The organism is Salisaeta longa DSM 21114, from assembly GCF_000419585.1.
GTDB lineage: Bacteria > Bacteroidota > Rhodothermia > Rhodothermales > Salinibacteraceae > Salisaeta > Salisaeta longa.
This window is the reverse complement of the sequence record NZ_ATTH01000001.1, coordinates 1,840,062-1,896,014: the sequence shown is the minus strand read 5'-3', so window position 1 is coordinate 1,896,014 and position 55,953 is coordinate 1,840,062. Positions and strand designations below refer to the sequence as shown.

Here is a 55,953-nt window from a genome sequence, read left to right as displayed (position 1 = left end):
GGCGACGTGATGCTCTTCCGCTTCAACGTGTAGCGCGGCCCCCCGTGTGGGTGCGAAAAGAGCCCCCCGTTCAAAAGCGCTACGGTTCGTCTGTAGTCGACGGCTGCATCAGGTCGTCAGGCCTAGGCCTTGCGTCTGTGCTCGCTCGGGCGGTCTCGACAAATCTAGCAAGCACGGGTGAGGCATTGTCCGCGCGCCAAACGATGCGTAGCGTAGGCGTTGGTGTGGCATCCAGGACGCGTTTGAACACGACCTCTTGGGTGCTGAATGCATCCTGCACCGACCGCGGCGCAAATGCGACCCCAAGCCCGGCCGCCACGAGGCCGAGGATCACGAAGATTCGGTTGGCTTGCTGGGCAATCTGCGGACTGAACCCGGCACGCTGGCACAGCGCAATGAGCGCGTCGAACAGCTCAGGCTCGAACGCCCGCTCGAAGATGATGAACGGATCTTCCGAAAGGTCCGCCAGGTCGATGGCGTCTACACCTGTCAAGCGATGATCGGCAGGCAACGCCACCATCACGGCGTCACGCCCCACCGGCTCGCTGACAAGCTTTGCATTCTTCGGCTGAAGCCCTGCAAACGCTACGTCGATGGTGCCCTGCTGAAGCGCGTCGCGCTGTGCATGCGACCGCATCTCACGAAGCACGAGCTCCACATCGGGCGTCGCCGCCTGAAACGCCCGTATGATGTGCGGCAGCGTACTGTAGATGGCCGGCCCCACGAAGCCGACGACGAGCCGCCCGACTTCGCCTCGTGCCGCCCGCTGTGCCGTGCGCTGCGCCTGTTTGGCGCGGGCCAGTGTCTGCTTTGCCTCAGGCAAGAAGGCGCGCCCGGCAGCCGTCAACGCGACCGTCCGGCGGCTCCGGTCAAAAAGCATTGCACCGAGCGTCTCTTCTAGTTGCTGAATCTGCCGGCTTAGTGCCGACTGCGTGATGTGTACATGCTCCGCTGCCTGACGAAAATTCAGCGTATCGGCAACGGCCAAGAACGATCGCAAGTGGCGCAGCTCCATCATAGACTTCTCTCTGATGCATGTTTCGCATCAAAATGATCATAATAATGCATGTAACTGATCACAGTATCGCACGTGGCACTTCCAAATGCTACTTCCACAGACGCACTGACACCCGCTATGCCTCTAACCGCCAACGATCGGCTCGCCATCCACGAACTCTGCGCCCGATATTACATCACAACCGATGAGGCCGATGTTGATGGCTTCATGGACTGCTGGGCCGACCACGACGACATCCGCTTCGAGAGCGCTTTCGGCACGTACGAAGGCCGCGCCGCTATCCGCGAGTTCGAGGACGATCACGTCCACCGCGGCATGGCCGTGGGGAAGCGGCACCTGCTTAGCAACGTCGCCGTTCGCCCTGGCGAGGACGACGATACTGCGTACGTGACAACGTACATGACCGTGCTGGATGTCGTCAACATTCCGCACGTCGTGGCAACAGCCATTTATCGTGACAGCAAGGTGGTGCGTACCGAAAACGGCTGGAGGTTCGTTTACCGTCACATGGACGTCGATCCCGGCTTCCAAAAGCTGATGGATGCCCAAGAAACCGAGGGAAAGGCTGAGCACGACACCGAGCAACCCGCCTGACCCGATGTTTACGATCGAATCCCCTTGTGCAATCAGCACCTCGACTGCACAAGGGGACCGCGTGCATGCTGGCATTACTCATTCAAAACGCACCTTTTCGAAAAACTACAGTAGGTTAAATAGCGAAAGATATAGCAATGAGAATCAAGACGTTCTTGTTAAGTTTAATAAGTCTCGGTCTTCCATTCGTTGTACAGGCCCAAGAGGCAGAATCGCACCGTACCATTTCTGTTGAAGTGAACCCGCTGGCGTACGCCTTCACGGGGTGGAGCATTGGCGGAACCTACCAACCATCCAACCTCAAAAGATGGGTTTTTAACGCGGGGGCTTATGGATTCCAGATGCCGGAGTTTTTTGTTGACCAGATTCCTGGTAATGAAGACGAAGGATTTGAATTACAGATTCAATCGGCGTTTACCATAGGCACCGATTTTCACCCCTGGAACCGAGACCGCGCCGGCATTGCTTTTGGGATTTCTACGGTCATTGCAAATTTTCAGGTTACCAACGAAAACGAAGACGGTGAAGCCGACTACAGCAGTCTGTACGTCGTCCCAAGAGCCAGCTATACTTGGTTCTTGTTCGACGGACTGTATGTCATGCCCTGGCTCGGCCTTGAGATCCACAACAAAGTTAGCGGCAGGACCCAAGTGGGCTCTCTCGATTTTGAGCCAATGTCCGTACAGCTTTCCCCCAATATCTCCATTGGATACGCTTTTTAGAACCCGCATGTTTACGATCGAAGCCACGATTGAGATTGACGCTCCGCCCGCGCAAGTGTGGGCCGTGCTCACCGACACGGACGGCTATGCCGACTGGAGCTCGCTGCTCCACGTTGTGGAGGGCGCGTTCGGTCCGGACGCGCGCCCTACGCTGCGGCTGGACTTGCCCGATGGCCCTACGTATTCGTTTCGGCCGACGATCATCGCGTTCGAGCCGCCGCACCGGCTCACCTGGCGCGCCGTCACAGGAATTCGTGGGCTGTTCGACGGCACGCACACGTTTGCCTTGACGCCGCTTGCCAGCGGCGCGCGTACCCAACTCGTCAACCGTGAGGTGTACAGCGGGCTGCTCGCGCCCGTGATGAAGCGCCTCCCGATGATGCGCGACGCGCAGCCGGGATTCGAGACGATGAACGCCGAAATTAAAACCCGCGCGGAGCAGGGGCATGCCCCCGCGCCCCACTGACCGCAACGCCAGCCACGCTCCAGCCATACCAGAACTCCACGACAAAGTCGTCCTCATCGCCGGCGGCGCTGGGGAAGTCGGCGAAGGCCTCGTCCGCGCCTTCCTCGCCGAAGGCCCCACCGTCGTCGTACCCTCCCGCTCCGACGACAAGCTTGATGCGCTTCGTGAACGCCTGGAGGCCGACGACCGCCTCGTTTCCTGGACCGGCGACGTGGGCTCCGAAGCGGGTTCGGCCGCCTTGCGCGACTGGGGCGCCGACACCGCAGGACCGCTCGATGCGGTTGTCGCCTCTCTGGGCAGTTGGTGGCAGGGCGCGCCGCTGACCGAGGTGCCGCTCGACACCTGGCACCGCCTCATCGACATGGGGCTGACCGCCCACTTCGTGATGGCGAAGACGTTCGTGCCCGTGTTGGCCGGGCGGTCCGGAGCAAGCTACACGCTCATCAGTGGCGCGGGCGCGCTGCACCCGGTGCCCGGCTCGGGGCCGATCTCCGTCTCCGCTGCGGCGCAGCTCCTGCTGAAAGACGTCCTCGCCGCGGAGAGCGAGACCGTGCGTATCAACACGCTGCTTCTGGCTACGCCTGTCATCACCCGCCCTTGCCCCGACGGCCCCGACGACTGGCTCACGGCCGATGACGCCGGCGCACACGCGGTACACCTCGCCAGCGACGCCGCCCGTGGCCAACACGGCGCGACGGTCGTGCTCGCATCATGCGATCAGCTACCCGCCCAACGCGCTTTGTAGTGACGGCCTAGCGCGTTGCCGTTCGCCGTTTGGGTTATTTCTGGTAGCGTTTCAGTGGGACGGTCCGCCGCAGTGAGTCCGCTACGGCACCATGCACGCGGGCCGCTCGGGCGCCCACGCCTCCAGCAGTGCCCGGCGGCGCTCTTGCCGTTGCACATAGCTCGGCGCTGCGCTGCCAATGGGCGAGCCGGGCGGAGTGGCGATATCGGCGGGCATTGTGGCGGCGGATTGGTCGCGGCTTAGGAAGCGGCCGATCATGGCATGCGCCTGGGCGCGGTGCGCCTGCGTCTCAGCATCGGAGCCCGGATGGGCCTGCAGCCAGCGGTGTAGGTCGCGGAGATGCTGCGTGAGGCGGGCCTGCACGGCGGGCGCCGCGTCGTCGTTGCCGGCCTGCTCCAGGAGCGCGTCGGTCCACACCTGCTGCACGGTGCGCTGCAGCTCCGCATCGTAGGCGTTGCCGGACACTGGCGCCTCCCACACGGCCGCGGTCACCTCATCGAGCACGGTGCGCAGCGTCGGCAGGTTGGCGTCGAGGTCGGACTGGTACGCCAGCCGCGCGGCGCGCTCGGGGTGGATGATGAGGTCTAGCACCATGGTGGCGGCCACCTCAGCCGGCGCGTATGGATCGAAGGTGGGCTCGGTGTGGCTGGCGAAGAGCTCGCGGTTCTCCGGATAGCCCGGCGGGCGCGGGGCGATCTGCGCGCGCACCTCGGGTGGCAGGCGTAGCGCCTGCGGCGTCACGGTCTGGAGTAGCGCGTCGAGCGCATCCCTCTGCTGACTGGCGTCGACCGGCGTGGGCAGTGTGGCATCATCATCGCCGCGCAGCGCATAGCTGTAGCGCACGCCCGCGATCGACTTCACCGTGCCCTCCACCTGATAGCGGTGGCGCAGGTACAGCGGCACGAGCGCCTCTTCCAAGAGCGCCATTGGCTCGCCGGTGCGGATGACGGAGGCGTCGAACCGATCGAGGGCGACTTCGCGCACCTCCATCTCGCGCGCCAACGCGGCGACCGGGTCGGCGCCGTTGTCCCACAGGTTCGAGAGCGGGTGCGCTGCCCCGGCCGGCCGCGCATCGGCATCCGTGATGTAGTGCAGGCCGTCCTCCTGATAGCTCTGGATGATGCTGTCGAGCAGTTCAGCTTCGGTCTGCCCCTCGGCCGGCTGGGCGTAGCCGTAGCGGATGGCGGCCTTGTCCCATGCGCCAATGCCCGTGTCGTATGCGTCGTCCAGCACAATCTGGCCATCCTCCACGGTGGCGAGCGGCGCGGGGTAGTCCATCACCGAGGCCCGGTCGTTGACCGACGCGGCGAAGTTGTGCGCGAGGCCCAGCGTATGCCCAACCTCGTGCGCCGAGAGCTGGCGGATGCGCGCGAGCGCCATGGCCAGCATCGGATCGTTCGCGGGCGCAAAGCCCTCGGCGTGGGCGCCGTCGTACGGGGCGAGCATCCCTTCGGCCAGCAGGTAGTCCTGCCGCACGCGCAGCGAGCCGAGCGTCACGTGGCCTTTGATGATCTCGCCGGTGCGCGGATCGGTGACGGAACTGCCGTAGCTCCAGCCCCGGGTGGCGCGGTGCACCCACTGAATCGTGTTGTAGCGGACGTCCATCGGATCGGCGTCGGCGGGCAGCATCTCGACGCGGTAGGCGTTCTCGAAGCCCGCCGCCTCGAACGCCTCGGCCCACCAGCGCGCGCCGTCGAGCAGCGCGCTGCGCACGGGCTCCGGCGTGCCGGGGTCCAGGTAGTAGACGATCGGCTCCGCGACGGGGCACAGCCCATCGGCACCCGGCGGCTCGGCGCACGTCAGCCGGTGGCGGTTGATGAAGCGCTGCGTGATGTCCGTGCCGATGGGGACGGCGTAGTCGCGGTACATCAGTCCGAAGTAGCCGGAGCGCGGGTCCATCCGCCGCGGCGTGTAGCCGGTCGTGTCGGGCAGTTGCACGAACGAGTGGCGCACGCGCAGGGTGAACGACTGCGGGTTGGCCGCCACGTCGCGCACGTACCGGCCGGGGTCGGTGCCCGTGAACGTGACCCGCGCCTCCATCTCCGTGTTCTGCGGGAACGCCTTCACGTTCGCGGGGAACGGCGCGCTGCGGCTCGCATCGAGCGAGAAGCTCCCCTGGTCGGTTTGCTGCAGCCGGCGCACAATGCCGTGCGCGTCGCGGACGATGAAGTCGGTGGCGTCGACGAGTACACGGTCGCCGGTTGCCGCTGCCACCTCGAAGCCCCAGAGCACGCTCTTGGCGAACGCGTCCGTGACGGCCTGCGCTTCCATCGGGTTGTCCGTGTCCGCGCGGTAGTCGAGGTTGGGCTGCACGAGGTGCACCTTCGGCCCGATGCGCTCGAAATAGACGACCCGCTCGCCGCCGAGTTGGCCGCGATCGAGCCCGATGTCGTTCGAGCCGAGGCCGACGGGCAGGGAGTTCACGTACAGAAACGCCTGCTCCATCTGCGGAATTTCGAGCCACACCTTACCCGCGGCGGCGTCCCAGTAAACGGGAAAGAAGCCATCGCGCTGCTCCATCCCTTCGGTTTTCTCGGCGATGGAGGGCAGGTCCTGCGCGTGGACCGAGGCCACGAGGAGAAGGCAGCAGACAAGGCAGGCAGTGAGATGCTTCAGCATAACATCCAGAAGGTTGGCGCGGCGGGGCAGCGAACGGCCGTAGAGGCAAGCTGCACCCAAGATAAGCAATGCCGGGGAGAAATGTGGGCGCGTGTCGCTCCGGATGACCGAACGAACGGCCGTTGGTTGTAAGCGCCCGCTGAAAACCGCTCGCCAGCTTGTACACCTGCCGACGCTTCAAAACAGTGCTTGGAACCTGTTTGTAGCCCATCGGGGCCGCGCGGAGCCCGGAGGCATCCGTTAAAACAGGTTCTTAAAGTCGCTCGTGGGCCGTGCTCGTGCGGCGCACCGTGCCGCCCACTACGATGGCCGCGCCAATCAGCACGATGTTCTTGATGATGTACTGCCCCTCCATCGTCAAGCCGAAGGGCACCGACGTGAAGCACACGTCGGGCAGCAGCACGAGCGGAAGCATGGTGCCGGGTATCTGCAGGAACAGCAAGAAGAGCGCGAGCCGGTTCATGGGCCGGTACAGCAGCCCCAGCCCGATGGCCACTTCCCACCACCCCAGGATGGGAAAGAAGATGTCGGGCGGCAGAAAGTAGACGGTGTTTTTGACGAGCTCCTCCGCCGGACTCATGCCCAGGGGCTTGAGCAGCCCAAACCAGATGAACACCACCGCCAGCGCGTAGCGCAGCACCCGGCGCCCGTTGCGGTCCATCCACCCGGCCAGGCGACGGTCGAACGCGTCGAGGCGCGTGGCTTCCAGGAATCGATCGACGTACCGGTCCATAGCATTCCTCGCGTTGGTAGGGCAGCAAACGACACGCCGTAACGTACGCAGCAAGCGGACGGAAGGTGCTGGGGGCTTTCTGAAAACCGTGTGGGGATGGCGCCCGGCCACGCTGCTGCTCCGTTCTATTGCAGCACCGCGCTTCCGCCGCAGGCTGCTTCGACCGCTCACTGTCTCAGACTGAACGTAGACGTTGCGATAGAGCGCCCGCCGGCACCCAACTTCCGCAAAAACGCCGCAAAAGCACCGGGCCCGGCTGAACGACCGGGCGGGCTGTTCGTCTACTAATGGCCCTGTTTGAGAAGTCCGCACCGGCGGCGCCCGCTACAGGCCTGCCGCCCCGCTGACGTTTCAAGCAGCCCCGAATGCCCCGAATCCGCTGCCCGATGCCTTGTCCTCATGCGCTTTACGACGATTGAATCGCTGGCTGCTCGTGTCGATGCGCAACCCTACGGGCCGTTGCTGCGCCGCGTGGGCCGCGTGGCGGCGCGCGAAGACATTGCGGCCTATGCTGTAGGCGGACTTGTGCGCGACCTGATGCTAAAGCGCCCCACGACGGACATCGACTGCGTGACGGTGGGCGCGGGCACCGGCATTGCACTGGCTGAGGCGGTGGCCGATGCCGTGGGCGGCACCACGGCGCACGTGTATCCAAACTTTGGCACGGCAGCCGTGCGCGTGCCGGCGCCCGGTGCGGCAGACGACACGCTGGTGCTGGAGTTTGTGGCGGCGCGCACCGAGAGCTACCGCCGCGACTCGCGCAAGCCCGTGGTGGAGAGCGCGACCCTCGCGGAAGACCAACGCCGCCGCGACTTTACCATCAACGCGATGGCCATGCACCTGTGGCCCGATGCGTTTGGCGACCTGATTGACCCGTTCGACGGCCGCGCCGACCTGCAGCGGCGCCGGCTTGACACACCGCTCGACCCGCACGCTACGTTCGATGACGACCCGCTGCGCATGATACGGGCGGCCCGCTTTGCGGCGCAGCTCGAATTTCGCGTCGCCGACCGCGTGGCCGATGCCATGCGCGCCCACGCGGGCCGCGTCGACATCCTCACCCAGGAGCGCATCACCGACGAGCTGCAAAAGCTGATCGTCACCGACCGGCCCTCGGTGGGCTTTAAGCTGCTGGAGCGCAGCGGCATCCTGGCCCACATCCTGCCCGAAGTGCAAGCCCTAAAGGGCGTAGACGTGCGCGACGGCCGCGACCACAAGGACAACTTCTACCACACGCTCAAGGTGCTCGACAACCTCGCCGAGCGCGTGAAGGAGCGTCCGGCCGAGGAGACGCGCTGGCTGCGGTGGGCGGCGCTCTTTCACGACATCGCCAAGCCGCAAACCAAGCGCTACTCCAAGGCCGAAGGGTGGACGTTTCATGGCCACGAGGAGGTAGGCGCCCGCATGGTACCGGATCTTTTCCGGGCCCTCAAGCTCCCCCTCGACGGCCGCATGGAGTACGTGCAGCAGATGGTGCGCCTGCACCACCGTCCCATTGCGCTGGTGGACGACGACGTGACCGACTCGGCCGTGCGCCGCTTGCTCTACGAGGCGGGCGATGCCATCGACGACCTCATGACGCTGGTGCGCTCCGACGTAACGAGCGGCAACCCGCACCGCCGCCGCCGCTACCTGCGGGCGTTTGACCGGGTGGAAGAAAAGATGCGCGCGGTCGAGGAAAAGGACCGGCTGCGCAACTTTGAGCCGCCGGTCGATGGGTACGAGATCATGGAGACGCTGGGCATTTCGGAAGGCGCCGCGGTGGGCATTGCCAAAGAGAACATCCGCGAGGCCATCCTAGAGGGCGAGATTCCCAACGAACACGACGCGGCGTTTCGGTACTTGCAGGACATCAAAGACGAAGCGTTGCGGCGCGGCGCGCTCTTTCAGGAGATGCTGAAGCGCCTGCAGGGCCCCGAGCGCCGGGCCATGGGGGCCGTGAAAGAGGCGATCTTCCACGACCCGGCTCTGCCCGACGATTGGGACGCGGCCCTTTCGTATCTGGTGGAGGTTAAGGACGCGGCCCTCGCCTCGGCAGACGCCTCGTAGCCTACAGCGCGCGCACCGCTTCCACCACGTGCTCGGCCGTGATGCCGTAGTGCGCCATCACCTCGTCGCCAGGCGCTGAGGCCCCGAAGCGATCGATGCCAATCGCGGTGCCCGCGTCGCCCACGTAGCGGCTCCAGCCCTGCGTGACGCCTGCTTCAATGGACACCCGGCGGGTGACGGCGGGCGGCAGCACCGACGTCCGGTAGTCTTCCGGCTGCGCTTCAAAGAGCTCCCACGACGGCATGCTCACCACGCGCACCGCGAGGCCGTCCTCGGCGCGGAGCGTCTGCGCGGCCGATAGGGCATGCTGCACCTCGCTGCCGCTGCCCATCAGGACGACGTCGGGGGTGCCGTCGTCGTCGCTCAGGATGTAGGCGCCGCGGTGGAGGCCCTCGGCGCTCCCGTGCTGCGCGCGATCGAAGGTGGGCACGCCCTGCCGCGTGAGGATGAGCGCGGTGGGGCCGTCGGTGCGGTGGAGCGCGGCCATCCAGGCCTGGGCCGTTTCGGCGGCATCGGCCGGACGAATGACGGTGACGTTCGGAATGGCGCGCAGGGCCATCAGGTGCTCAATGGGCTGGTGCGTGGGGCCATCCTCGCCCAGGCCAATGGAGTCGTGGGTGAACACGTAGGTGACGGGCTGCTCCATGAGTCCGCTCAGGCGGAGGGACGGGCGCAGGTAGTCGCTAAAGATCAGGAACGTGCCCACGTACGGGCGCAGGCCGCCGTGCAGGGCCATGCCGTTGGCGGCGGCGGCCATGGCGTGTTCGCGTACGCCGAAGCGAAAGTAGCTGCCGCCGGGCGTGTTGGCCTGGTGATCGGCGCGGCCTTCGATGTCGGTTTTGTTGGAGCCGGTGAGGTCGGCCGAGCCGCCCACGAGGTGCCCGCCCACGACGGGGCCAAGGGCGTCGAGCGTTTGGCCGCTGGCCGCGCGCGTGGCGAGCTTCGAGCCGGCCTCAAACGACGGCAGATGGTCCGCAAGGTCGTCGGGCAGCGTGCCGTCCATCCAGTGCCGGAAGGTGGTGGCCTTCTCCGGATGCGCCTCGGCGTAGGCATCCATCAGCGCGTCCCAATCGTCGCGGCGCGCCTGGCCCGTGGCGGTGGCGTCCATGTGCTCGCGCACATCATCGGGCACCCAGAACGTCCGATCGGTGGGCCAGCCCAGCGCCGCTTTGGTGCGCTGCACCTCTTCGTCTCCCAGCGGCGAGCCGTGCGCGGCGGCCGTGTCCTGCTGGTTGGGGCTGCCGTACCCGATGTGTGTCTTTACGCAAAGGATGGAGGGCCGATCGGTGACGGCTTTGGCCTGACGGATGGCGGCGTCCACGGCGTCGAGGTCGTTGCCATCGGCCACCGTTTGCACATGCCAGCCATAGGCCGCGAAGCGCTGGGCGACATCCTCGGTGAAGGCGAGATCGGTGGAGCCGTCGATGCTGATGTTGTTGTCGTCGTAGAGGTAGATGAGCTTGCCGAGGCCGAGGTGGCCGGCGAGCGAAGCCGCCTCCGACGCGATGCCCTCCATGAGGTCGCCGTCCGAGACGATGCCGTAGGTGAAGTGCTCCACCGGGGCAAAGGCGTTGGTGTTAACGTGGGCCGCGAGGTAGCGCTCGGCAATGGCCATGCCCACGCCGTTGCCAAAGCCCTGCCCGAGCGGTCCGGTGGTGGTTTCGACGCCGGGGGTCAGGTGCGCCTCGGGGTGGCCGGGCGTACGGCTGCCCCACTGCCGAAACTGCTTGATGTCGTCGAGCGAGAGGTCGTAGCCCGTAAGGTGCAGCAGGGCGTACAGGAGCATCGAGCCGTGGCCCGCGCTGAGGACGAAGCGGTCGCGGTTGGGCCAGGAGGGATCGGAGGGGGCGTGGCGCAGGTGGCGCGTCCACAGCACATAGGCCATGGCCGCAGCGCCCATGGGCATGCCCGGGTGGCCGCTCTGGGCCTTTTGGACGGCATCGACCGCCAGGAAGCGGATCGTGTTGATGGCGCGCGCGTCGATGGAGGAGAAGTCGTCTGGCATGGAGCGAAGCAAAATAATTGAAGGCAAGGAGCATGCATAAGGAACAAAGCGCTGCCCGAAGTTACAGCCGCTTGGCGAGATTTCAACACATTTCGCACCGGTCCGATGCACGCGGGCCGCGCTGTGGGCGAAACATTAGCGGCAGGGCGGCCGGGGCTACCGGTTAAGGGCGTGGCGCAGGCGAGGCGCATGGCGACGGCTCCACGCGTAGCCGCGCACCAGCAGGTGACGCTGTATCGTTACGCGCAGCCGCCGCGTACGTGTCCGAAGCGCGTCCATCCACGGGACCACGGCGATGCAGGCAAGCACAAACAGCACCGCGCCGATGCCTGCGGCAGCGGGCGACCAAGTTCCGGCTCCCAAGGCCCTGAGGCTCAGCCCAAGCCCGCTTCCAAACAGCAACACGGCATGCGCAACGTACACCGCCAGGGTCTCGCGCCCGATGCGCTGCACCCCTGCAGGGAGCGTGCCAGCCGCCAGCTCCAGGGCGCGGGCCGCGGCCATCAGCAGCAGCACCTGCCCAAAGCGCATGACGAGGTAGTTGTTGTAGGCCATGGCCCGAAAGACATCCAGCGTGGAGAAGCGGTGCAGCGCCATGAGCCCTTCCGACGAGGCCATCCACAGCACGAGCCCTGCGCTGCCCCACACGACGGGAGTGCGCCACGGGTGTGCTGCGTCGTGCTGCAACTGCCAGCCCAGCACGCCGCCCAGCAAGGTGTAGCCCACCCACGGAATAGGCGTAAATGTAGAGCCGTGTGCTTCGGTGAGGTAGTGGCGGAAAACGAGCGGCACGTTCGCCCAAGGCTGCACCTGCAGGACCTCATCCAACCCCAAAACAGGAGTCCGGTGCCAAGCAAAAGCAGCGGAAACAGGCGCACGCGGCCTGCGGACAGGCAATAGAGCCCCACCACGGCCAGCAGCCCCAGGCCAATGCAATGCAGCACGTCTACCGTCCACACCCAAGCCGGCACGCCCATCCACAGCATGCCCACGTTGAGGTGCAGCACGTAGCCGAGGCCCACCAGAAAGAGCCCGCGGCGCACGCCCTTCCCCACCCGCGGATTGCTGCGCGGCGGCACGTTGTTGCGCAGCAGGATGTACACGAACACCACGCCCGTAATGGTGAAAAAGAGCGGAGCCGTAAGGCCGCGAAAGAAGACCCACGTGGTGTAGCCGGGCGTAGGCGTGCGGAAGGACGCATCCAGCATGGTATCTACGAAGTGCCCCTGCAGCATCATCACGATGGCAACGGCGCGCAGGACGTCAAGAAACTGCAGGCGTCCGGCAGATCCGTGGGGCGGCGCAGAAGGAAGGAACGAGCGCATGGTGCGGAATTCGGTGGCGGCAGCAGGCCTCAACGTACAGGGAAACACGGTGGTGTGCAAGAAGGCCCGCCGAGGCCAGGGCAATCACACGCGTAATCGCGAACCCGCCCTGGGCGCTTCATAGTCAGTCGCTGCTCCTGGGGCATGTCGACGTCATTTTGCAATTCAGTCCTGAACAGCGTTAGCACGAATACGCACGATTGATGCAACGGCTCTGGACATTTTGGACAAGGGGGGCATGCCTGTGGCGTAACTTCTGCGACGGAGCGTTTTTCCGTGTACATGGAGATCGCCACGTCACTCCCCAGGGGCACTCCTCGCGATGACAAGGAGAATGCTGCTTTTTTGTGCGTTGGGCGTGCAGTTGGTCGAACTCGTCGGAACAGCCATCTGAACCACCAACATTGCATGTCTACCGTCAACCGCTGTTGTCATTGCGAGGAGCCGTAGGCGACGCGGGGGCGTTTAGATCATCCTGAAAGGGCCACCGTGACAAACGAGCAATAACCCGCCGTACAGAACCATCGACGGCTCACGTCCGATCCAGAAAAACGAGCCAGCCTTGAAGTTCGAACACGTAACAGTGCCGTAGAACCCACATAGCACAACGTAAAATGGTCGTTCGCTGCTGAACATCATCCAGAGACGGCGGGTCTAAGAATTCGCACTTATTACCCAACGAAGCACGGCTCCTTCATGTCCACCGTTTTTGTCACACGCAAGGTCCATTTCAACGCCGCACACCGGCTGCACAACCCAGAAAAGTCCGACGCGTGGAATGCAGAAACCTTCGGCGCGTGCAACAATCCGAACTGGCACGGGCACAACTACGTGCTGGAAGTGACGGTTGCCGGCACGCCCGACCCGGAGACGGGCTACGTGGTGGACCTGGGCGCGCTGAAGCAGGTGCTGCATGAGCGCGTGGTGGATCGGATGGATCACAAGAACCTGAACCTGGAGGTCGACTTTTTGGACGGCATTTTGCCTTCCACCGAGAACGTGGCTGTAGCGATTTGGGAACAGCTGGAGGGTCACCTGCCGGCGGGCCGCTTGCACTGCGTGCGGCTCTACGAAACCGAGCGCAACTTTGTTGAATACCGCGGGGACTAGCGCGCCCCGATTTTTCTTATACGATTGCACCTGCGAGGTGCCTTTTTATGGCTGAAAAGAAAATCCTTTCGGACCTGCACGACATTTCGGGCGACGGTGCCCCCGTCAACGGCGCCCACAAGACGTACGACCGCCGCGACCATTACGATGCGGAAACCACCGACCGGGTGGCGGCCCGCATGCGCGACATCCTCACGGACCTGGGCGAGGATCCGTCGCGCGAGGGGCTGCTCGACACCCCGCAGCGCGTGGCCAAAGCCTACCAATTTCTGACGCAAGGGTACGCCCAAGATCCGAAAGCCATTCTGCAGCAAGCGCTTTTCGCCGAGGCGTACGACGAGATGATCTTGGTAAAAGACATCGAGTTTTACTCCCTGTGCGAACACCACATGCTGCCGTTCTTTGGGCGGGCGCACGTGGCGTACATTCCCGACGGACACATCGTGGGGCTCAGCAAGATTCCGCGGACGGTGGAAGTGTTTGCGCGTCGCCTGCAGGTGCAAGAACGCCTCACGCTCCAAATCCGCGATGCGATTGATGAAGTGCTGCAGCCCTTGGGCGCGGCGGTGGTTATCGAGGCGCAGCACCTATGCATGATGATGCGCGGCGTAGAGAAACAGAGCTCACGCACGACAACGAGCTCCATGAGCGGCGAGTTTGAGAAGCACCGCACGCGCACTGAATTTATGCGGCTCGTTCAGGCTTCGTCCTGACGCGGGTTTTCCCAGCGTTCTTCTGCAACGCGGAAGACGTCGGCGCACTGCGCGAACGCTTCGGCGGGGCCAACCAGCGTGAGCCGGTCGTCGGGGGCGAGGACAAAGTGGCCGTCGGGGGTGGGAATGTTCGTGTCGTCGCGCCGCACGGCCAAAACGGTGAGGCCGTAGGTTGTGGGCAGCGACAGCTCGGCCAGGGAATGGCCCGCGGCGCGGCTGCCGGGCCGCACCCACACCACGCGCGTGTGCAGGTTCTCTTCGTGCAGGCCGTGGAGGTGAAGCGGCATAGCAGGTGCGGCTTCGTCGCCGGCACGCATCAGGGCATAATCATGGGCGCGCACCTCCTGCACATGCTCCTGAATCTCGTGCGCCGGAATCTGATACGCCCGCAGCACTTCCGAAAATAGGCGCACGGTGCTTTCCATCTCTTCCGGCACAACAACCTCGGCGCCGGCGGCGTGCAGGGCCTCCACATCGGCAAGATACGGCGTCCGCGCAATCACGCGCAGCGTTGGGTTGGCCTCGCGGGCCGCTTCCACGATGCGCCCGACGGCCCGCCGGTCGTTGATGGCAACGACGCACAACTTGGCGTGCGACACGTGGGCCGCTTCGAGGACGTGCGCCCGGCTGGCATCGCCGTAGAGCGCCGTGTACCCATCGGCCGTCGCATCGGCAATGGACTGCGGGTTGAGGTCCAGGATGATGAGCGGGATGCCGGTGCTGCGTAGCACGGTGGCAAGGCGGCGCCCAGCGGGTCCGTAGCCCACAATCAGCGCATGGTCCTCCAGGGGCGGCGCCGGCGACACGGCATCGGCGCCCGGCGTGAGGCCGAGGCGCTGCAGCCAATCTTCCACCTGCTGACCGGCACGGGGGGCGCGTTGGGCCAGCAGCGGCGTGCACAGCATCAGGAGGACGGTGGTGGCAATGAACAGCTGTTCGCCGCTCGTGCCCAGGCCCATCGGGTGGAGGCCCACAGCGCGGCCGGCGGTGTTGAGCACAAACGAAAACTCACCGACCTGCGCCAGAAGCAACCCGGTGGCCACGGCCGCGCGCGTCGGGTAGCCGGTTAGGCGCACGCTGGCCGCTGTAACAAGTCCCTTCAGGACAACCACGAGCGCTGCAAGGCCCAGCACCATCCACAGGTGGGCCCAGAAGAACCCCACGTCCATGAGCATGCCCACGGAGACGAAGAACGCAGCGTTGAATAGGATTTGCAGCGGGACCACTTCGCTGAGCGCCTGCGCGCTGTAGGGACTTTCGCTCACGGCGAGGCCCGCCAAAAACGCGCCCAGGGCAAGGCTCACGTCGGCCAGGCTGCTGAGCCAGGCGGTGCCAAAGCAGAGCGCAACGATCGTCATCAGAAACAGCTCGTGGCTGCGCGTGCGGGCGACGCGCTCCAGGAGCCACGGCACTACGCTGCGGGCCGCCACCAGCACGCTTGCGATGAGTGCGGCGGCCTTGCCCAGCGCCCACGCCAGGTCCAGCGGGTGGCCGCCCTCGCCGCCCAGCAGGGGCACCACCAGCACGAAGGCCACTACGGCCAGGTCTTGAAAGATGAGCACGCCCAGCGCGCCCTGTCCGGCCGCCGTTTCGGTCTCTTTGCGGGCCGCGAGGATGCCCAGGACGAGGGCTGTAGAGGAGAGGGCGACGAGGCCGCCGGTGAACAGGGCCTCGGGCCAGCCCACGCCCCACCACCGGCAGGCCCCCGCCACGATGAGCAGCGTTGCGCCCACCTGCAGGCTCCCGGCGCCCAGCACCAGCCGCCGGATGCGCGCCAGCTTTTCCAGGCTAAACTCCAGCCCAATGGTAAAAAGCAGCAGGATGACGCCCACCTCGGCCAGGTTTTGCACCAGGGCCGGGTCGTTTACGAGGCCAAGCACGCTTGGACCAATCACCACGCCGGTCAGCAGAAAGCCGACGATGGGCATCACGTGAAAGCGCACGCACACGTAGGCAATGGCAATGCCCAGCACGAGCAGGAGCACCACATCGTCGAGGAACGGAAGCGTGACGCCGGCGGCAACAAGGGGAGGCATAGGCATTACGGGGTGGGGCGAGGCGCGCTTCGGATGACGCGGCCGGGGCTGGTAAAGGAGATGCCAAGCGCCGACTGCGTGCTAATCATAACGGATTCAATAACCGGCGGAGCAACCGGCGCGTCCGCCTCCCACTCCACAATGAAGTTGGCTCCGGCGCCGCCCGTGCGATCGTCTTTGGCAACGACAAACGCGGTGGAGGCCAGGGGTGCCAGCGTCTGCGGGGCGTCGAGGTACTGCCGCACCCAGGTGCCTTCCGAGTCGTGGTACGTCACCGAGGTGAGGGTGATGGGGCGGTTGATGCTGGTGTTGCGCACGCTCAGCGTAACCGCGAGGTCAATGACCTGCGGGCGGTCGGTCAGGTTGAAGTAGATGTACGAGTAGGCGGGCACGTACACCGTTTGGGCAACGGCTTGCTGGGTGGGCGGGAGCGCGCGCTGCGGGCGCCAGGGGGCAGCGGAAACGCCATGCCCGGTATCGGGGGAAGTGCTTGGGGGGGCAGATTGCACCGGTGCCCGGTCGGCCGGGATGTTGCAGGCAGAGAGTGTCGTAGCGAGCAGGATGCTCCACAACGTAAAGCGTAACAGTTGACGCATGGTCAAGGCCTCGGGCAAGGGAGAAGCACGCAACAGAACAAGGCAACGGAGGCGCGATGGCCCGGTGTGGCCAATAACGCACGCGCCACGATGAAGCTCGCCCTAGCGAGCCGCACCGTGGCCACGAGGCTACGCTTTACGTGACGTGTGTGCCGTCGCGGTCGTATGGCAACACGACAGGCCGGTGGCACGCGGTCATGCCGTATCGATGGAAACGCGTTGGATGATGTCGTCGGCTTCAATGGCATCCACCACGTCTTGCCCGTCGGTCACTTTCCCAAATACGGTGTGCTTGCCGTCCAGGTGCGGCTGCGGGGCATGCGTGATGAAAAACTGGCTGCCGTTTGTGTTGGGGCCCGCGTTGGCCATCGAGAGGGCGCCGGTTTCGTGCGTGAGCGGGTTGTCGTCCACTTCGTCTTCGAACTGATACCCCGGGCCGCCGCGGCCGGTGCCGGTAGGATCGCCGCCCTGAATCATAAAGCCGTCGATGACACGGTGAAACGTGGTGCCGTCGTAAAAATCCTCGTTGGCCAGGAATACGAAATTGTTGACCGTCTTCGGCGCGTGCTCCGGATACAGCTCCGCGGTAATGGTACCTTTGTCGGTCTCAAGGGTCGCGGTGTACGTCGCATCGGGATCGATGGACTGCTCCGGCGGCTGGTTCCACTGTTGATGGTCGGCCATAAAGATACACATTTTCAAACAGTTGATGGAGCAATCCGACCGGTCCCCTTCCCCAGTGTTTCCCGCATCAGGGGGCGCATCGGGGGCACGGCCCCAACCGACGCTCGTCATGCGTCAGAAGTACCGGTGGTGCAATTGCAGAAAGCGACACGCCGAAAAGCGACAGGTTCTCGGCGGCGGATCCTTGGCGTATGTACCCTGTATGCGTGACGGTATCAGCTGCGCCGTTTGGTTGACAGCACGACACAATTAACGCACCGCAGCGGATGCTGCGAATCTAGCATTTCAGTTCAACGAACAAGCTTCGGTACCCATGAATCACCACGCTGCTCCGGTATCAGATGCTATGGCCGGCTGGAAGCGCTTCCAGCCTCATAATGATCTCCCGCCGCATGTGCCGCAACTACACCTCGACCGCTCAGGCACGATCCTGCATGCCACCCCAACCGCTCAGCGCCTGCTCGAATATGACGACGAGGAGGCGCTCAATCCGTGCTTCTTCACGCATGTGCACGGGCGCAACTTGCATCAGGTGATGCAGGACATGGCCCACATGGTGCGGCAGCGCAAGCGAAAGGCGTCGTGGTTCTTGCGGTTGCGCACGGGCAACGGCCGGTGGCGATGGTTTCGGGCGCAGGCGTCGAACAAGCTTTACGCCCAGCCGCCACACATCGCCGTGAATCTGCAGCCGGTGTAACGCCGGCGCCCCCATGGCTTACGTACAGCAGGGAACGCATCGGAGGGCACGGTTTGAAATTGACGTGCGTGCCCGTCGCATCGGTTGCGCCTGACGGTGGTGCTGGCTACACTAACAGTGCTCGCCCGGTTTGTGCTCTCCTTTGCAACTGACCTGCTTTTATGGCTTCCGCTACTTCTTCTCGTGTTGTTGTCACCGGCCTGGGGGCGCTTACGCCGCTGGGCAATTCTGTAGATGCCTTCTGGGAGGGGCTTACCACCGGCGCTAGCGGCATTGGGCCCACCACCCGCTTCGACGCGTCGGACTTCCGTTGTCAGATTGCGGGCGAGATCCGCGACTTCGATCCCACGGCGTACGTGGATGCGAAGCAGGCCCGCCGCCTCGACCGGTTCAGTCAGTACGCGCTGGCGGTGGCGGCCGATGCGTTGGCCGATGCGGCGTTGCAGCCCAAGGAGCTCTCCCCCGACGCCCGCGATCGCATCGGCGTTATCTTTGGCACCGGCATTGGCGGCGTCGATCTGTTCCAGGAGCAGGCCGAAGTCTTTCGCGAACACGGCCCGCGGCGTCTCTCGCCCTTCTTTGTGCCCATGATGATTAGCAACATGGCGGCGGGCCTCATTGCCATGGAGCACACCCTGCGCGGGCCCAACCACTGCGTCATCTCGGCGTGCGCGACGGGTAACGACGCGGTCGCCGATAGCCTGATGCTGCTGCGCCATGGCCACGCCGATGTTATGATCGCCGGCGGCACCGAGGCAGCCATCAATGAGCTGTGCGTGGGCGGCTTTGGCTCGATGCGCGCGCTCTCCTCGCGCAACGACGCACCCACCGAGGCGAGTCGTCCGTTCGATGTGGACCGCGACGGGTTCGTGCCGTCCGAAGGCGCCGGCGCTCTGATTTTGGAGACCCTGGAGCACGCTGAGGCCCGCGGGGCGCGCATCTACGCGGAGGTTGCGGGCTTTGGGAAGTCGAACGACGCGCACCACTACGCCGCGCCCGATCCCGACGGCCGGGGCGCCACGCTGGCCATGCACGGCGCGGTGGACGACGCGGGCCTCGCGCGCACCGACATCGACCACATCAACATGCACGCCACATCCACCCCGGTGGGCGACATCATCGAGTCGAAGGCGATCGAGCAGGCCTTTGGCGACCACGCCCACGAGATCAGCTGCTCGGCCACCAAGAGCATGACGGGCCATCTGCTGGGTGCTGCGGGAGCCGTCGAATCGATCGCCACGGTGCTCGCGCTGCATCACGGCATTGTGCCGCCCACCATCAACACCGAGACGGTGGAGGAGGGCTGCACGCTCAACTACACGCTGGGCACGGCCGAGGAGCGTCCGCTACGGGCCGCCCTGGCCAACGCCTTTGGCTTTGGCGGACACAACACCACGCTGGCGTTTACGCCGGCGCCGTAGCACGGGCCTCGCCCGCCGTCTGATGCTGATTACCGCCTGCCCCGATTCTGCGCAATGCCTGCCCCCGACCTGCGCCTCTTCGCTCTTTCCGAAACCCACGATTTTGGCGCGCGCGTCGCGGCGGCCATGAACCGGTCGCTCGACGACCACGAGGAGCAAACGTTTACCGATGGCGAGCACCTGCTGCGGTCGCTGGTCAACGTGCGCGGCCGCGACGTCTTTGTGGTGCAGTCGCTACACGGCGGGCCGCGGTACAGCATCAGCGAGAAGCTAACGCGCCTCCTTCTGTTTATTGGAGCGCTTGAAGATGCCGACGCGCGGCGCATCACCGTGCTCATCCCATACCTGTGCTACGCCCGCAAAGATCGCAAGACGCGTCCCCGCGATCCGGTATCCACGCGCTACATTGCGGCCATGCTGGAAGCCGTGGGGGCCGATCGTGTGGTGACCATGGACGTACACAATCTGGCGGCCTTTCAAAATGCCTTTCGCGTGGGCACCGATCACCTGGAGGCGCGCCCGCTGTTTGTGCAGCACGCCGCCCACACGTTAAGCGACGAGGAACGCCTGGTGGTGCTGTCGCCCGACGAGGGGGGCGTGAAGCGTGCGGCGCGCTTTGCGGAAGGCCTCCGCGCGGCGCTGGGCCGTGACATCCAAACCGCGTTTGTGGAAAAAATCCGCCGCGAAGAGGGCGTCAGTGGAGGCACGCTGGTGGGCGACGTGGCGGGGGCGACGGTGCTGGTGCTCGACGACCTGATTAGCACGGGCGGGACGATCGCGCAGGCGGCTCAATCGGCGGCCGAGGCCGGCGCCGCACGCGTGATTTTGGTCATCACGCACGGGCTCTTTGTGGGCGCCGCGGCGGCGACGTTGCAGGCCGCACCCATCGCCGCCCTCTGGACGACCAACACGATTCCGCCGTTTCGCCTGCAGGACACCGCGGCCCGCGATCTGCTAACGGTGTGCGATGCCGCCCCGCTCTTTGCCGATGCCATCCGGGCCATCCATACCGGCGGCTCGGTGACGAAGTTGCTTCGGGTCCGGGGCTAAGGGCGTCAGCCTTAAGCGGTCGCCTCGTCGGACGCATCCACCGCCGCGTGAGCGCCAATGAATGTGCGCAGCGTCTCGGTGACGGCTTCGGGGCGCTCAATGGCGCTCGAGTGTCCGGCCTTCGGCAGACGCACCAGCTCGCTCGTTGGAATCGCGGCATGGGCTTGCTCGGCTTTAGCGGGCGGCGTGGCCACGTCCTCTTCCCCCACCACAATAAGCGTAGGCGTGGTGACCTCGTCCAACCGGGGGAGTAAATTCTCCCGGGTAAAAATGCCCTGCCCTGCACGATAGACCCCTTGCCGGTCGTTGGCGCGCACGATGTCCTTCCATTCCTCCAGCGCTTCGGGCTGCTCGGCGCAGAACGTCTCCCCGAACAAGATCGGCATCACGCGGTCGATGACAGGGCCATAGCCCACGGTTTTAACGAGCCGCAGCATGGCCTGATACTGAATGCGCCGCATGGTTTCTTCCGATCCGGCCTGGGTTTCCAGAAGGGCCGCGCTGTGTAGCCGGTCGGCATGATCGACGAGCAGGTGAAAGCCCACAAAGCCGCCCATCGAGAGGCCCACGTAGTGGCAGCGATCGATGGCGAGCGCATCGAACAGGGCCACGGTGTCATCGGCCAGCTCCGGCACGCTGTAGCCGTCCTCGGTCACTTCCGATTGCCCCTGCCCGCGCCAGTCGATGGCGATGCAGCGGTAGTCGTCGGCAAAGGCCTCCATCTGATGCGCCCACATGCGGTGCGTCATCAAAAAGCCATGGGCGAAAAAGATGGTTTCCGGGCCGTCGCCCGCTGTGGTGTAAAAGTAGTCGCAGTCGTTAACGGTAACGTGGGGCATAGCAAAGAGGGAGTTATGAGAAATCGGTGGAGGTCATTCGTATGTGCGCAAAATGCGCCGGGCCACCACGTTCTTGTGCACCTCGCTTGGGCCGTCGTAGATGGAGGCGCCGCGTTCGTGGCGGTACCAAAAGCTCAGCAAGGTGTCGTCGGTGAGGCCGTAGGCACCGTGCGCCTGAATGGCTTCGTCGAGTACACGATGCAAAACATCGGCCACAAAAAACTTGATGGTGGAAATATCGGTGCGGGCCGCGCGGGCCCCGTCGCGCGCGATGGTTTGGGCGGCGTTGAGCACCAAGAGCCGCGCAGCATCGATGGAGGCGCGGCACTCGGCCACGGCATGCTGGAAGCTCTGCTGCTGACTGAGCGTTTCGCCGTCGCGCACCACCCGCGTGGCCGCTCGCTCGCACATCATCGCAAAAGCGCGTTCGCAGATGCCAATCCACCGCATGCAATGGTGGATGCGGCCGGGGCCCAGGCGCTCTTGTGCCAGCGCAAAGCCCCGGCCCGGCGGTCCTAGCACGTGAGCAGGCGGCACGACGACGTCGTGGAAGCGCAGCTCGGAGTGGCTCAGCCAGCCCGCCCCGCGCTCGCCCATAATTGGGAGGCGCTGCACGTGCTCGACGCCGTTGGCGTCCATGGGCACCAGCAGCATGCTGGCCCACGCGTAGGGGTCGTCGGCATCGGGGTGCGTGACGGCCATGACGATGGCAAAGGCGGCTCCGTGCGCGCCGGTCGTAAACCACTTGTGGCCCCGTAGGCGGTAGCCGTCATCGGTGGGCGTAGCGGTGGTGCTCAGGTGCTTGGGGTTCGAGCCCGCGTGTTCGGGCTCGGTCATGGCAAAGCAACTGCGGAGGCGGCCGCCCACCAGCGGATCGAGGAATCGCTCCCGTTGCGCGGGGGTAGCGTGCGCCGCGAGGAGCTCCATGTTGCCCGCATCGGGCGCTTGACAGTTGAAGGCCACATGGCCCAGCGGCGAACGGCCGAGCACTTCGCTGACACGCGCAAAGTCTTCCAGCGAAAGGCCCATACCGCCTTCGGCCTCCGGCAGTTGGGGGCACCACCAGCCGCGTGCTTTAACGGCGCGCTGCACCGCCGCCAGGTCATCTGCCACGGCCGGCCACCCGTCCGTGCGCAACGCATCTTCCAGCGGCTCGACGTGATCGTGCAGAAAGGTTTGGAGGGCATCTAGCGGAAGCGCTTCGACAGCAGGCATAAGCAGAGCGATTGGGCGTTAACAAAGCGTTACAACATAGCAACCGCGCGGCGATGATCGCAAGCGGGGCCCGGGCAACCAAGGCAACCGCATCAATCGTGCCGGTTCGCGCTGACGCCGCGCAAGAGAGGTTTGCGAAGTGATGACGACATGCCGAAGCAGGGGCCGCCTTTGAAGCACACAGGGCAGATGCACGATGACTCATGCAATGGCTCGTCAGTACGTTTCGCTGATTGCACTATGCGGTAGGTTTTTGCTCGTTTGTGAAGGTTACCCTTCCAGCATGACCTAAAGGCCCCATCACAGGCATGACCTTGCGACCTCGCCACAGGCATGATCTTCGGTTCCCATGCTCACTTCGTTCGCCCGCAATGACAAGAGGAGTGAGATGCGGAAACGATACGTGAATGGTTCAGATGGCTGTTCCGGCGGGTTTGACCAACTGCACGCCCAACGCACAAAAAAGCAGTACCCTCCTTGTCATCGCGAGGAACGACCGTAGGGAGTGACGTGGCGATCTCCATGTATGGGCAGGAGCGCCCCATTGCGGAGATTGCCACGCTCACTGCGTTCGCTCGCAATGACAAAAGGGGTAAAATGAAGAAACGGTACGTTGATGGTTCAGATGGCTCTTCCAATGGATTTGACCGACTGCACGCGCAACGCACAAAAAAAGCAATACACTCCTTGTCATCGCGAGGAGTGAGGGGTCTTGGTCATGCCACTGGTGCGCATGCGAGCGACGCGGGGGCCGAAGGTCATACCACTGGTGGGGCCGAAGGTCATATCTATGATGGGGCCGGAGGTCATGCCCGTGGTGCGATCTCCATGTATGGAAGGATACGCACCCTTCCAAGATATGCAGGGCCGTTGCATCAATCGTGCTTATTCGTGTTAACGCCGTTCAGGACTGATTTGCGAAAATGACGTCGACATGCCCTAGGAGCAGGGACTGCCGTTGAATCGCACAGGGCAGATTCGCGATTGCTCGTGTGATTGCCATGCACGGGTGGTGCGCGGATGGCTACGCGCTGCATCCGAGGCGCCGAAGCGCGCGGCCAAACACGTCGCCAAGCAGCGCAGGGTACGCGGTGCCCATCAGCTCGGCAATGATGGCAAACGTGCCGTCGGGGGCAAACGTGGGCAGCGGATTGATCTCCAGAAAGAACGGCTGTCCGTGTTCGTCCAGGCGGAAATCGGCGCGGGCAAAGTCGTGGCATTCGAGAGCCGCGAAGGCCTTGCGCGTGTGCTGGTGCAGCGTATCCTCCAGCGCGGGGGTGAGGGCATCGGCCACCGTGTAATCCCAATCCTTTTCGGGCGCGCCGCGGTGCTCCAGCGCATGCAATCCGATGTGTGTGGTGGGTTCAACGGCGCGTTGCAGCACCGGCAGCGCCTCGGGCGGATCGTGCCCCACCACGGCGACGGTAAACTCACCGCCCGGCACGAATGCTTCCACCAGCGCATCCTGGCGATAGGTGCGGGTTACGCGGGCCACGGCGGCGTGCAGGGCGTCGGGCGTGTGCACAACGCTGTCGGGCGTAATCCCCTTCGAGGAGCCCTCGTAGCGCGGCTTTACAAACAGGGGAAACGGCGGAAGGGGTGTCGCGTCGAGGGCCTCGGGCGCGCTGACGACCGCATGCGGCGGCGTAGGGACGCCAGCATCCGCTACAATGGTTTTGGTCCAGGCCTTGTCGAGCGTCAGGGAGAGGGTGAGCGCATCGGAGCCCACGCACGGGATGCCGGCCATCTCCAGGAGAATGGGGGCATACGCTTCGCGATTCCGACTGCCCGCGCTCTCTGTGATGTTGATGGCGGCATCCAGCGCAAGGCCGTCGCACAGCTTCTGCTGCAGCATGCGGGCCGTGCCCACGCGAACGGGCGTGTGTCCCAGGTGCTCAACAGCGGCCGCGAGTGCATCGACGGTCGCCTCCGGCTCAAACTCGGCATCGGCGTCCGGCGGGTCGTCCGCGGACCACGGGTACGCATCAAACGTGTCGTATATCAGTCCAATATCCATCGAGGCGCGTTGCACGAAGGCGTCTGGTTCATGAATGAGGCGAAAGCGGTATGGCAGATACGAGGCAAAAGGCGCTGATTGTGCGCACGGCAGCAGACGGGACCACGGCCGGTCTTGAATCCTTGAATGCGTCGTTGCGGCACGGGTGGCGGGTGGTCGATACCACGCCGATGGGCGGCGCGGGGCGCGAATCGGCTCCGCAGTGGGCGGCGCTCGTCATTCTGGAGCAGCGCGGCGAGGGGCGTCCGGAGCATCCCCCGGTGATGGCCGAAGAGCCGCTGCCTGAGGAAGCCGAAGAGGTCGTTGAGGAGGTCGTGGAAGGCCCAGAAGGCGATGGCGCGCCGTTATAGTTGATCAGCTATCAGCCACCGGCGGCCACTCAGCAACGACCCGGGCACCCCACGGGCAAAAGCGGCCGACGGTATCGATCCAGTAGGCACGGTTGGCCTCCACCATACGCGGGCGTCCATCACAAACCTCTGTAGAGACTTCGGTTAGCGACCACGCATCCGGGACGAAGTGCCAGCTCCACTGCAGGTTGCCCTTGGTGCCGCGGGTAATGCGGCCGTTGATAAACAACCGCCGGTCGGCGCGGGGGCGCTGCAGTGATGCGCGGGCCGCGCGAATGAGGGCCGGATCGGTGGTGTAGGCCGCCATGCGCTCGCCTCCGGTGGTCGCAAAGACAAATCCGTGGGCGCCGTCCGGTGCGCTGGGCGGCCGACCGCCCAAGCTGTTTGTGTCGCATGCCGCTGTACCGAAAAGCGTAAGCAGGACAAGCAAGAGGGCGGGTAACGATCGCGTGCGCCGTGGGGCGTACGTTGGGCCCGGCGGCTTGCGCCCGGTGATAAAATCATGCATAAGACCACTCGCGTAGATCACATGGGTGACGGGGCGCGTTTAATGCGCTCCGGTTGCTGCACAGATGCATGCACAGATGCACACGGGCATTGCGAGCACGTTCCGCGCCCGTAACCGCCCTGCAGCGCTGCTGTGCGAAGCCCAGCGCCCCAACCGTTGCTCTTACCTTCGAATCGACCATCCGTAATGAAGCTTCCTGAACGCCTATCCTCTCGGCAGCGCGCGCACCTCCGATCGTTGGCGCATGGCGCGGATCCGCACGTGCGCATCGGCAAAGAGGGGCTGACCGACGCCGTGATTGCGGCCATCAACGAGGCCTTCAACACGCGCGAATTGCTCAAGATACGCATTCACGACACCGCCGACCGGCAGCCGCAAGACGTGGCCCACGAGATTGCCGACCGCTTGGACGATTGCTACGTGGTGCACACCATGGGATGGACGGCCACGCTGTACCGGCCCGATCCTGAAGACCCCGAGATTCAGTTGCCCGCTCGTGGCACCGATGGCGCGTGAGCGTCAGGCGTCGGTGGGATGTGCGCGGGCCACGGTGTAGCTGGTGGCCTGCGGCGGGGCGGCAAACAGCGGCTTTACTTGGGCCCAGGTGGAGCGAAACAGGTCGCTGTGGCGATACGCATCGAGCGCCACGCGGCTCGCCCACCGGCTGTGGGTCGTGCAGATGTTCGGATACCGCGTCGCCCGCCACAGGTCGAGGTGCTGGCAGCCGTCCGTGGCGCGAATCTTGGGCGCCGCCGCATCGAAGTGCGACAGGAACGCGTCCACAGCATCGGGGCGGAACGTCAGGCGAACGATGCGGACAATCATGGGGGCGGGCATTAAGGAGAGGAGCGGCAACACCGCTCACACGCCGGGCGCGGGCTACCGATCCGCAGCAGGCGGCATGGCGGCGTCCTGATGCTCCAGCAGATAGAACGCAACCACCACCAGCGCGTGGCTGATGGCACCGCTTTGGATGCGCCGCGGAATGTCGCAGAGCGGCACGCGCACCACGTCGATCTCCTCGGCCCCGTCGAGGGCCTGCGCCTGCACCGGGTGGGCGCCGCGGGCGACCACGCTGTAGCAGCGATTGGACTGCAGCGCAGGGTTGGGAGCAATCGCGCCCAGGTTTTCAAACGACGCCGCATCGTAGCCCGTCTCCTCACGCAGCTCGCGCTGGGCCGCAGCCACCGGGCTGGCGTCCGACGCGTCGATCATGCCGCCGGGCACTTCCAGGGTTACCGCGCCGGTGCCCGCCCGAAACTGCCGAACGCACACGACCTCGTCGTTGGGCGTAAGCGGAATGACGTTCACCCAATCGGGGGCGTCGAGCACGTAAAAATCGTGCGTGGCGCCGCTGGCGGGCGACTGCATCCACTGCCGGTACACGTCGAAGATGCGGAAGGCGCCCTCGCGAACGCGCCGCACGAGCGTCCACGGTTTCATGCGGTGTCGCCTTCGGGGCGCAGGAGCGGAAAGAGAATGACGTCGCGGATGGAATCTTGCCCCGTCATGAGCATCGTGAGGCGATCCACGCCGATGCCCAGGCCGGCGGCGGGCGGCATGCCGTACTCCAGGGCGCGCAGGTAATCCTCGTCGATGGGCGATGCCTCGTCGTCGCCCGCGGCGCGCTGGGCGGCCTGCGCCTCGAAGCGCGCGCGCTGATCGTCGGGGTCGTTCAGTTCGCTGAAGGCGTTGGCAATTTCGCGGCCGGCGATGATGAGTTCAAACCGTTCCACCAAGCCGTCTTTGCTGCGGTGCTTCTTCGCCAGCGGACTCAGCTCCACGGGGTAGTCGGTCACAAACGTGGGATCGACGAGCGACGGCTCCACGGTTTCGCTAAAGATTTCGTCGAGGAGCTTCGCGAGGGACATCTCAGCCGTGACGTCGAGCGACAGCTCGTGCTTGGCAACGTCGTACACGCGGTCGCGGGCCGCGCCGTACAGGTCGTGGCCGGTGGCCTCGTGAATCGCATCGAAGAACGGCACGCGGCGCCAGGGGCCGGAGAGGTCGATGGATTCGCCCTCAAAGGCGATCGTCGGTTCGTCGTGGAGCGTCGTGGCGACGGTGCGAATCATCCGCTCGGTGAAATCCATCATCCAGCGGTAGTCCTTGTACGCCGCGTAGCACTCCATCATCGTAAACTCCGGATTGTGAAAGCGGCTGAGGCCCTCGTTCCGGAAGTCTTTGCTGATCTCGTACACGCCGTGGAAGCCGCCCACCAGCAAGCGCTTCAGGTACAGCTCATCCGCAATGCGGAGGTACAGCTCCATGTCCAGCGCGTTGTGATGCGTGGTGAACGGGCGGGCCGTGGCGCCGCCGTAAAGGGGCTGCAGGACCGGCGTCTCGACCTCCAAAAAGCCATCATCGTCCAGTACGCGGCGCATGGTGCGGATAATTTCCGCCCGTTGCCGAAAGACCGTGCGCACCTCGGGGTTTACCGTGAGGTCCACGTAGCGCTGCCGGTAGCGGAAGTCCTTGTCGGTAACTTCGTTGTACGTCTCGCCATCTTTCTCCTTGACAACCGGCAAGGGGCGCAGCGCCTTGGAGAGCAGCTGGAAGTCGCCGCTGGCGCGCAGGGTAACCTCGCCCATGCGGGTGCGAAACAGGTGCCCCTGTACGCCTACGATGTCGCCGATGTCCAGCAGTTCGGTGAAGACCTCATCGTAGAAGTCCTCCGGCAGGTCGTTTTTGCGGATGTACACCTGGAGGGTGCCGCTTTCGTCCTGCAGATCGAAGAAAGCCGAGCCGCCCATAACGCGAATGCCGGTGATGCGCCCGGCAATGGATGCCGTGAGCGGCGTGCCCTCGTCCGGGTCGTGGGTGTCGTCATCAAACGTCGCAAGCAGATCTGCCGCCCGGTGGTCTACCGGCCAGGTGTACGGGTACGGGTTGATGCCACGCGCTTCCAGCGCCTGACGTTCGTCGCGGCGGCGTTCTTCTTGTTCGGTGCGCTCTACAGCCGACATGGGGGCGGAGAATTACCAGGGGAAACAGACGTACGAGGCTACCTACAATGTAAAACGCACAACGGCAAGGTGATGGCGTTGTGCGTTGAACCTTTTCCGAAATTGGGCGGGGCTTACCCGATCCACTGCTCGGCTTCGATCAGCAGCGCATCATGATGCATGCGCATGAGATCGGCCACCGCCTGACTGAGGGCGCGCGCGTCGCTGTCGGGCGGCTGCGCCGAGGCAAGCACGGTCATCCGCTGCACGCCCTCCTCTAAGGTGTCGAGGGCTTCAGACAGCGCAAACCACCACGGCTGATCGGCCGCCGTTTCGACCACCTGTTGCGGGCACAGGGAGATGGCACGCCCGCCCTGATCGCGCAGGGCATTGCGCAGCGTTTCGATCGCCGCCACGGTGGTATCGGTCATGCGCTGCAGCTTTTGGCGCTGGCCCAGCGAGAGCGCCGCCTGCACGGCCGCTCGTTGCTGGCACACAACCGTTTCGAGCAGCTGCACGGCGGCCACAACAACCGACTGGAACGCGGAGCCGCTGTCGGCCACGCGGTCCACCAAACGTTCAATCACTTTCATGTCAGCGGACAGGTCATCGGCCGTCACAGCGTGGCCGGACGACAGCGGTTGGGTGGCAGCAAGACGCTCTTTGGGGGAGAGGCCCGGTGCTGCGGACGCGCGACGGGGGATGTACGCGCTACGAGCATCGTTGCTCATACAGTATGCAGCTATTAGGAAAAAATCGCGGGGCATGGATGCCAAACGGCCCTTACGAGCCGTAACGTACGGCGCATGCTCGCTCAAGGGGCCGTCGTACGAAGGCAAAAAGCCGAAGATCCATTAGGGATCGTGCGTATGCAGCGCTCAAGTACGCGAACGGCTTTTTCATTGTCAAGGCTGTTCGTCACGATCTGGTGACATTCGTGGAGGTATGTTGTCATCTAAGAGCGTTTGGAGGGCCGGCTGTTGCGAGGCATGGGGCGTGAGGCGCAGCATCTCGCGCGCTAGCTGCGTGTAGAGGCGGCGTGCATCCTCGGGAAGGGCGTTCAGGTGAGCGGCAACGGTGCGCACATCGCCGCGGGCGACGGGGCCGGTGAGGGCACGGGCCGGCCCCTGGGCGTGCACGTTTGCCGCTGTGGCTTCAAGCAGCGGCCCCAGCATGGCGCGCGCATCCTCGGGCCCGACGCCCGCGTGCTCTAAGACGCGCTGCGCAACAGATGCGAGGGCGACGAGTCCGTTGGCCGCCAGCGCGGCAGCGGCGTGGTAGGCGGCCTTTTCGCTTGATGCAATGGCCACCGGGCGGAGGCCAAGCCAGCGCGCAAGGGCATGCCCCTTGGCGGCCGCAGGCCCCTCCACAGCTGCAACCGCGCCCTCAAACACCGTGGGCGGCGCGCCGGCAGGAATGGTCTGCAGGGGGTGCACGCTCACCGTTGCCGCGCCCCGCGCGGCTAGGGGCGCGAGGCGCGCGGCCGGATGAAGGCCCGAAAGGTGGAACGCAAGCGTTTCGTGCCATGGGTGATCTACCGCGGCCAGATCCTCGGCAACCGATGCGATGGCATCGTCGGGCACCGCGAGGGCCACGATGCGCGTAGCGCCCGGTAGGGCGTTTAGGGTGGTGCCGGTGTGGGCGGGCGGAGGGGACAGCCGTTGCGCAGCTGCCTCCACAGAGGCCCGCCGCCGGCTGATCAATCCAGCGATCGATCCCCCCTGGCGGGTCCACTGCTGCGCGAGCGCCGTGCCCACCGCGCCAGCACCGACGATTGTAAGGGGAAGAGGCTGCGGATTAAACGGCATAATCAGGAGCGCATGTGGTCATGAAAGAGCGATGTGCGCGTCAAAATGTTAAGATGTCGTGCATGCAAGCGCTTTCCCATGGGTGTGCGGTTGACACCCACACTGCGCCGCGTCATGTTCAGGATAGTCGTGGAGAAGTCCCTAGGCTGTGTTTGAAAAATCAACGTGAGCGCGAGCCCGTGGTGGAAGCCGTAGCTGCACGGCGTTCGAAGCAGGGGTAGCGGGCCTACAGCGATGCAGCACAACGTAGCAGCAGCGCCTGCCCAACCGGGCGCAGTCCGCGAGGGGTTTTCAAGCACAGCCTAACGTCAAGACGTACGTATCATACCATAAGGCACGAGCATCTATGATTAAGAAACGAGTGAGTCCCACCGGACGCGTCGTCCGCGTGTTTTTTGAACTGCCCGGCGACGCGGTAGAAGAAGAAGCAGCCGTGGTTGGGTCGTTCAACGACTGGTCCGAAGAGGGCGAGCCCATGACATACGTCAAGTCGCGCGACGTGTGGAAGGCGGGCGTGTCGTTTACGCCGGGGACGACCATCGAATTCCGGTACCGCGTCGATGGCAGCACATGGCAGAATGAAGCAGACGCCGATCGGTACGTTCCGAATCCATACTTTGGAAAGAACAGCGTGGTCGACCTGTAGCCAGGCGTTGCCTCCACAGACCATGCTGTAGGGACCCCAAAGATGGCGTCGGATCGAGGGCCACAGAGTTTTTCGCTCTGTGGTCATTTTTTATGAGACAGGTGCTCAGTTGCAAAAAATTTTTAAGTATATGTAGCTTTCATGAGGAATGCAGAGATCGGGCTCTATCAGCGGCTACCATCGAAAAAGAAGGCCCGCAACGCCTGTTAATTAATAATGAAGGGGCATTTCCCTGCACTGGGGCAGTGTCAAGCTCCTTCGTTTCTTTGCAATTATGCGACCGATCCCTTTAGGTAGTAAATGATTTGGTAACGTTACTTGGCCCGGTCATGCCTGCTCAGGTACAGGTTGTAGTACAATCAAGAGGCTGTCGTCGGGCACGTGGAGCGGTTTCCCACAGCTTCATTTGGCGTTGCCTGCTGGGCGCGGCCCAGTTATTCGCATTGTTATGTATCCAATCGTGATAGCATCATGCGCAGACTGTTACGTTGTACACTTGCCGTCCTGGCGCTGCTGCTTTTGGGGACGGCCCCAAAAGCGTACGCACAGGACGCCGTTGTTTTAGGAACGGTCGTCGATAGCACGACCTCTCAGCCGTTGCCGGGCGTGAACGTTGTTGTGGAAGGCCTTCAATTGGGCGCAGCAACAGACACGCAGGGCCAATTTCGTATTGAGGGTGTACCAACCGGTGAGCAAACACTGGTTGCTTCGTTCGTCGGCTACGACACGAAGCGCATTCCGCTTGACGTAGACGCGGGCACAAATGAAATTCGTATCCAACTATCGCCTGCGGCAGTTGGGCTAGAGAACGTGATTGTCACCGCGCTCGGCGTGCAGCGCCAAGAGCGTGCGATTGGTTACGCCGTTCAGGAAGTTGAGGCGGCTGAGATTGATCAAGCGGGTGAGACAAACTTCATCAGCTCGTTGGCCGGTCAGGTGTCGGGTGCTCAAGTGAGCACCTCCAGCCAAATGGGTGGATCCTCCCGCATCATCCTGCGTGGAGCCAGCTCCATTTCCGGTAACAATGAGCCGCTGATTGTTGTCGATGGTATTCCGCTTGATAACTCCGGGTTCAATAGCATTTCCCAGGAGACGGGATCTGGAGGGTACGACTACGGAAACGCTGCTGCCCTCATCAACTCGACAAACGTGAAGTCAGTCACTGTTCTGAAGGGTCCAAGTGCTGCTGCGTTGTACGGGTCGCGCGCCGCGAACGGTGTGATTGAGATCGTAACGAAGGATGGCTCCGGGCGTGAAGGCATCGGGGTGAACATCCAGCAGACGCTGACCATGAACCAGATGTACAACTTCCCTGACTATCAAAACAAGTACGGAGGCGGCGCTTGGGCACCGTTCTCGATGAATGGCCAGGGCCAGTTGGTTGCAGACTTTGCGACAGATCAGTCGTGGGGGCCGCGCCTTGACGGGCGTCAGGTGCGTCAGTGGTACAGCTACGACAATGTGAACGGTCTGGAAGGACAGACGACGCCATGGGTCGCCCATCCCAACAACGTGGAAAACTTCTTCCGCACGGGCATCTTGTCCAAAACCAACGTTGCATTCTCTCAGGGGGCGGAAAACTTCAATTATCGCCTCTCGGTCATGAACATGACCCAGCGGGGCAACTCGCCTGAAAGCGAAATGGAGCGCCAGACGATCAACTTCAATGGATCGCTAGATCTCACCGATCGGCTGAGCTCGTCGGTCTCGGCGAATTACATCAACTCTGAAGCTTACGGACGTCCGGGCAGTGGATACAGCAACGCGGTTGGTCCGTGGTTGCAGTTTAACCACTTCGGCCAGCGCCAAATTGAGCTGGATGAAGACGCGCCGATGCGTGACATCACGCGCCCAGACGGCACGCAACGCGGCTGGAACTGGGTTGGCGATCCGAGAGCCGGAAACCTGATCTATGCGAACAACCCATTCTGGATTCGTGAGAAAAACTACCAGAATGACGATACGCAGCGCATTTATGGTCGGGTGCGGCTTGCCTATGACCTGATGGACAACCTCACAGTTTCTGCCAATGCGCGAACCGATTACTACACGCTGCGTCAGCAAGAGCGTGTCGCGATTGGTTCGGTTGAGTTGTCGAGCTACTCGGAGTCGGTCTACGAAGTGCAAGAGACCAACATCGGTGGTAAGGTCGATTATAACGGCAACATCACGGACGACATTAGCCTGCAGGCGTTGGGTGGCGTAAATTACCGCTACAACGACCGCAGCGAGAACCTTGGAGCTACTGAAGGTGGGCTGGTCTCTCGTGAAGTGTACACGCTGGAAAACTCGACGTCGCGCCCCTCAATTGCTGACTACTTCCAGGAGCAGGCGCTCTTTGGTGTGTACGGAGATGTAACCCTTGGGTACCAGGACATGCTGTACCTCGGAGGTACGCTTCGTAATGATTGGTCCTCAACGCTGCCGGCCGACAATAATTCTTACCTGTATCCGTCGGTGAACGGTAGCTTTGTGTTTACCGCCCTCCCGACGTTTGAAGATAGCGACATCCTAAGCTTTGGTAAGATCCGCGCAACGTGGGCACGCGTTGGGCGCGACACCAATCCGTACGAGCTGTCGTTTGTCTATCCGTTGCAGCCCCTTCCCTTTGGAAGCACACAGCTGCAAACGCTGCCAAACTCGCTGCCAAACACCAACCTGAAACCGGAAATCAAGACGGGATGGGAGGTCGGAACGCAGCTTGAGTTCTTGAGCAACAAGATTGCGCTCGACGTGACGTACTACAGCGAGGAGACCAGAAACCAAATTCTCGGTGTTGAGGGCTCGCGGGCGAGCGGCTACAGCTCACGTGTTGTAAACGCCGGAACGATTGCAAACCGCGGCTTCGAAGTCGCGCTGAACGCGACACCGGTAAGCACAGGGTCCTTCCAGTGGGATGTTGGCATTAACTGGGCGAAAAACACAAGTGAAGTGGTTTCGCTGGCGGAAGGTGTTGAGAGCCTCCCGGTCAACTCCACTGCTTCCGCACCGCCCTTTGGTCCGCAGATCGTAGCGCGCGAAGGTGAGCCGTACGGTTCGTTCTTTGGGCGTGGGTTCCAGTACGATGAGAACGGTAACAAGGTGATCAGCGGCGGTGCGTACAGCCTGAGTGCGCCGCGCATCTTGGGGTCTTATCTTCCCGACTGGACGGCTGGATTCTCAACGACCGTGTCGTACAAAGGCTTTTCCGCTAACATTCTGCTCGATGGGCAGAAAGGTGGAAAAATCTGGTCGCTGTCAAACCTCTTTGGGTTCTACAGCGGCATTGTGCAAGAAACGGTCGCCAACAATGTGCGCCAGCTAGGTGTCATTCCGCAGGGCGTAACGTCCTCCGGCGATCCCTGGACGGGCCGCGTCGATCCGAATGCATTCTTCGTCAGCTTCTTTGGCAACCAAGAAGCATTCATTTACGACGCCAGCTACATCAAGCTGCGTTCTGTTTCTATCAGCTACACCATGCCGTCACGGTGGTTTGAAAACACCCCCGTTCGTCGCTTGTCCGTGTCAGCTGTAGGACGCAATGTGGCAACGCTGCTGAAGTACACGCCCAACTTTGACCCAACGGCGGTTGTGCGTGGCAGCGGTAACCTTCAAGGCATTGAAGCCGGACAGATGCCGCCAAACCGTTCGATTGGTTTGCGCTTCAATCTGGGCTTCTAGCATACCAAAGACTGCGCTGCTTCTGCACAACTTTTCTAACGACGCTTAGGAGTTACGATGAAACGTTTTTTCCAACGTCTTACAATCGCGGGAATGGCCGCACTCGTGCTGGTACTCAGCGGGTGCGACCTGACCGAGATGAACACAAACCCTAATCAGCCGACGGAGGCCGCGCCGCCCCGTTTGCTCGCCAATGCGCAGGCCACCATTGCCAATACCTATTGGCGGGATTATCCAGCTGGTTTCTGGATGCGCTATGCACAGTACCTCACCACCAACCAGTACACGGACGGTGACCGGTATACATATCCGGCTCGTCGTTCAGGGTCTAACAACGGAAACTGGGAGGCTTATTACCTCTCGCTGAATGACCTGCAAGAAGTCATTCGGATTAACAACGAACGCCCCGAGGCTGCAAGTGCTTATGGCTCCAACAACAATCAAAAAGCCATGGCCATGATTCTGCAGGCCTGGACGTACCAGGTCATGACAGACATGTGGGGGCCAATTCCCTTCACCCAGGCCCTGCAAGGGCGCACGGAGGGCAACTTCACGCCGGCATACACAAGCCAACCCGAAGTGTATACGGAGCTGCTCGCAATGCTTACGGAGGCGAGCAACATGATCGATGCCAGCGGTACCGCCCTTGCGGGAGGTGACCTTATGTTTGGTGGCGACATGAGCAAATGGAAGTGGTTTGCAAACGCGCTGAAGATGCGTGTTGCGATGCGGATGTCCGATGTAATGCCGGGCGCTGCTGAAACGGCAATCAACGAAGCCATTCAAGCAGGCGCCATCAGCCTTGGACCGGTGCAAGCGGTACAGCCATTTAGTACTGCACCGCCATACCGCAATCCGTTCTTCGAGAACTATGAGGTTGACGGTCGTGATGACTGGGCAGCCCCCGAAGGCCTGGTGGGTGTTATGAATAGCACCGATGACCCGCGCCGTGCAGCGTTCTTCACGGATGCTGACCCTTCGACGCCTGCTCCTGACTACAATGGATTCCCGTACGGGCTGCCTGGCGGAGAGGCTTCAGCGCTCTTTACGTCCGCTAGCTTCTCGCGTCCAGGACTGCGCGTTCGTCAGGCTGACGCGCCCGCGATCTTCATGCTCTACGATGAGGTACTCTTTATCGCGGCCGAGGCTAAGCTGCGCGGATGGGGTGGGGCCGGATTGGCTTCGCTTCCCTCGGCTCAGGAGCTCTACCGCGATGCTATTGCGTCTTCGCTTCGGTACTGGGGCGTCACTGATCAGGCAACGATCAGCAACTTCATCAGCGGGTTGACGATGCCTACGCCCAGTAATTACGAGCAAGTGCTGGGTACGCAGAAGTGGGTTGCTCAGTACATGCAGGGCGTTCAAGGATGGTCAACGTGGCGCCGACTCGATTTCTCGGGCGTGCTCCAAGTTCCGAAAGGTAACCCGGGACAATCCCTCTTCGAATGCGACATCGCTATCCGTATGTCGTACCCCACAGACGAGGCTAGCCTGAACCAAACAAACCTGCAAGACGCCATTAGCAACCTGCTGGGTGGTGATGGTGCAAGTGAAGACAATCAGGGCGTTCGGCTCTGGTGGGACACGAATGCGCCGGTGTGCAACTAAGGTACATCCGTGGCACTTCGCCTAAACCACTGCCTATTCAACGAGCATTGCAACGACTCATGAACTTTCAACGCTACACGTGGCACACTCTGCTAGCGCTCTTGATGGCGGTTTCGCTATCGGCGTGCGATCAGAGTTCGCAAAACTTCGAATACGAGCCGGGCAACTCCCTCTCCATCGCGGGGCCCGCGCAAGTAGTGGTCCCAGATACTACGGATTACTACGTTCGTGCATTCACGATCAACAAAAGCTACGAGTGGACCGTCGGTCCTGCACCTACGTCCATCGTTCAAGTACGGCGCCAAGGTGAGTTTGTCGATGTTGGCTTCACTGAAAAGGGGACCTACACGCTTGAGGTAAGCGATGGCGAATACACGGGTACCGTCGATATAGCGGCGATCCTCACCGATCCGGCCGCTCAGGCCTCGCGCCAAGGGTTCAGCATTCTCGTGAATGCTGTGACATCAGCAGGATTGGCTACTGCGCTGAGTGGCGGAGAGAGCGGGCTTGCGGAAGCAACGGTATTTGCTCCGCGCGATGCTGCGTTCTTGGCAGCCCTTGACGCAAACGATGATGATGCGCTCTCAAGCGATGAGCTGCCTTCTGCGGGCATTCTAGCTGACATTCTCAGCTACCATGTGGTGCCCGATAGCGTTGCGTCTTCCGCAATCACTGACGGCGCCACGGCGCCCACAGTGTTTGGCACCGAGTTAGGCTTTACCGTCGGAAGCGGCGGCGCCATCTCCGTGGAAGGGGCCTCTGTCGTACGCCCCGATATTCCCGTTCTTGGCGGCTACCTGCATGCGATTGATGAAGTCCTGCTTCCGGAAACGGCCGCTGTTGACTTCCGGGACCAGACGTCGACAGCGGGTGACAGCGTGACGGTTGCCGGTGTGTATCTGCCTGAGGGTGGATTCGTCGTCATGCACGATAGCACAGCCCTGGCCGATCAGGGGGCCATCCCAAGCGTTGTTGGTGCCTCTGACTACCTTGAGCCGGGCTTCCATAAGAGTATCGCCATTGCGCTGGACCAGGACGTGTCTGATGGCACCGTTCTCGGTGCCATGCCGCACCGCGATACCAACGGAACCGAGACGTATGACTTTGTCACGTCGGCTGGAATGGCTGACGGTCCGTACGTCAAAAATGGCGCTGCCGTGCTGGAGTACGGAACCATTGCGGTGCCGTGATTGCTGTACGCTAGACGTGGGTCCTCCGACGCACGTCCGAGCTCCATGTTATGATTGCGAAGGGCTGATCCAGCGATTGGTTCGGCCCTTTGCTATGTGGGTACGAACCTACGGTTGGGGTTGCCAATACCACCTGCCGTAGCTCTGTCCACAAAATACTGTATCGTATGACTGCCAATGCCATCCTGGGTGCTCTAATGGGGACTGCCGTGGGGGACGCCCTGGGCATGCCCATCGAAGGGTTTAGCCACCAGAACGTCCGTACCTTCTACAAAGGCATCAAAGAGATGCGGGCCGACGAGCGGCGGCATGACCTGGAGGCGGGGCAGTGGACGGACGATACGCAGTTCACGTTTGCGCTGGCACGCGTCCTGACGCAGCATCCCGAGGACCCAGCGGATTGGCCTGCCGCGGCGGCCGCGCAGTATGTGGCCTTGCGCGATGAAGCGCGCCGCTGGGGCCCCACCACGACGGCCGCGATTGATCGGCTCGCTGATGGTGCTGCGCCCGGCGATGCCGGAGATCCCGACGGCGCTACCGACGGGGCGGCTATGCGTGCGGCACCGCTGGGCGTGTGGTGGGCCGTGCGCGCCGCCCGTCGTGCCGACGCCTGGGCGGCGCTCCGTCCGGTGCTCGCGGTCACCCACCGGCATCCGGCGGCGCTCGTGGCGGGGTGGGGACAGGCGGCGGCGGTCTATCGCCTCGCGGCGTTCGACGACCCCCGGGCCCCCACTATCGATTCGTTCTGGCGCCCGCTCATCGAGGATGTGGTGTGGGCGGAGCAGCAGCTCAACGGCGATGCACGCGTGTCACAGCGGCTGCGGCGTCTCACCGACGTGCTCAACGACGTGCCGCTTGAGCTGCGTGACGTGTGCGACGGGGCCGGCGTGGCGGCCGACGAGGCGTGGCCGTTTGCGGTAGGCATGGTGGTGCGGCGGCCGCACCTGCTAGAAAATACGTTGCTCTCGGGCATCAACGTGGGCGGCGATGCCGATACCACCGGCGCCATGATGGGCGCACTGCTGGGCGTGCTGCACGGCTGGGCGGCGTTTCCGCAGGAATGGAAGGAAGCGCTGGAGGCCACAGGCGCGCTGGAAGAGCAAGCGCGCGCTTTTGCGGACGCGGTGCGCGCCTAGCAGGCCACCATTTCGGCGCTACGCACGCCGCCGCGCGCGTTCTTCCGCGGAGACAAGGTCGTGCGGGGCGTCCACCCGGATGGGCGCCTCGGTAGAGGGCGCTTCAAAGTCGCCTACAAAGTCAATTTCGGTGCTGAGGGTATAGCCCGTTTCGCGGGCCACAACCTCCTGCACGTGAGCAATGAGGGCCTGCACGTCGGCCGCGCGGGCCCCGCCGCGGTTCACAAAGATGTTGGCGTGCCGGTGGGTCACTTCGGCCCCGCCAATGCGTGTGCCCTTCAGCCCGCAGTTGTCGATGAGCCGCCCGGCCCCCACGCCCTCAATCTTTTTGAAGATCGACCCTACGCTCGGCTCGTGGTCGAGGGGGGGATGCCGCTCGCGGCGCCACTGCAGATTCGCGGCCATGATCTCCCGCATGCGCGCCTCGTCGCCCGCTTCCAGTTGAAAGGTAGCGGCCAGCACGAGGTCGTCGGTGTCGTGCAGGATGGAGTAGTCGTAGCCAAAGTTGAAGTAGTCAACGTCCACGGTGCGGCGCGCGCCGGTGGCCGTAAGGAGGTCGGCCGCGTGCACCACTTCCCCGATGAACATGGTTCGTTCGCGCGCGGGCGGCGGCGAGAGGAAGTGCAGGTTCTGCCAGAGCGCGCCGCCCACCGTCGACGGGATGCCCACATAGTGCTCTAGCCCCGAAAGGCCGTGCGACACGGCCGCCTCAATCACATCGGGGTACATGATGGCGCCGCTTTCGGCCCAAAGTTGCTGGCGATCGGCGTCCACGTGCACATGCTGCGCCCCGTTGTGAATGACGACGCCGCGAAAGCCGCCGTCGCCCACCAGCACGTTGGCGCCAAGCCCCAGCAGGTGGTAGTTCAGGTCGTGCGCGCGGACCAGGGCCACGGCCGTCGCCAGTTCGTCGGCGGTGCGCGCCGAGAAGAAATAGTCGGCCGGTCCGCCAATTTTGAAGGTCGTGTACGGCGCTAAGGGCACCTGCTGCCGCAGGCGATCCGGTCCGAAGGCCTCCGCAAAAAGAGTGGTGATGGCAGCCATATCCAAGGGCTAAGCAGCACGCAGGGCACCGCTTAGCTGTTTCTTTCATTCAGGAGTTCGATGGCCTCATCCATCGTCAGTTCGTCGATGGTTTGGCCGTCTTTTAGCGACGCATTGGTGCCGTTGTGCTTCACATACGGGCCGTAGCGTCCGTTCCACAGCTCCACGTCTTTCCCGCTTTCCGGATGCGACCCCAGCACACGCTGCGGACGGTTTTTGGCCTCCTTTTTCTCGATGAGCTCCAGGGCTCGCTCCAGCTCCACCGTAAGCACGTTGTCGTGGTCCTTCAGGGAGGCGTACGTGGGCTTTTTGCCCGAGCGCTTGTGCCGCACATACGGGCCGTACCGCCCAATGGAGGCGTCGATCGGGTCGCCGCTTTCCGGGTGCGTGCCCAGCTCGCGCGGCAGGTCAATGATTTGCAGGCCCACCTCAAACGTCACCTCGTTGGGCTCTACGTTGGGCGGCAGCGACACACGCTTGGGCTTGCCGCTTTGCTCGTCGTCGCCCAGTTGCACGTAGGGTCCATACGGACCGCTTTTGAGGATGACGGGCTGGTCGTGCTCCGGATGAATGCCCAGCACCTGATCGCCCTTGTTGGCCTCCTCCAGAATCTCTTGCAGCGTCTCCTGGGTGGTGTCTCCGGGCAGCAGGTCGTCGGGGAGGGAGGCCGTGGCGGTTTCGCCGGTTTCCAGCGGCCCCTCGACGTACGGGCCGTACTTGCCCACGCGCACGACATAGTCGCCCCATTGCTTCGGAAACTGGATCTCGGATATTTCCTTGCCGTCGATGCTGTCGAGGCCTTCTTCCACGCGCGGCTCAACGCCGTCTTCGCCCTGGTAGAAGCGACGCAGGAACGGCGTGGGCGCTTGGGCCCCCCGCGCAATCTGGTCGAGCACGTCCTCCATCTCGGCGGTAAAGTGGACGTCCACGAGCTGCTCAAATTGCCGCTCCATCAAGTTGTTGGTGGCAAACGCCGTAAAGGTGGGGGCGAGGGCCTTGCCGGCCTTCTGGACGTAGCCGCGGCGCTGAATGGTGTCAATGATAGAGGCATACGTGGACGGGCGCCCGATGCCTTCTTCCTCTAGCGTTTTCACAAGCGAGGCTTCGGTGTAGCGCGCGGGCGGTTGCGTCTCGTGGCCCAGCGGCTCAATGTCGTTGATGCGGAAGGCGGGGGCGGCGCCGTCGCCGCCGGTCTGGGCGGTGTCGCCCACCGAGAGGTCGGGCAGCGCCCGCTCGCGATCGGCGAGGTCGGCTTCGGGGTCGTCGCTGCCTTCCACGTAGGCCCGCAAGAAGCCGGGAAAGTCGATGGACTTGCCGGAGGCCCGGAAGCGGGCGGTGTCCTCACCGGCGCCCGCGTCAAAATAAACGTTGATGTAGCGGATCTGGGCGTCGGCCATCTGCGTGGCCACGGTGCGCTTCCAGATGAGGTCGTACAGCACGGCCTCGCCGCCGCGCAGGTCCAGCTCCTCCTTTGTTTTCATTGCGCCGCCGGCCGGCCGAATGGCTTCGTGGGCTTCCTGCGCGCTGTCTGCAGATTGGTACGTACGCACGCTGTCGCTCAGGTAGTCGTCGCCGTACCGTTTGGCCACGGCCGTGCGCGCGCCCTGCACCGCCTCCTCCGAGAGGTTGGTGGCGTCGGTGCGCATGTACGTGATGTAGCCGTTTTCGTAGAGCTTCTGCGCGACGCTCATGGTGCGCCGCGACGACCAGCCCAGCTTGCGGTTGGCTTCTTGCTGCAGCGTAGAGGTGATGAACGGGGCCGCGGGCGACTTGGTGCGGGTGCGTTCCTGGCGGTCGGCCACGCGCCACGGCTCATGCTGCAGGCGCTCGGCCCAGGCGCGGGCGTCGGCGTCGCTGAGCAGCAGCACGTCGGTGCCTTCCTTTATGTCGTCCTTGAGGCGGCCGGTGTCGCGGTCGAAGTCCTTGCCTGCCGCGAGGCGCACCCCGCCGATGTGGGTCATGTCGGCTTCGAAGGCCAGGTCGTCCTTCGCGAGCTGGGCCTTCAGGTCCCAGTAGGTCGCCGGCACAAAGGTGATGCGCTCGCGCTCGCGCAGCACCAAGATGCGCACCGCCACGCTCTGCACGCGGCCCGCGGACAGCCGTGGCTTGATTTTGCGCCACAGCAGCGGCGAGATGGTGTAGCCCACCAGCCGATCGAGGATGCGCCGCGTCTCCTGCGCTTCCACCAGGTGCTGATCGATGTCGCGCGTCTCTTCCAGCGCCCGCTGGATGGCCTCCTCGGTGATCTCGTGAAAGACCATCCGCCGCACCGGAATGGACGGGTTGAGGACCTCCATAAGGTGCCAGCCAATCGACTCGCCCTCGCGGTCTTCATCGGTGGCGATGTACAGCTCGTCGGCGTCCTTCAGCTCCTTCCGAAGCTTCTGTACCACCTTTTTGCTGCGCCCCGAAACGACGTACAGCGGCTCGAACCCGTTGTCAACTTTTACGCCAAGGCGCGCCCAGTCTTTGTCTTTGTACGCTTTGGGGATCTCTTTGGCCGAGGCCGGCAGGTCGCGGATGTGGCCCATGCTGGCCTCAATCTTGTACCCGCGGCGCGGCAGAAAATTACGAATCGTTTTGGCCTTGGTAGGCGATTCAACGACGACAAGTCGCTTCATAGACAGAACAGCAGGTGCAAAGGAGCCCGAAGCCACGCAGATCGGAAGGCGCAGCGCGTTAGGCACGCCCGGTGCGGCGCGGACGTTCCGGCTGCACGTGATCTGCGCGTTAAGGGTGACGAACGTGTAGCAGTTGGCGTGCGGTGAGCAGCCAGTAGCCGCGCGGGCTGGGGGCAGCGTCGATGAGGGGGCGCGGGCTGCGGTAGCGGAGCACCGGTTGGTTGTCGTCGTCGACGCGAAGCACACGCCGGCGGGTGATGATCCATAGGCGGTTGTTGTGCACGGCCACCGTGCGAAGGCCGCGCAGCGGGGCGGCGGGCACGATGCGCACAAAGGTGCCGTAGCGATCGAAGACGGCCACGCGCTGGGCCCCGGCATCGGCCACGTACAGGTGCAGGCGATCGGCGGCAAGCGCGACGGGGGTTTGCAGGGGATGGGCGCTGCTGGGCGTGCCAATGAGGCGGGTCGGCTGGCGCTGGGCATCCCACTGCACGACGACGCCCGCCTCGGCATCGATGGCGTAGGTGGCGCCATGGGGCGCGGCGGCGACGGCGATGGGGCGGCCGCGAAGGCGCGGGCCTGCGGCGGCGTCTCCGAGGTCAAAGACCGGCTGCTGCGCGAAGGCCGCTTGGTTCGGGTCGGTGCGGCCTACGGGGAGGGCGCCCAGGTAGCTGCCGTCGCGCCCGTAGCGCTGGATGCGCCCATGGCCCGCATCGGCCACCAGAATCTCCAGCCCGTTGGTCGGATCCACATCGTGCGGGTCGCTGAGGGCCGAGGCGCTGCGCCCCTGTCCGCCAAAGGTGGTAAGGCGGGCCCCGGCGGGCGTGAACACGTGCACGGCGTCGGTGGCGGCATCGGTGACGTACACGCGTCCGGCGGGATCGGTGGCCAGCGCGGTGGCCGCGTCAAACCGAGCCACCACGGCGGTATCGGGCGGCATCCACAGCAGCAACGCCAGCAGCACAATCATGACGAGGTCGCCGGCAGTTCGCGGTCGATGATGCGCGCGGCGTGGCGCACGCTCTGCAGGCAAAAGCGCGCCAGCAAGTGCTCTTGCGCAGCTTCCGAGAGGTCGGCATGGTAGCCTTGGCGCTGCAGGCGGTCTTGCTGGGCCTGATACAGCGCGAGCGCTGCGGCGACCGATACGTTGAAGCTCTCGGTGAAGCCGTGCATGGGGATGACGACGTCGCCATCGGCGGCCGCGCGCATGGCATCGGTGACGCCGTTTTTTTCGTTGCCCACCACAAGCGCCGTCGGCTGGGTGCAATCCACGTCCGTTAGCGGGCGGGCTGCGTCGCTTAGGTAGAGCGTAAGGATCTGATAGCCGCGGGCGTGTAGCGCATCGGCACAGGCGGCGGGCGTCTCCCACCGGTGCACGTCGAGCCACTGCCCGGCCCCCTGCGCCGTGCGTTGCGAATGCTTGTAGCGCTCGTGGTTGCCTTCCACCACATGCAGCTCCTGGTAGCCCAGCCCCTCGGCCGAGCGCATCACCGCGCTTACGTTGCCGGTGTTTACAAGGCCCTCAATGACGGGGATGACGGTGCGGGTGCGCTGCCGTACGACGGAGGCGAGCCGCTCCATCCGCCGGGCGCGCATAAACGGACGCAGCGTCTCGATGACGGTGCGTGGCGAGAGGAGCCGGTCGCCCACGGGCAGCTGGCCCGTATCGGGCGCATGGGGCAACCCGGCGCGGCGCAGCAACCGGTTCATCTGATGGCGCGGCGTGGCCTCTTCCGTTGGCATATTTCGCATAGCATAATGAACCCTCATGGGCCCACCAACGTACGGATGCGCATCAACGCCCGCACGCCCGGGGCCCTGCATTGCTATCCCAAACGCTGATACAGCCATGACACGTTCCCGCTGGATACTTCCGCTCGTTGCGCTTGGCCTCCTCCTCATCGCGCCGCCCGCGGCTGCACAAACCGCTGGGTCGGTCATGCAGGACGTCATCGCGCGTTACGAGGAGCAGCTGGTCACCGTCGAAACCTATGTCATCGAAACCGACATGTACACGTCCTACAACCGGAAGGTGATGAAGGACGGAGCGCCGACGTACGAAACCAAAACCGTACTCAAGGGGCAGCCGGCGCTGGGGAATGGCATGCAGGCGCCGTCGTCCTTTGCGCAGCTCGACATGTTCCGGAAGATTGGCGAGCACGGCACCTATCGCGGTACCGAGACGGTGGACGGCCGCACCGCCCACGTGATCGACGTAGACAACCCGCAGGCCGTCACGCCCGATATGCCGCCACAGGTGGAGGCGATGACGTACTACGTCGACGCCGCGATGAACGTCCCCGTGCGCATGACCATCACCTCAAACGCGGGCCAGGGCTCCGCGCCCGGCACGATGGACATCACGTTCAGCGAGTACCAAACCACCGAGGGCCTTACCGTGCCGCATCGCATGACGTTCGATATGAATCTGGGCCAGAATATGACGCCCGAGCAGAAGCAGCAAATGCAGCAGATGATGGAGCGGATGAAAAACATGCCGGACGAGCAGCGCAAGCAAATGCAACAGATGATGGGCGATCGCTTTGAGATGATGCAGAAGATGCTCAACGACGAGCCCATCGTGATTACGGTGCAGCGCGTGTCGGTCAACGAGCCCATCGACGCCTCGGTGTTTGGCAATGGCCGTTCGTAACGGGCGCCTGCCGCGCATGCTTTCTGGACGCTTACCCTTGCTATGACGATTCTTGCGCTGGAAACGGCCACTGCAACCTGTGGCGTGGCCCTGTGGCACGAGGGCCGCGTGCAGGCCGAGGCGCACGTGCACCAGCCGCGCGTGCATGCGCAACGCCTCACGCCGCTGGTGGAAGCGGTGCTCGAACAGGCCGGATGTGCGCGTCGTGCGGTGGATGTCGTGGCCGTGTCCGAAGGTCCGGGGTCGTACACCGGCTTGCGGATTGGCGTGAGCACGGCCCTTGGCTGGGCCGAGGCGCTGGATGTGCCGGTGCTGGGCGTGTCAACGCTCGAAGCGCTGGCGGCGTCGGCCACGCCGTACGTTCCGCCCGGCGCGCGCCTCGTGGGCGCGCTCGACGCCCGCCGCGACGACGTGTATGCCGCCGCGTATGCCTGGGACGGCACGGCGCTGACGCTCCAGCGCGAGCCGACGGCGTGTGCAGCGGCTGCGGTGGCCGAATGGATCGACGAGGCCTCCCCAACGTGGATGATCGGCCCGGGGGCCGCGAAGTGTGCGGCGGCTTCGGCGCATGGCGTGACGGAGGTGCTCCCCGCGGCGTCGTGGGTGGCACGCCGGGCGGCCCATCACCTCGGCGCAGGCGCTACGCCGGTTGCGCGCACCGCGTTCGAGCCGTTCTACCTCAAGGCCTTTCACGGCACCCCGGCGCCCTCGCCCCTCGCGCGCCTCGACAGCTAGCCAAGCGCTGCCTGGAAAACAGTTTGCAAACTGCACCGGGCCGAGGGGTACTCATTGATGCGCTCCAGAGACCTTCCGGTGTAACGCTCGGTTGATCGGCCGCGAAGCGAACGGCGCCTCGGACGTACCGGAGGGCCTCGCGGCCACAATCATCGCTGTTTGAGCCCCCGGCGCAACGTTAGAGACGTCCCCGCGTGATGGACGCACAATGTGGTGCGTCCGCGCAGTCTACGGTCTACAGATAGGGTGCAAGTTCGATGATTGTAGCGAGACCCGGAGGTCGTCAGCTGTTCGCTTCGCCGCCGTGATTTTTTTCGTACATCTTTTTCATCCAGGAAAAAATGTACACCAGAGCCGAGGGGGCCGCTAAACAATTGTGTGGCACGTTTACACAATGTGGAAGATTGAAGCGGCTACTTTTTTATAGGCCGTCGCCGCCTGGTTGCGTTGCGTGCGAGCACAGAGCCCTACGCCGCATCGGCGCTTTGGGCGAGGCGGTGCGGGCGGTAGTGAAAGGTGTACGTGTCGGCATCCAGGTCTTCATCAACCGCGGTCACATCGTACCGGCGGATGTACTGCTCGTCGCGGGCCACCACCGGAAGGTCGTAGTGCGCGTTACGGTGCTTGAGGTGCTTGCCGGCGGCCCAGCGCTGCTCCACGAACGCCTGATGCCGGGCGAGGCGGGCGCGGTTGCGGCGGAGGCTCTCCAGGCAGGCCCGCTGCACGGTCTCGCGGACGACGGGCCGGAAAGCCGATTGAATCTCGTAGCCGATGCAGTGGCGGCGCGTGGCGGCCGCGGCGAGGGCGGTGGTGCCGGTGCCAATGAACGGATCGAGGACGAGGTCGTCGTACACCGAAAACATCTCGATGAGGCGGTAGGGCAGCGCCATCGGGAAGGCCCCCGAGCGGGCGCGCAGGGCCCGGTAGCGACGGGGCAACGTTTGCTCGGTGCCCTTCAGGTCCGTCCACAGATCCGAGAACCACCGGTTGCGTTCTTCCCAGAAGTATGCGCTCTCGCGGCGCGGGCGGCGTTCGTGCAAGGCGCGCGGCGAGCCCTTCTGAAAGATGAGAATGTGCTCGTGCTCTAGGGTCACGTACGCGTTCAATCCCAGCATGCCCGCGCCCATAAACTTGGTGGGCTTGTTGGTGGGCTTGTGCCACAAGATGCTTGGCAGCACCCGAAAGCCGAGCGTGCGGCATTGCTCGGTGGTGCGGGTGTGGTTGGGAAAGCGCCGGAACGACCCGTTAAAGGAGCGGGTGGCGTCGCCAATGTTGATGCACAACACGCCGCCGGGCATGAGGGCCCGGTAGCATTCGGCCCACACCGTGCGCAGCACCTCGTGCATAGCATCGAAGGCCGTGTCGTAGGCCTCCGCCTCGAAGGCCGCGCCCACCACATCGCTCAGCACGCAAAACGCCGGGTCCCACATCTCAATCATGGGATAGGGCGGCGAGGTCACGACCAGCGCCACCGACTCATCTGCCACGTCGGTCATCGACCGGGCATCTGCGAAGTGAACCGTCGTGCGCGTGGTCATCGAAGCGAGGCAGTCAGCAGCAGGAGCAGTAGCGGAGGGACGTACAGCATAGCCGGTGGCCCGCAGAAACGCAGGCACCGAGCAGCGCGCGACCACAGAAGAACGCCATCGTCACAACCCGGCGGGCGCGGCTTCGCAGGCGTCCAATCGCACGCCGGGCGACAAAAAAAGCCCGTCCCCGCAGAGGGAACGGGCGGCGGTGGAGCTACGGGGATTCGAACCCCGGACCTCTTGCATGCCATGCAAGCGCTCTACCAACTGAGCTATAGCCCCGCTGTAGCATTGCCCACAGTAGGGCGCGGGCCGCGCGATGTCAAGCCAACCCGTGCTCCAGGCCGGCGTTCCACGAACGATTCATACAGGCTGAACGGCTGTGCGTTGCGGGGCCTGTTGCGGGGCGCGATCGGAGAGCTGCACCCACGCCACCCACAGCGCAAACACCACCACGTAAAAGATGGTGGTGAGGCCAAAGCCGTGCAGCGGGTCGAAGGCGGCCGGCCAGTAGCGCTGCGCAAGCAGCATCACCATCACGCGCACCACGTTGGTCGCAAAGATGAGCCCGATGCCCGCCGGAATGAACTACAGCCGGTGCCGCCAGCGGCCAGGATACGCCACCACGAAGCCCATAAACAGTCCGATGGTGGTGAGCCCGTTGCAGCCGTTCACGATGCGCACGCCCACCACGCCGGGCAGCGTGAGGGTGCGCCCGCTCACCATCGCCTCGAAGCCCACAAGCTGAAGCAGCGTGCCGCTCAGGCTGGCCACCGTGGTAGAGAGCCAGCGGTCGAGCCGCCCGTCGGGCAGCAGCCACAAATCGTACACAACGTACCACAGCGCATAGACGGCCAGGCCCTTCAGGGCAAATCGTGCAAGGCGGCGGGTGGACGAATCGAAAGGCATGGGCGGCGGGGCGTTGCGCGGTATCACCAAAGACATGGTACCATAAGACCGACCGTCGATTAAGATCCGCGGGGGAGGCGAGCTGCTTGCATGACGGGCGCCGAATCGGCTACAGCCAGCCTTCGGCCGTGTACCAGGCGATGGTGCGGCGCACGCCTTCACCAATATCGACCGCCGGGGCGTAATTGAATGCGCGCTTGGCCTTTTCCGAGGAGCACTGCTTGCAGGCGTAGCGGATCTCGCGGGCCTTCTCGCGGTCGAGGGCGAGCGACTGGCCGGTCAGGCGGCTCCAGCCCTCGGCCAGCCACCCCACGGCGCCCACAAGCAGCGGCGGAACGGGGACGGTGAGCGCGGAGCGGTCGAGGGCCGCAGTAGCGGCTTCCTTCACGTCGTTCCAGCTGTAGATGGCCGGGCTGCCCAGAAAGTAGGTGTTGTCTACCGCCGCGTCCGACAGCGTGGCCCGGATGATGCCGTCCACCAGGTCGTCGACGTACACCAGACTGAGCGCGGGTGTGCTGCCGCGGCCCACGACGGGGCACACGCCCTTTTGCACGGCCTGGAAAAACGTCAGGATGTCGCGGTCGCGCGGGCCGTACACGGCGGGCGGCCGCACCACGGTGAGCGGGAGGGCCTCGGCGTACGAGGCCGTCAGGTCGTGCGAATCGCGTAGCGCCTCTTCCATGGCTGCTTTGCTGCGCCCGTAGCGGCTTACGGGCTCCAGGGGCGTGTCCTCGGTCGCCACGCCGTTGGTGCCGCGGCCCACGGCGGCCAGGCTGCTTGTAATCAGCACGCGCTGCACGTCGGGCGCGGCCTGCCGAATGGTGCCCAAGAGGTTCAGGGTGCCGGTCACGTTGGCCGCGTGAAAATCGGCGTAGGTGGGCGCCTGCGTGCGCCCGGCCAGGTGAAACACGTAGTCGGCGCCCTGCACGCCTTCCCACAGGGCCTCTACATCCGAGAGGTCGCCGCGCACCACGTCCACATTGAGCCCCGCGAGCCATTTGCGCCGCGAGCGTACCAGCGCCCGCACCGTAAATCCGCGATCGAGGAGCGCTTCTACAAGGTGGCTCCCAACGAAGCCGGTGCCTCCGGTAACAAAGGCAACGGGTGCAGCAGGCGGCGTAGGCATGAACGGCGGGCGATCAGGAAGGAAAAAGCAAACCAATGGAACGCTTTTTGTGATCAATTTGCCCGTGTCGTTGATCCGGCGCGGTAACGTTGCATTCTAACCAATGCTCGTGCGGAACCGCTTCCGCTGAATCTTCATACGGCATCGACGGTGTATTCCCCCGATCAACTATTGCGGTACCATGAGGCTTTCCAATGCTCCGCGCACCAGCCGTATCGGACTCGCCTGTGCCGGCGGCGTGGTGGAAGGGGCCATTTATGAAGTGGGTGCGCTGTGCGCGCTCGATGAGTCCATTGCGGGCGAAGACCTGCATGCGCTGGACACCTACGTAGGCGTGAGCTCGGGGGCGCTTTTGGGCAGCCTGCTGGCCAATGGCGTTTCGCCGCGCACCATGAGCCGCGCCGTGGTGTCGGAGGCCGACGACCCGACGCTCAACCTCGATCCGTCGTCGCTGTTTGCGCCAGCGTTTCGGGAATACGCCGGCCGCCTCGGGCGCCTTCCCACCACATTGGCTCGCGCCGTGGGGCATTACGCGCTGCATCCCGGCGACTTGTCCCTGCTGGGCGTGCTGTCCACGTTCGGCTCGATGGTGCCCACGGGCTTCTTTCACAACAAGGCCCTGGCGCGCTTTTTGGCGCGCACGTTTCGGCAGGCGGGGCGCACCAACGACTTCCGGCGGCTCGCGGCCGATCTGCGCGTGGTGGCGATGCACCTCGACTCGGCGGAAGTGGCTGTGTTTGGCGCGCCGGGCTACGATCACGTACCCATCTCGAAGGCCGTGCAAGCAAGCACTGCCCTGCCGGGCCTGTATTGTCCGGTGGAAATTGATGGGGAGCACTACATCGACGGCGTGGCGCGTCGCACGGTACACGCCAGCGTGGCGCTCGACAACGATGTCGACCTGCTGTTTTGCATCAACCCCATCGTGCCGGTGAACCTGCAGCTGGAGCAGCACGCCAAGCGCCTGTTTGAGCAGCACCGCATTGTGGATCATGGGCTGCCGGCGGTGCTCTCGCAGACCTTTCGGGCCATCGTCGATTCGCGCAAAACGACGGGCTTCAAGCGGTACGCGCACACCCATCCCGATGCCGACCTGGTGCTCATTGAGCCGGATTGCGAGGACAGCAGCCTTTTCTTTTCGAACATCTTTAGCTTCAGCAACCGCCACGACGTGTGCGAGCATGCCTACCAGGCCACGCGGGCCTACCTGCGTGCGCATGCCGACACGATTGATGCCAAGCTGCGCCGCCACGGGTTGTACCTGCGGCCGTCTGTGCTCGACGATCCGTCGCGCACGCTGTACCCGGCGCGCCAAGCCCTTGGGCAGCGGCGGCACCGCGTGATGCACGAAACCGATCAGGTGTTAGAGCGCCTCGATCGGGTGCTGGATCGCATTGAGCGAACCGCCGCTTAAGGAATTGCTGGACCGCATGTTGGCTTGCCGCTCGATCGTTCTAAAAGCTTTGCGCAGCGGCATTGCGAGAGCGGTATCCAGGGATGAACCAAAGCACCCAGGCGATCAGGAGCCAAAACGGACCAGCAATGAAAAACAGCAGCGTAAAGGTGACAATTCCTCTGAAGTTCAGTCCTGCGTACCCTGGAAGCTTCGTATTATTGTTCAGCGTAAGAGCCCAGATGAGTCCTCCAAAGCCAGCTGCGCTAAAAATAGCTCCGATGAACTTCAACACGAGAGTGAAATCTTGCGCCCCGCTTATATTTGAGAATGCTCTTATACCATCAAATGTGAGTCCGAGATAAATAATCCCGACTCCAGAAAATACAAGAAAGATGGTGTACGTAGCAATGAACGTTTTCTTTCGCATTTTATCGTAGCTTTATTCACAATAAGAATAGCTGCGTAACCATCAGGGAACCGCTCTTCACTGAGTATTGTTCGTGTGTGGCATCGTTCCGTCGGGATTGCCTTTGCTTCAAGAGGGAAGCGGCGGAAGCTGTGTGGGCCGGTCGTTGGCATCGAGCGCTACGAGCACGAACGAGCCGCTGCAGGCCTGCACCCGCGCGTGGCGGTCCATCGGCTCGGTGTACATGTCGACCTGCACCGTGAGAGAGGTGTCGCCGGTCGAAACTACGCGGGCCACGAGCTCCACGATGGTGCCTTCCGGCACGGGCTGCTTGAAGTCGATCTCGCTGCTGTGAACGGTGACGACCTTGGTGCGGCACCAGCGCGTGCCGCAGATGAACGCCGCCTGATCCATCCACGACATGGCCGTGCCGCCGAAAAGGGTGTGGTAGTGATTGGTGTCGCCGGGGAAAACGGGAAAGACCATTTTCGTTTCGGCGGCGTCGGCGGCCGGCGCGTTGGCGGGTGAAGACGTGGCAGCAGGAGCGGAGGTGGACATAGGGCACATCCGATAAATGAACGAAGCGGTGAGGGCAGAACGATTAGGCCTCGCAGGCCCGGCAGGCCAGCAGTTCTCGCGAGAGCTGTTGGGCGGCGTTTACGCTGTTCTGGTAGTAGAGCGACTTGATGCCCATCTTCCAGGCGTCGATGTATAGCTGGTTGATGGCTTTTACCGGTGTGCGCTTCGGGTCGATGGCCAAGTTGAGGGATTGCGACTGGTCGATGTGCTCCTGTCGCAGCGCGGCCTGCCGGATAATAGCCGCCTGACTGATCTCGCTAAACGTTTTGAATACCGCCTTCTCCTCGTCCGAAAGGATATCCAGGTGCTGCACGGAGCCATCCTGCAGGGCAATCTGCTCCCACACGGCTTCGGTGTTGTGCCCCTTGGCCTCCAGCACTTCCATGAGGTATGGATTCTTGTACGTGGTTTTTATTTTGGCGCGATCCTGCACGTAGTAGTTGCTTTTGAGCGGCTCGATGGACGGGCTCACCTGGCCGAGGATGAAGCTGCTCGACTTGGTGGGGGCAATGGCCATCGTCGTGGCATTGCGCCGCCCGTAGCCGTCCAGAACAGCCGGCTCGCCAAAGCGCTCGGCCAGCCGGGCCGAGGCGGCGTACGACCGCTCCTTGATGGTTTGGGTGAGGGTCGTGCTGCGGGCGTTGGCCTCCACCGACGCGAACGGAATCATGTGCGACTGCAGGTACGAGTGCCAGCCCAAAATGCCGATCCCAATGGCCCGGTGGCGCCGTGCAAACCGCACCGCGCGGCCCATGTGCGGGATGTCTGCGGCCTTGTCAATGAACTCCTGCATCACCGCATCCAGGAAGTAGGTCAGCATCTCAACCGCGTCCGTGCCCTTCCACTCGTCAAAGTGGAGCGCATTCATCGACGAGAGGCAACACACAAAGCTTTCGTCTGCGGTTGAAGGAAGCGCGATCTCCGAGCAGAGATTACTTGCGTGCACGTTGTAGCCCTGGTCTTTGTACACCTGCGGGCGTCCGCGCTGTACGTTGTCGCGAAAGAGAATGTACGGAATGCCGGTGTGCATGCGGGCTTGCAGGACCTTTGCCCACAGGTCGCGCTTCGCCGTGTCGCCGTCAATCATTGCCTTCATCCAGGCATCGCCCACCACCACGCCGTAGTGCATCGTCTGGATGGCGTCGCCCTCGGTTTGGATGTTGAGCCATTCCTCCACATCGTCGTGCTCGATGTCGATGTATCCGGCAAAGTGGCCCCGGCGCGTTTCGCCCTGGCTTACGACGTTGATGATGGTGTCGAAGAGTTGTGCAAACGGATAGGTGCCGTTGGAAGCGCCGTTGTTGGTGATGGGCACGCCGCGGGGGCGAATGGCGCCAAAGTAGCCGCTGGTGCCGCCGCCCACTTTGGTCATCATACCCACTTCGGCGTGGGCGTCGAGGATGGACGCCATCGAGTCGCCGATGTACGACCCGTAGCAGCTGATGGGCAGCCCGCGGTCGAGTCCAAAGTTCGCCCACACGGGCGAGGCGAGCGAGTAGTACCCGCGGCCCATGTAGTCGTAGAAGCGGTCGGCGAAGCCGTCCATGCCCAACACCGCTTCGGCCCGGTCGGCAATCTGCCGGATGCGCTGTTCGGGCGAGACGCCGGGCAGCAGGTAGCCGCGGCGAAGAAAGGTGCGGGCGTCGTCATTCAGCCAGGAGAAAGCAGCCATGCGAAAGTCTTAAGTCTAAGCGAAACGGACGGGACAAAACGTGTAAGGCGCGCTGCAAAGACGTGCTAGAACAGATCGTCGCTGGTCACGCTCTGGGTCATCTTGGAGTAGGCCGTGCTGCGCTTCGAGAAGAAGTCGTTGCCCTTGGTGAGCAGAATCTCTTCGTAGAACCAGCGGCTGGCGTCGAGCGCCGCCGGATCGACGTCAAAGAGGGGCTCCACCGAAACGTTACGCAGCGACCGGTTGAAGCGGTCGCGCACGAAGGCATCAACGACCGGGCGCGGGAGGAAGTCGAGCGTGCCCGCTGCAAAGATCCAGTCCAGCACGCGCGCCTCGGCCCGGTAGGCCCGCTCGCAGGCCGCGCGCACCCGGGCGTCAAACGCAGGACCGAACCACGCGGGGTGCTCCGCCCGCAGTTCCTCGATGAGGGCCAGCCCAAACAGGCCGTGAATTTGCTCCTCTTTCGACGTAGCCTCCACGATGTTGGCAACGCCCTTGAACCGCTTCTCGTGCTTGTCGAATGACAGCATGATGAGAAACTGGCTGAAGAGGCTCACGTGCTCGATGAAAATCGAGAACAGCACAATCGCATGCACGAAGTCGGCGTCCTCGGCCGCAGCGGCCCCGCGAAGGGCGTCGTTTAGGTAGGCCACCCGGTCGTTGAGCGCCGGGATGGTATCGAGCGCGGCAAAGGCGTCGTTGAGGCCCAGCCGCTCCAGCAAGTGGGCGTAGGCATCCATATGCCGCACCTCGCTCTCGGCAAAGGTGAGGCCCACAGCGCCAATTTCGGGCTTGGGCAGGCGCTTGTAGAGATCGCCCCAAAACGTTTTGACGGCCACCTCTACCTGCGCGATGGCCAGCATGGTTTTGCGAATGACGCTGCGCTCCGTGTCGGAGCAGGCCACGCGAAAATCTTGGATGTCGCCGGTGACGTTGAATTCGTCGTGCACCCAGTACGACTGCCGGATGGCCGTTTTGTAGCGCAGCAGGTGGGGGTATTCGTAGGGCTTGAGGTTGACGCGGGCGTCGAAGAGGCTCATGAGGGTACGGAGTCGTCCAGCAAAACAGAACAGGCCGTGAGGACGGGCCCGGTACAGGGCCGAGTTGCCTCGCGGGCGTGGCATCCGCGCAAGCTGACATCCGTGGGAGGGCCGACGCGCCAAAGAGATGGACCGTAGGGCAGGCGACGGCGGCCGTGCGGGCGACGTCGCGATGCGACGCGCCGATGAGCCGACAAAGCATACCGTGCAGGACCACAACCCTAGGACGCGTAGGGGACGCTCGCACGGAGCGCCGTGGGCCGCGTTCGCTGAGCGGGCAATCGGACTGTAACCGTTGCGCGACAGTGCCGGACTTTCACCGAACTTCCCCCGAGTGCTGGTGCGGTACGAGCGCCCCAGCCGCCGTGCCCTGACAGCACAGCCTCTGCGAATGCGTAGCTTGACTCGAATGTAGCCCCAAGGTAGGACCGGCGGCCGACAGTGTCAATGCCTGGGGTGCCGGCGACGAGAAAAAAGGGACGGAAGCCGCCGGGTGCCGTTCCTAAAGGGTTTTCAGACAGGGCGTACGTAGCCTATCAGGCATTTACGCCGTTCGACGCTTCCTCGCGGGTCCCGGGCGTCATGGCCGGCGGGTGGTCTACCGCATACAGCGGCAGGCGCACCGAGACCTGCGTGCCCTCGCCCTTGCGACTCGCCACAGCGATGGAGCCGTCCATCATGTTGACGAGCTTGCGGGTTACGGCAAGGCCAAGACCAGTCCCTTCAAACGATCGGCTGTCGCCCGACGATTCCTGCCGGAAGGCGTCGTAGAGCTTGGGGATGAAGGCTTCGTCGATGCCCACGCCGGTGTCGGCAATGGTGAGCAGCGCATCCGGCGGATCGGGGGTCGTGCGGGCGGTGATGCGGCCGCCGGGCTCCGTAAACTTGAGCGCATTGCTCAGCAGATGGGTAAGCACCAGGTGCAAGGCGGCGGGATCGGCATAGGCCTGCACGGGCGCGGGGGGCGGCTCGATGCGCAGCGTGAGGTTCGCATCGCGGGCCTGTTCGCGAAACGGATCGGCGGCCTCGTGGAGCGCGTCGGCAAGGGCCACGCGCTGGGGCCGCAGCGCCACGGCGCCCGCTTCCAGTTGTGACAGATGAAGCAGCGACTCGAGCGTATGAAGCAGGCGGCGGCCGTTTTCGTTGATGTGCCGCAAAAACCGGTCGGTGGTGGCATCGGGCGACTCGTCGCGGAGGGCTTCCGAAAACCCGATGATGGACGTAAGCGGCGTGCGAAACTCATGGCTCATGTTGGCGAGCACGGCCGACTTTAAGCGGTTCATGTCTTCGGCTTCTTCTTTGGCCTGCCGGAGATCATGCGTGCGCCGGGTCACCTCGCGGCGTAGCGTCCAGGTCCACGCTGCACCGGCGCCCAGCAGCACCAGCAAGCCGACCACCACGAGGAGCAGGAGCCGCGTGGGGGGCGCGGGCGACGGGGAGAGGGCTTCAGCATCGAGCGCCATCCAGCGTTGGTAGATCCTAGCGTGCGTTTGAGCCGTGATGCTCGCCAGCGCTTTGTTCAGCACGTGCTGCAACATGGCCTGATCGCGCGGCACGCCAAAGCGGAGGGCATAGCGGTAGCCGGTGCGGCTGGCCACGCGAAGGTTGGGCAGCTGGGCCGCCTCGATGGCCGCGCCAGCCACGGGAAGGGACAGCACCATGCCATCCACAAGACCAAACGCGGCCTTCTCAAGACCCGTCTGGATGTCGGGCACCTTGCGGTAGTGCACCTTGGGGT

General features: G+C 63.8%; 51 protein-coding genes, 1 tRNA gene, 1 pseudogene and 1 riboswitch (2 of these 54 running past the window's edge). Of the genes and pseudogenes, 21 read left to right on the top strand and 32 right to left on the bottom strand.

Annotated features, from left to right (window positions below):
- Window positions 1-33, top strand: the 3' end of a protein-coding gene (gene ychF, locus SALLO_RS0107820; protein ID WP_022835756.1) for a redox-regulated ATPase YchF. Its footprint begins 1,062 nt before the window's first position; 33 of the gene's 1,095 nt are visible here — the last part of the coding sequence; its start codon lies beyond the left edge, outside the window; it ends in the stop codon at window positions 31-33.
- Between the two features lie 46 nt (window positions 34-79).
- Here ychF and SALLO_RS16045 read toward each other — a convergent pair whose 3' ends face one another.
- Window positions 80-1,018: a LysR family transcriptional regulator gene (locus tag SALLO_RS16045; RefSeq protein WP_022835755.1), complete on the bottom strand. Its 939-nt coding sequence runs from the start codon at window positions 1,016-1,018 to the stop codon at window positions 80-82.
- A gap of 117 nt (window positions 1,019-1,135) precedes the next feature.
- Here SALLO_RS16045 and SALLO_RS0107810 point away from each other — a divergent pair, with 117 nt between their 5' ends.
- The 4 genes from SALLO_RS0107810 to SALLO_RS16040 all read left to right on the top strand — a co-directional run bounded on the left by SALLO_RS0107810 (window position 1,136) and on the right by SALLO_RS16040 (window position 3,545).
- Window positions 1,136-1,612, top strand: coding sequence for a nuclear transport factor 2 family protein (locus SALLO_RS0107810; protein ID WP_022835754.1), 477 nt, complete (start codon window positions 1,136-1,138; stop codon window positions 1,610-1,612).
- 137 nt (window positions 1,613-1,749) lie between these two features.
- A complete protein-coding gene (locus SALLO_RS18620; protein ID WP_022835753.1) occupies window positions 1,750-2,334 on the top strand; it encodes a hypothetical protein in 585 nt (194 codons plus the stop codon).
- Between the two features lie 7 nt (window positions 2,335-2,341).
- Complete coding sequence (locus SALLO_RS0107800) at window positions 2,342-2,800, top strand: SRPBCC domain-containing protein (protein WP_022835752.1); 459 nt, start codon at window positions 2,342-2,344, stop codon at window positions 2,798-2,800.
- Window positions 2,781-3,545 carry an SDR family NAD(P)-dependent oxidoreductase gene (locus SALLO_RS16040; protein WP_022835751.1) on the top strand — a complete coding sequence of 255 codons (765 nt, stop codon included), beginning with the start codon at window positions 2,781-2,783 and terminating at the stop codon, window positions 3,543-3,545. Before SALLO_RS0107800 ends, SALLO_RS16040 begins: the two co-directional genes overlap by 20 nt.
- Window positions 3,546-3,626: 81 nt before the next feature.
- Here the strand turns inward: SALLO_RS16040 and SALLO_RS16035 are convergent, their stop codons facing one another.
- Both SALLO_RS16035 and SALLO_RS0107785 read right to left on the bottom strand, forming a co-directional pair.
- The gene (locus tag SALLO_RS16035; RefSeq protein ID WP_022835750.1) at window positions 3,627-6,119 is read right to left on the bottom strand and encodes a zinc-dependent metalloprotease; all 2,493 of its coding nucleotides are present in this window, start codon (window positions 6,117-6,119) and stop codon (window positions 3,627-3,629) included.
- Window positions 6,120-6,417: 298 nt separating this feature from the next.
- A complete protein-coding gene (locus SALLO_RS0107785; RefSeq protein ID WP_022835749.1) occupies window positions 6,418-6,897 on the bottom strand; it encodes a hypothetical protein in 480 nt (159 codons plus the stop codon).
- A gap of 399 nt (window positions 6,898-7,296) precedes the next feature.
- Here SALLO_RS0107785 and SALLO_RS16030 point away from each other — a divergent pair, with 399 nt between their 5' ends.
- A complete protein-coding gene (locus SALLO_RS16030) occupies window positions 7,297-8,946 on the top strand; it encodes a CCA tRNA nucleotidyltransferase (protein WP_022835748.1) in 1,650 nt (549 codons plus the stop codon).
- Window position 8,947: 1 nt separating this feature from the next.
- Here the strand turns inward: SALLO_RS16030 and tkt are convergent, their stop codons facing one another.
- From tkt to SALLO_RS18900, 3 genes and pseudogenes are all read right to left on the bottom strand, one after another.
- Window positions 8,948-10,951 carry a transketolase gene (gene tkt, locus SALLO_RS0107775; protein ID WP_022835747.1) on the bottom strand — a complete coding sequence of 668 codons (2,004 nt, stop codon included), beginning with the start codon at window positions 10,949-10,951 and terminating at the stop codon, window positions 8,948-8,950.
- A 156-nt stretch (window positions 10,952-11,107) separates the two neighbouring features.
- A complete protein-coding gene (locus SALLO_RS18735; RefSeq protein ID WP_228702795.1) occupies window positions 11,108-11,743 on the bottom strand; it encodes a hypothetical protein in 636 nt (211 codons plus the stop codon).
- A 62-nt stretch (window positions 11,744-11,805) separates the two neighbouring features.
- Window positions 11,806-12,276: pseudogene (locus SALLO_RS18900) on the bottom strand (heparan-alpha-glucosaminide N-acetyltransferase domain-containing protein); the annotation flags it as partial.
- 696 nt (window positions 12,277-12,972) lie between these two features.
- On the opposite strand from SALLO_RS18900, the gene SALLO_RS0107765 reads away from it, so the two are divergent.
- Both SALLO_RS0107765 and folE read left to right on the top strand, forming a co-directional pair.
- A complete protein-coding gene (locus SALLO_RS0107765; protein ID WP_022835746.1) occupies window positions 12,973-13,386 on the top strand; it encodes a 6-pyruvoyl trahydropterin synthase family protein in 414 nt (137 codons plus the stop codon).
- Window positions 13,387-13,565: 179 nt separating this feature from the next.
- A complete protein-coding gene (gene folE / locus SALLO_RS0107760; RefSeq protein ID WP_267283242.1) occupies window positions 13,566-14,099 on the top strand; it encodes a GTP cyclohydrolase I FolE in 534 nt (177 codons plus the stop codon).
- Here the strand turns inward: folE and SALLO_RS16025 are convergent.
- The 3 genes from SALLO_RS16025 to SALLO_RS0107745 form a co-directional block, all read right to left on the bottom strand.
- Window positions 14,084-16,135 carry a monovalent cation:proton antiporter family protein gene (locus SALLO_RS16025; RefSeq protein WP_022835744.1) on the bottom strand — a complete coding sequence of 684 codons (2,052 nt, stop codon included), beginning with the start codon at window positions 16,133-16,135 and terminating at the stop codon, window positions 14,084-14,086. The two genes, folE and SALLO_RS16025, sit on opposite strands and share 16 nt — an antisense overlap.
- Window positions 16,136-16,140: 5 nt before the next feature.
- Window positions 16,141-16,731: a DUF3124 domain-containing protein gene (locus SALLO_RS16020; protein WP_084696322.1), complete on the bottom strand. Its 591-nt coding sequence runs from the start codon at window positions 16,729-16,731 to the stop codon at window positions 16,141-16,143.
- 195 nt (window positions 16,732-16,926) lie between these two features.
- Window positions 16,927-17,415 (bottom strand): peptidylprolyl isomerase, encoded by a 489-nt coding sequence (locus tag SALLO_RS0107745; protein WP_028567030.1) that lies wholly within the window; start codon window positions 17,413-17,415, stop codon window positions 16,927-16,929.
- A 394-nt stretch (window positions 17,416-17,809) separates the two neighbouring features.
- Here SALLO_RS0107745 and SALLO_RS0107740 point away from each other — a divergent pair, with 394 nt between their 5' ends.
- The 3 genes from SALLO_RS0107740 (at window position 17,810) to SALLO_RS0107730 (ending at window position 20,583) form a co-directional block, all read left to right on the top strand.
- On the top strand, window positions 17,810-18,112 hold the full coding sequence (locus SALLO_RS0107740; protein WP_228702794.1) for a PAS domain-containing protein: 303 nt from the start codon (window positions 17,810-17,812) through the stop codon (window positions 18,110-18,112).
- Between the two features lie 161 nt (window positions 18,113-18,273).
- Window positions 18,274-19,533 carry a beta-ketoacyl-ACP synthase II gene (gene fabF, locus SALLO_RS0107735; RefSeq protein WP_022835741.1) on the top strand — a complete coding sequence of 420 codons (1,260 nt, stop codon included), beginning with the start codon at window positions 18,274-18,276 and terminating at the stop codon, window positions 19,531-19,533.
- A gap of 54 nt (window positions 19,534-19,587) precedes the next feature.
- Window positions 19,588-20,583 (top strand): ribose-phosphate diphosphokinase, encoded by a 996-nt coding sequence (locus SALLO_RS0107730; protein ID WP_022835740.1) that lies wholly within the window; start codon window positions 19,588-19,590, stop codon window positions 20,581-20,583.
- A gap of 11 nt (window positions 20,584-20,594) precedes the next feature.
- Here SALLO_RS0107730 and SALLO_RS0107725 read toward each other — a convergent pair whose 3' ends face one another.
- The 3 genes from SALLO_RS0107725 to SALLO_RS0107715 form a co-directional block, all read right to left on the bottom strand.
- Window positions 20,595-21,422, bottom strand: a complete 828-nt coding sequence (locus tag SALLO_RS0107725) for an alpha/beta fold hydrolase (protein WP_022835739.1) — start codon at window positions 21,420-21,422, stop codon at window positions 20,595-20,597.
- A gap of 33 nt (window positions 21,423-21,455) precedes the next feature.
- Window positions 21,456-22,637: an acyl-CoA dehydrogenase family protein gene (locus tag SALLO_RS0107720; RefSeq protein WP_022835738.1), complete on the bottom strand. Its 1,182-nt coding sequence runs from the start codon at window positions 22,635-22,637 to the stop codon at window positions 21,456-21,458.
- 1,024 nt (window positions 22,638-23,661) lie between these two features.
- A complete protein-coding gene (locus SALLO_RS0107715; RefSeq protein WP_022835737.1) occupies window positions 23,662-24,654 on the bottom strand; it encodes a D-alanine--D-alanine ligase family protein in 993 nt (330 codons plus the stop codon).
- Window positions 24,655-24,704: 50 nt separating this feature from the next.
- Between SALLO_RS0107715 and SALLO_RS16015 the strand changes: the two genes are divergently transcribed.
- Complete coding sequence (locus tag SALLO_RS16015; protein ID WP_022835736.1) at window positions 24,705-25,004, top strand: hypothetical protein; 300 nt, start codon at window positions 24,705-24,707, stop codon at window positions 25,002-25,004.
- 4 nt (window positions 25,005-25,008) lie between these two features.
- Here the strand turns inward: SALLO_RS16015 and SALLO_RS17780 are convergent, their stop codons facing one another.
- The gene (locus tag SALLO_RS17780; protein WP_022835735.1) at window positions 25,009-25,512 is read right to left on the bottom strand and encodes a BP74-related protein; all 504 of its coding nucleotides are present in this window, start codon (window positions 25,510-25,512) and stop codon (window positions 25,009-25,011) included.
- Between the two features lie 186 nt (window positions 25,513-25,698).
- On the opposite strand from SALLO_RS17780, the gene SALLO_RS0107700 reads away from it, so the two are divergent.
- The gene (locus tag SALLO_RS0107700; protein ID WP_022835734.1) at window positions 25,699-26,028 is read left to right on the top strand and encodes a YhbY family RNA-binding protein; all 330 of its coding nucleotides are present in this window, start codon (window positions 25,699-25,701) and stop codon (window positions 26,026-26,028) included.
- Between the two features lie 3 nt (window positions 26,029-26,031).
- Here the strand turns inward: SALLO_RS0107700 and SALLO_RS0107695 are convergent, their stop codons facing one another.
- The 5 genes from SALLO_RS0107695 to SALLO_RS16000 form a co-directional block, all read right to left on the bottom strand.
- Window positions 26,032-26,337, bottom strand: coding sequence for a putative quinol monooxygenase (locus SALLO_RS0107695; RefSeq protein ID WP_028567028.1), 306 nt, complete (start codon window positions 26,335-26,337; stop codon window positions 26,032-26,034).
- Window positions 26,338-26,391: 54 nt separating this feature from the next.
- The gene (locus tag SALLO_RS0107690) at window positions 26,392-26,955 is read right to left on the bottom strand and encodes an NUDIX hydrolase (RefSeq protein ID WP_022835733.1); all 564 of its coding nucleotides are present in this window, start codon (window positions 26,953-26,955) and stop codon (window positions 26,392-26,394) included.
- Window positions 26,952-28,478 carry a lysine--tRNA ligase gene (gene lysS / locus SALLO_RS0107685; RefSeq protein ID WP_022835732.1) on the bottom strand — a complete coding sequence of 509 codons (1,527 nt, stop codon included), beginning with the start codon at window positions 28,476-28,478 and terminating at the stop codon, window positions 26,952-26,954. Before lysS ends, SALLO_RS0107690 begins: the two co-directional genes overlap by 4 nt.
- A gap of 113 nt (window positions 28,479-28,591) precedes the next feature.
- Window positions 28,592-29,188 carry a hypothetical protein gene (locus SALLO_RS16005; protein WP_157621335.1) on the bottom strand — a complete coding sequence of 199 codons (597 nt, stop codon included), beginning with the start codon at window positions 29,186-29,188 and terminating at the stop codon, window positions 28,592-28,594.
- A gap of 174 nt (window positions 29,189-29,362) precedes the next feature.
- The gene (locus tag SALLO_RS16000; protein ID WP_022835730.1) at window positions 29,363-30,265 is read right to left on the bottom strand and encodes a Rossmann-like and DUF2520 domain-containing protein; all 903 of its coding nucleotides are present in this window, start codon (window positions 30,263-30,265) and stop codon (window positions 29,363-29,365) included.
- Between the two features lie 346 nt (window positions 30,266-30,611).
- Here SALLO_RS16000 and SALLO_RS0107670 point away from each other — a divergent pair, with 346 nt between their 5' ends.
- The 5 genes from SALLO_RS0107670 to SALLO_RS0107650 all read left to right on the top strand — a co-directional run bounded on the left by SALLO_RS0107670 (window position 30,612) and on the right by SALLO_RS0107650 (window position 38,505).
- The gene (locus tag SALLO_RS0107670; protein WP_022835729.1) at window positions 30,612-30,911 is read left to right on the top strand and encodes an isoamylase early set domain-containing protein; all 300 of its coding nucleotides are present in this window, start codon (window positions 30,612-30,614) and stop codon (window positions 30,909-30,911) included.
- Window positions 30,912-31,382: 471 nt separating this feature from the next.
- A complete protein-coding gene (locus SALLO_RS0107665; protein WP_022835728.1) occupies window positions 31,383-34,571 on the top strand; it encodes a SusC/RagA family TonB-linked outer membrane protein in 3,189 nt (1,062 codons plus the stop codon).
- Between the two features lie 57 nt (window positions 34,572-34,628).
- Window positions 34,629-36,179, top strand: a complete 1,551-nt coding sequence (locus SALLO_RS0107660) for a SusD/RagB family nutrient-binding outer membrane lipoprotein (protein ID WP_084696213.1) — start codon at window positions 34,629-34,631, stop codon at window positions 36,177-36,179.
- A gap of 59 nt (window positions 36,180-36,238) precedes the next feature.
- Window positions 36,239-37,369 carry a fasciclin domain-containing protein gene (locus tag SALLO_RS17775; RefSeq protein ID WP_022835726.1) on the top strand — a complete coding sequence of 377 codons (1,131 nt, stop codon included), beginning with the start codon at window positions 36,239-36,241 and terminating at the stop codon, window positions 37,367-37,369.
- A 167-nt stretch (window positions 37,370-37,536) separates the two neighbouring features.
- Window positions 37,537-38,505, top strand: a complete 969-nt coding sequence (locus SALLO_RS0107650; RefSeq protein WP_022835725.1) for an ADP-ribosylglycohydrolase family protein — start codon at window positions 37,537-37,539, stop codon at window positions 38,503-38,505.
- An 18-nt stretch (window positions 38,506-38,523) separates the two neighbouring features.
- On the opposite strand, the gene murB is transcribed toward SALLO_RS0107650, so the two are convergent.
- The 4 genes from murB to SALLO_RS0107630 all read right to left on the bottom strand — a co-directional run bounded on the left by murB (window position 38,524) and on the right by SALLO_RS0107630 (window position 43,913).
- Window positions 38,524-39,549 (bottom strand): UDP-N-acetylmuramate dehydrogenase, encoded by a 1,026-nt coding sequence (gene murB / locus SALLO_RS15990; RefSeq protein ID WP_022835724.1) that lies wholly within the window; start codon window positions 39,547-39,549, stop codon window positions 38,524-38,526.
- Between the two features lie 32 nt (window positions 39,550-39,581).
- Complete coding sequence (gene topA / locus SALLO_RS0107640) at window positions 39,582-42,170, bottom strand: type I DNA topoisomerase (protein ID WP_022835723.1); 2,589 nt, start codon at window positions 42,168-42,170, stop codon at window positions 39,582-39,584.
- Between the two features lie 109 nt (window positions 42,171-42,279).
- Window positions 42,280-43,140: an NHL repeat-containing protein gene (locus SALLO_RS0107635; protein WP_022835722.1), complete on the bottom strand. Its 861-nt coding sequence runs from the start codon at window positions 43,138-43,140 to the stop codon at window positions 42,280-42,282.
- On the bottom strand, window positions 43,137-43,913 hold the full coding sequence (locus SALLO_RS0107630) for a TrmH family RNA methyltransferase (protein WP_022835721.1): 777 nt from the start codon (window positions 43,911-43,913) through the stop codon (window positions 43,137-43,139). The genes SALLO_RS0107635 and SALLO_RS0107630 overlap by 4 nt, the downstream gene beginning before the upstream one ends.
- 106 nt (window positions 43,914-44,019) lie before the next feature.
- Between SALLO_RS0107630 and SALLO_RS15985 the strand changes: the two genes are divergently transcribed.
- Both SALLO_RS15985 and tsaB read left to right on the top strand, forming a co-directional pair.
- Window positions 44,020-44,823: a LolA-like protein gene (locus SALLO_RS15985; protein ID WP_022835720.1), complete on the top strand. Its 804-nt coding sequence runs from the start codon at window positions 44,020-44,022 to the stop codon at window positions 44,821-44,823.
- A gap of 42 nt (window positions 44,824-44,865) precedes the next feature.
- A complete protein-coding gene (gene tsaB / locus SALLO_RS0107620) occupies window positions 44,866-45,558 on the top strand; it encodes a tRNA (adenosine(37)-N6)-threonylcarbamoyltransferase complex dimerization subunit type 1 TsaB (RefSeq protein ID WP_022835719.1) in 693 nt (230 codons plus the stop codon).
- Between the two features lie 467 nt (window positions 45,559-46,025).
- Here the strand turns inward: tsaB and SALLO_RS15980 are convergent, their stop codons facing one another.
- From SALLO_RS15980 to SALLO_RS0107600, 5 genes are all read right to left on the bottom strand, one after another.
- A complete protein-coding gene (locus SALLO_RS15980) occupies window positions 46,026-47,096 on the bottom strand; it encodes a DNA-methyltransferase (protein ID WP_022835718.1) in 1,071 nt (356 codons plus the stop codon).
- Window positions 47,097-47,296: 200 nt separating this feature from the next.
- A tRNA-Ala gene (locus SALLO_RS0107610) sits at window positions 47,297-47,369 on the bottom strand.
- Between the two features lie 81 nt (window positions 47,370-47,450).
- Complete coding sequence (locus tag SALLO_RS18150; protein WP_228702823.1) at window positions 47,451-47,660, bottom strand: hypothetical protein; 210 nt, start codon at window positions 47,658-47,660, stop codon at window positions 47,451-47,453.
- A gap of 15 nt (window positions 47,661-47,675) precedes the next feature.
- On the bottom strand, window positions 47,676-47,996 hold the full coding sequence (locus SALLO_RS17770; RefSeq protein WP_051141333.1) for an archaeosortase/exosortase family protein: 321 nt from the start codon (window positions 47,994-47,996) through the stop codon (window positions 47,676-47,678).
- A 109-nt stretch (window positions 47,997-48,105) separates the two neighbouring features.
- Window positions 48,106-49,122, bottom strand: coding sequence for an NAD-dependent epimerase/dehydratase family protein (locus SALLO_RS0107600; protein WP_022835717.1), 1,017 nt, complete (start codon window positions 49,120-49,122; stop codon window positions 48,106-48,108).
- A 181-nt stretch (window positions 49,123-49,303) separates the two neighbouring features.
- Here SALLO_RS0107600 and SALLO_RS0107595 point away from each other — a divergent pair, with 181 nt between their 5' ends.
- Window positions 49,304-50,536, top strand: coding sequence for a patatin-like phospholipase family protein (locus SALLO_RS0107595; protein ID WP_022835716.1), 1,233 nt, complete (start codon window positions 49,304-49,306; stop codon window positions 50,534-50,536).
- A 40-nt stretch (window positions 50,537-50,576) separates the two neighbouring features.
- Here the strand turns inward: SALLO_RS0107595 and SALLO_RS0107590 are convergent, their stop codons facing one another.
- From SALLO_RS0107590 to SALLO_RS0107570, 5 genes are all read right to left on the bottom strand, one after another.
- Window positions 50,577-50,945 carry a hypothetical protein gene (locus tag SALLO_RS0107590; RefSeq protein ID WP_022835715.1) on the bottom strand — a complete coding sequence of 123 codons (369 nt, stop codon included), beginning with the start codon at window positions 50,943-50,945 and terminating at the stop codon, window positions 50,577-50,579.
- Between the two features lie 108 nt (window positions 50,946-51,053).
- Window positions 51,054-51,482 (bottom strand): acyl-CoA thioesterase, encoded by a 429-nt coding sequence (locus SALLO_RS0107585; protein WP_022835714.1) that lies wholly within the window; start codon window positions 51,480-51,482, stop codon window positions 51,054-51,056.
- A 43-nt stretch (window positions 51,483-51,525) separates the two neighbouring features.
- Entirely contained in the window at window positions 51,526-53,175 is a 1,650-nt protein-coding gene (locus tag SALLO_RS0107580; protein WP_022835713.1) for a ribonucleoside-diphosphate reductase subunit alpha, read from the bottom strand.
- Between the two features lie 65 nt (window positions 53,176-53,240).
- Window positions 53,241-54,215 carry a ribonucleotide-diphosphate reductase subunit beta gene (locus SALLO_RS0107575; RefSeq protein WP_022835712.1) on the bottom strand — a complete coding sequence of 325 codons (975 nt, stop codon included), beginning with the start codon at window positions 54,213-54,215 and terminating at the stop codon, window positions 53,241-53,243.
- Window positions 54,216-54,482: 267 nt separating this feature from the next.
- Window positions 54,483-54,560, bottom strand: a riboswitch (adenosylcobalamin-variant (AdoCbl-variant) riboswitch).
- Window positions 54,561-54,751: 191 nt separating this feature from the next.
- Window positions 54,752-55,953, bottom strand: partial view of an ATP-binding protein gene (locus SALLO_RS0107570; RefSeq protein ID WP_022835711.1) — the 3' portion only. The gene runs 511 nt beyond the window's last position; 1,202 of the gene's 1,713 nt are visible here — the last part of the coding sequence; its start codon lies off the right edge, out of view — the gene reads right to left on this strand; its stop codon occupies window positions 54,752-54,754.

Bases quoted from the DNA above. Each gene is read 5' to 3' on its own strand.
- murB (WP_022835724.1), bottom strand. From the start codon at position 39,549: ATGGCTGCCATCACCACTCTTTTTGCGGAGGCCTTCGGACCGGATCGC.
- SALLO_RS0107810 (WP_022835754.1), top strand. From the start codon at position 1,136: ATGCCTCTAACCGCCAACGATCGGCTCGCCATCCACGAACTCTGCGCC.
- SALLO_RS0107765 (WP_022835746.1), top strand. From the start codon at position 12,973: ATGTCCACCGTTTTTGTCACACGCAAGGTCCATTTCAACGCCGCACAC.
- SALLO_RS0107670 (WP_022835729.1), top strand. From the start codon at position 30,612: ATGATTAAGAAACGAGTGAGTCCCACCGGACGCGTCGTCCGCGTGTTT.
- SALLO_RS15985 (WP_022835720.1), top strand. From the start codon at position 44,020: ATGACACGTTCCCGCTGGATACTTCCGCTCGTTGCGCTTGGCCTCCTC.
- SALLO_RS16020 (WP_084696322.1), bottom strand. From the start codon at position 16,731: ATGCGTCAACTGTTACGCTTTACGTTGTGGAGCATCCTGCTCGCTACG.
- SALLO_RS0107585 (WP_022835714.1), bottom strand. From the start codon at position 51,482: ATGTCCACCTCCGCTCCTGCTGCCACGTCTTCACCCGCCAACGCGCCG.
- SALLO_RS0107630 (WP_022835721.1), bottom strand. From the start codon at position 43,913: ATGCCAACGGAAGAGGCCACGCCGCGCCATCAGATGAACCGGTTGCTG.
- SALLO_RS17775 (WP_022835726.1), top strand. From the start codon at position 36,239: ATGAACTTTCAACGCTACACGTGGCACACTCTGCTAGCGCTCTTGATG.
- SALLO_RS0107665 (WP_022835728.1), top strand. From the start codon at position 31,383: ATGCGCAGACTGTTACGTTGTACACTTGCCGTCCTGGCGCTGCTGCTT.
- fabF (WP_022835741.1), top strand. From the start codon at position 18,274: ATGGCTTCCGCTACTTCTTCTCGTGTTGTTGTCACCGGCCTGGGGGCG.
- SALLO_RS16025 (WP_022835744.1), bottom strand. From the start codon at position 16,135: ATGCCTCCCCTTGTTGCCGCCGGCGTCACGCTTCCGTTCCTCGACGAT.
- SALLO_RS16015 (WP_022835736.1), top strand. From the start codon at position 24,705: ATGGCAGATACGAGGCAAAAGGCGCTGATTGTGCGCACGGCAGCAGAC.
- SALLO_RS16030 (WP_022835748.1), top strand. From the start codon at position 7,297: ATGCGCTTTACGACGATTGAATCGCTGGCTGCTCGTGTCGATGCGCAA.
- SALLO_RS0107715 (WP_022835737.1), bottom strand. From the start codon at position 24,654: ATGGATATTGGACTGATATACGACACGTTTGATGCGTACCCGTGGTCC.
- SALLO_RS0107650 (WP_022835725.1), top strand. From the start codon at position 37,537: ATGACTGCCAATGCCATCCTGGGTGCTCTAATGGGGACTGCCGTGGGG.
- SALLO_RS0107730 (WP_022835740.1), top strand. From the start codon at position 19,588: ATGCCTGCCCCCGACCTGCGCCTCTTCGCTCTTTCCGAAACCCACGAT.
- SALLO_RS16005 (WP_157621335.1), bottom strand. From the start codon at position 29,188: ATGAGCAACGATGCTCGTAGCGCGTACATCCCCCGTCGCGCGTCCGCA.
- SALLO_RS0107600 (WP_022835717.1), bottom strand. From the start codon at position 49,122: ATGCCTACGCCGCCTGCTGCACCCGTTGCCTTTGTTACCGGAGGCACC.
- SALLO_RS17770 (WP_051141333.1), bottom strand. From the start codon at position 47,996: ATGCCTTTCGATTCGTCCACCCGCCGCCTTGCACGATTTGCCCTGAAG.
- SALLO_RS0107700 (WP_022835734.1), top strand. From the start codon at position 25,699: ATGAAGCTTCCTGAACGCCTATCCTCTCGGCAGCGCGCGCACCTCCGA.
- SALLO_RS0107725 (WP_022835739.1), bottom strand. From the start codon at position 21,422: ATGCCCCACGTTACCGTTAACGACTGCGACTACTTTTACACCACAGCG.
- SALLO_RS15980 (WP_022835718.1), bottom strand. From the start codon at position 47,096: ATGACCACGCGCACGACGGTTCACTTCGCAGATGCCCGGTCGATGACC.
- SALLO_RS0107695 (WP_028567028.1), bottom strand. From the start codon at position 26,337: ATGATTGTCCGCATCGTTCGCCTGACGTTCCGCCCCGATGCTGTGGAC.
- SALLO_RS0107720 (WP_022835738.1), bottom strand. From the start codon at position 22,637: ATGCCTGCTGTCGAAGCGCTTCCGCTAGATGCCCTCCAAACCTTTCTG.
- lysS (WP_022835732.1), bottom strand. From the start codon at position 28,478: ATGTCGGCTGTAGAGCGCACCGAACAAGAAGAACGCCGCCGCGACGAA.
- SALLO_RS0107745 (WP_028567030.1), bottom strand. From the start codon at position 17,415: ATGGCCGACCATCAACAGTGGAACCAGCCGCCGGAGCAGTCCATCGAT.
- SALLO_RS0107595 (WP_022835716.1), top strand. From the start codon at position 49,304: ATGAGGCTTTCCAATGCTCCGCGCACCAGCCGTATCGGACTCGCCTGT.
- SALLO_RS18620 (WP_022835753.1), top strand. From the start codon at position 1,750: ATGAGAATCAAGACGTTCTTGTTAAGTTTAATAAGTCTCGGTCTTCCA.
- SALLO_RS0107580 (WP_022835713.1), bottom strand. From the start codon at position 53,175: ATGGCTGCTTTCTCCTGGCTGAATGACGACGCCCGCACCTTTCTTCGC.
- SALLO_RS0107785 (WP_022835749.1), bottom strand. From the start codon at position 6,897: ATGGACCGGTACGTCGATCGATTCCTGGAAGCCACGCGCCTCGACGCG.
- SALLO_RS16045 (WP_022835755.1), bottom strand. From the start codon at position 1,018: ATGATGGAGCTGCGCCACTTGCGATCGTTCTTGGCCGTTGCCGATACG.
- SALLO_RS0107800 (WP_022835752.1), top strand. From the start codon at position 2,342: ATGTTTACGATCGAAGCCACGATTGAGATTGACGCTCCGCCCGCGCAA.
- topA (WP_022835723.1), bottom strand. From the start codon at position 42,170: ATGAAGCGACTTGTCGTCGTTGAATCGCCTACCAAGGCCAAAACGATT.
- SALLO_RS16040 (WP_022835751.1), top strand. From the start codon at position 2,781: ATGCCCCCGCGCCCCACTGACCGCAACGCCAGCCACGCTCCAGCCATA.
- SALLO_RS0107635 (WP_022835722.1), bottom strand. From the start codon at position 43,140: ATGATTGTGCTGCTGGCGTTGCTGCTGTGGATGCCGCCCGATACCGCC.
- SALLO_RS17780 (WP_022835735.1), bottom strand. From the start codon at position 25,512: ATGCATGATTTTATCACCGGGCGCAAGCCGCCGGGCCCAACGTACGCC.
- tkt (WP_022835747.1), bottom strand. From the start codon at position 10,951: ATGCCAGACGACTTCTCCTCCATCGACGCGCGCGCCATCAACACGATC.
- SALLO_RS0107590 (WP_022835715.1), bottom strand. From the start codon at position 50,945: ATGCGAAAGAAAACGTTCATTGCTACGTACACCATCTTTCTTGTATTT.
- tsaB (WP_022835719.1), top strand. From the start codon at position 44,866: ATGACGATTCTTGCGCTGGAAACGGCCACTGCAACCTGTGGCGTGGCC.
- SALLO_RS0107690 (WP_022835733.1), bottom strand. From the start codon at position 26,955: ATGAAACCGTGGACGCTCGTGCGGCGCGTTCGCGAGGGCGCCTTCCGC.
- SALLO_RS0107575 (WP_022835712.1), bottom strand. From the start codon at position 54,215: ATGAGCCTCTTCGACGCCCGCGTCAACCTCAAGCCCTACGAATACCCC.
- folE (WP_267283242.1), top strand. From the start codon at position 13,566: ATGCGCGACATCCTCACGGACCTGGGCGAGGATCCGTCGCGCGAGGGG.
- SALLO_RS0107660 (WP_084696213.1), top strand. From the start codon at position 34,629: ATGAAACGTTTTTTCCAACGTCTTACAATCGCGGGAATGGCCGCACTC.
- SALLO_RS16000 (WP_022835730.1), bottom strand. From the start codon at position 30,265: ATGCCGTTTAATCCGCAGCCTCTTCCCCTTACAATCGTCGGTGCTGGC.